The sequence below is a fragment of the Pseudomonas sp. CF161 genome (genome assembly GCF_000416215.1).
Classification (GTDB): domain Bacteria; phylum Pseudomonadota; class Gammaproteobacteria; order Pseudomonadales; family Pseudomonadaceae; genus Aquipseudomonas.
On the sequence record NZ_ATLP01000038.1, the window covers coordinates 1 to 55,991 of the forward strand.

General features: G+C 62.8%; 55 protein-coding genes, 4 tRNA genes and 1 pseudogene. 31 read left to right on the forward strand and 29 right to left on the reverse strand.

Annotation, left to right across the window (positions count from 1 at the left end):
• The 4 genes and pseudogenes from CF161_RS05265 to CF161_RS05275 form a co-directional block, all read left to right on the forward strand.
• Window positions 1-295 (forward strand): annotated as a pseudogene (locus tag CF161_RS05265) (hypothetical protein); the annotation flags it as partial.
• Window positions 296-410: 115 nt separating this feature from the next.
• On the forward strand, window positions 411-1,769 hold the full coding sequence (locus CF161_RS05270; protein ID WP_020295530.1) for a nucleobase:cation symporter-2 family protein: 1,359 nt from the start codon (window positions 411-413) through the stop codon (window positions 1,767-1,769).
• A 170-nt stretch (window positions 1,770-1,939) separates the two neighbouring features.
• Window positions 1,940-2,425 (forward strand): hypothetical protein, encoded by a 486-nt coding sequence (locus tag CF161_RS32775; protein WP_156882661.1) that lies wholly within the window; start codon window positions 1,940-1,942, stop codon window positions 2,423-2,425.
• On the forward strand, window positions 2,422-3,207 hold the full coding sequence (locus CF161_RS05275; RefSeq protein ID WP_020295531.1) for an outer membrane protein OmpK: 786 nt from the start codon (window positions 2,422-2,424) through the stop codon (window positions 3,205-3,207). The genes CF161_RS32775 and CF161_RS05275 overlap by 4 nt, the downstream gene beginning before the upstream one ends.
• 57 nt (window positions 3,208-3,264) lie before the next feature.
• On the opposite strand, the gene CF161_RS05280 is transcribed toward CF161_RS05275, so the two are convergent.
• Window positions 3,265-4,041 carry a FadR/GntR family transcriptional regulator gene (locus tag CF161_RS05280; RefSeq protein ID WP_020295532.1) on the reverse strand — a complete coding sequence of 259 codons (777 nt, stop codon included), beginning with the start codon at window positions 4,039-4,041 and terminating at the stop codon, window positions 3,265-3,267.
• Window positions 4,042-4,207: 166 nt separating this feature from the next.
• On the opposite strand from CF161_RS05280, the gene CF161_RS05285 reads away from it, so the two are divergent.
• Together CF161_RS05285 and denD are read left to right on the forward strand one after the other, a co-directional pair.
• The gene (locus tag CF161_RS05285; RefSeq protein ID WP_043228745.1) at window positions 4,208-5,518 is read left to right on the forward strand and encodes an MFS transporter; all 1,311 of its coding nucleotides are present in this window, start codon (window positions 4,208-4,210) and stop codon (window positions 5,516-5,518) included.
• 15 nt (window positions 5,519-5,533) lie between these two features.
• The gene (denD, locus tag CF161_RS05290; RefSeq protein ID WP_020295534.1) at window positions 5,534-6,508 is read left to right on the forward strand and encodes a D-erythronate dehydrogenase; all 975 of its coding nucleotides are present in this window, start codon (window positions 5,534-5,536) and stop codon (window positions 6,506-6,508) included.
• Here denD and CF161_RS05295 read toward each other — a convergent pair.
• Together CF161_RS05295 and CF161_RS05300 are read right to left on the reverse strand one after the other, a co-directional pair.
• On the reverse strand, window positions 6,483-7,694 hold the full coding sequence (locus CF161_RS05295; RefSeq protein WP_020295535.1) for a patatin-like phospholipase family protein: 1,212 nt from the start codon (window positions 7,692-7,694) through the stop codon (window positions 6,483-6,485). The two genes, denD and CF161_RS05295, sit on opposite strands and share 26 nt — an antisense overlap.
• 47 nt (window positions 7,695-7,741) lie before the next feature.
• Window positions 7,742-8,674, reverse strand: a complete 933-nt coding sequence (locus CF161_RS05300; protein WP_020295536.1) for a lipid A biosynthesis lauroyl acyltransferase — start codon at window positions 8,672-8,674, stop codon at window positions 7,742-7,744.
• A gap of 121 nt (window positions 8,675-8,795) precedes the next feature.
• Here CF161_RS05300 and minC point away from each other — a divergent pair, with 121 nt between their 5' ends.
• From minC to CF161_RS05335, 8 genes are all read left to right on the forward strand, one after another.
• Window positions 8,796-9,533 carry a septum site-determining protein MinC gene (gene minC / locus CF161_RS05305; RefSeq protein ID WP_043228749.1) on the forward strand — a complete coding sequence of 246 codons (738 nt, stop codon included), beginning with the start codon at window positions 8,796-8,798 and terminating at the stop codon, window positions 9,531-9,533.
• A gap of 200 nt (window positions 9,534-9,733) precedes the next feature.
• On the forward strand, window positions 9,734-10,546 hold the full coding sequence (gene minD, locus CF161_RS05310) for a septum site-determining protein MinD (protein WP_020295538.1): 813 nt from the start codon (window positions 9,734-9,736) through the stop codon (window positions 10,544-10,546).
• Window positions 10,546-10,800 carry a cell division topological specificity factor MinE gene (gene minE, locus CF161_RS05315; RefSeq protein ID WP_019693048.1) on the forward strand — a complete coding sequence of 85 codons (255 nt, stop codon included), beginning with the start codon at window positions 10,546-10,548 and terminating at the stop codon, window positions 10,798-10,800. Before minD ends, minE begins: the two co-directional genes overlap by 1 nt.
• Window positions 10,801-10,890: 90 nt before the next feature.
• The gene (locus CF161_RS05320) at window positions 10,891-11,526 is read left to right on the forward strand and encodes an RluA family pseudouridine synthase (RefSeq protein WP_020295539.1); all 636 of its coding nucleotides are present in this window, start codon (window positions 10,891-10,893) and stop codon (window positions 11,524-11,526) included.
• A gap of 173 nt (window positions 11,527-11,699) precedes the next feature.
• The gene (locus tag CF161_RS05325) at window positions 11,700-12,542 is read left to right on the forward strand and encodes a lipopolysaccharide kinase InaA family protein (RefSeq protein WP_043228690.1); all 843 of its coding nucleotides are present in this window, start codon (window positions 11,700-11,702) and stop codon (window positions 12,540-12,542) included.
• A 94-nt stretch (window positions 12,543-12,636) separates the two neighbouring features.
• Complete coding sequence (locus tag CF161_RS05330; protein ID WP_020295541.1) at window positions 12,637-13,926, forward strand: M18 family aminopeptidase; 1,290 nt, start codon at window positions 12,637-12,639, stop codon at window positions 13,924-13,926.
• A 168-nt stretch (window positions 13,927-14,094) separates the two neighbouring features.
• A complete protein-coding gene (locus CF161_RS33075; RefSeq protein WP_020295542.1) occupies window positions 14,095-14,271 on the forward strand; it encodes a hypothetical protein in 177 nt (58 codons plus the stop codon).
• A 79-nt stretch (window positions 14,272-14,350) separates the two neighbouring features.
• On the forward strand, window positions 14,351-16,507 hold the full coding sequence (locus CF161_RS05335; RefSeq protein ID WP_020295543.1) for a mechanosensitive ion channel family protein: 2,157 nt from the start codon (window positions 14,351-14,353) through the stop codon (window positions 16,505-16,507).
• Between the two features lie 44 nt (window positions 16,508-16,551).
• Here CF161_RS05335 and CF161_RS05340 read toward each other — a convergent pair whose 3' ends face one another.
• The gene (locus tag CF161_RS05340; protein WP_020295544.1) at window positions 16,552-17,265 is read right to left on the reverse strand and encodes a UTRA domain-containing protein; all 714 of its coding nucleotides are present in this window, start codon (window positions 17,263-17,265) and stop codon (window positions 16,552-16,554) included.
• Between the two features lie 362 nt (window positions 17,266-17,627).
• Here CF161_RS05340 and CF161_RS05345 point away from each other — a divergent pair, with 362 nt between their 5' ends.
• The 6 genes from CF161_RS05345 (at window position 17,628) to CF161_RS05370 (ending at window position 22,901) form a co-directional block, all read left to right on the forward strand.
• Window positions 17,628-18,695 (forward strand): ABC transporter substrate-binding protein, encoded by a 1,068-nt coding sequence (locus tag CF161_RS05345; protein ID WP_020295545.1) that lies wholly within the window; start codon window positions 17,628-17,630, stop codon window positions 18,693-18,695.
• Window positions 18,696-18,770: 75 nt separating this feature from the next.
• Window positions 18,771-19,577 carry an alkaline phosphatase family protein gene (locus tag CF161_RS05350; protein ID WP_020295546.1) on the forward strand — a complete coding sequence of 269 codons (807 nt, stop codon included), beginning with the start codon at window positions 18,771-18,773 and terminating at the stop codon, window positions 19,575-19,577.
• Window positions 19,556-20,419, forward strand: coding sequence for an ABC transporter permease subunit (locus CF161_RS05355; protein WP_177326753.1), 864 nt, complete (start codon window positions 19,556-19,558; stop codon window positions 20,417-20,419). The genes CF161_RS05350 and CF161_RS05355 overlap by 22 nt, the downstream gene beginning before the upstream one ends.
• The gene (locus CF161_RS05360) at window positions 20,406-21,206 is read left to right on the forward strand and encodes an ABC transporter permease (RefSeq protein WP_020295548.1); all 801 of its coding nucleotides are present in this window, start codon (window positions 20,406-20,408) and stop codon (window positions 21,204-21,206) included. The genes CF161_RS05355 and CF161_RS05360 overlap by 14 nt, the downstream gene beginning before the upstream one ends.
• Complete coding sequence (locus tag CF161_RS05365; RefSeq protein ID WP_020295549.1) at window positions 21,203-22,207, forward strand: ABC transporter ATP-binding protein; 1,005 nt, start codon at window positions 21,203-21,205, stop codon at window positions 22,205-22,207. The genes CF161_RS05360 and CF161_RS05365 overlap by 4 nt, the downstream gene beginning before the upstream one ends.
• Window positions 22,208-22,247: 40 nt before the next feature.
• On the forward strand, window positions 22,248-22,901 hold the full coding sequence (locus tag CF161_RS05370) for an HAD family phosphatase (protein WP_020295550.1): 654 nt from the start codon (window positions 22,248-22,250) through the stop codon (window positions 22,899-22,901).
• 130 nt (window positions 22,902-23,031) lie between these two features.
• On the opposite strand, the gene CF161_RS05375 is transcribed toward CF161_RS05370, so the two are convergent.
• A complete protein-coding gene (locus CF161_RS05375) occupies window positions 23,032-23,994 on the reverse strand; it encodes a zinc-binding dehydrogenase (RefSeq protein ID WP_020295551.1) in 963 nt (320 codons plus the stop codon).
• Between the two features lie 138 nt (window positions 23,995-24,132).
• Between CF161_RS05375 and CF161_RS05380 the strand changes: the two genes are divergently transcribed.
• The gene (locus CF161_RS05380) at window positions 24,133-26,217 is read left to right on the forward strand and encodes a carboxy terminal-processing peptidase (RefSeq protein WP_177326754.1); all 2,085 of its coding nucleotides are present in this window, start codon (window positions 24,133-24,135) and stop codon (window positions 26,215-26,217) included.
• A gap of 134 nt (window positions 26,218-26,351) precedes the next feature.
• On the forward strand, window positions 26,352-28,163 hold the full coding sequence (locus CF161_RS05385; protein WP_020295553.1) for a bifunctional diguanylate cyclase/phosphodiesterase: 1,812 nt from the start codon (window positions 26,352-26,354) through the stop codon (window positions 28,161-28,163).
• On the opposite strand, the gene CF161_RS05390 is transcribed toward CF161_RS05385, so the two are convergent.
• The 5 genes from CF161_RS05390 to CF161_RS05410 form a co-directional block, all read right to left on the reverse strand.
• Window positions 28,114-28,530 carry a sel1 repeat family protein gene (locus CF161_RS05390; RefSeq protein ID WP_020295554.1) on the reverse strand — a complete coding sequence of 139 codons (417 nt, stop codon included), beginning with the start codon at window positions 28,528-28,530 and terminating at the stop codon, window positions 28,114-28,116. The two genes, CF161_RS05385 and CF161_RS05390, sit on opposite strands and share 50 nt — an antisense overlap.
• A 1-nt stretch (window position 28,531) precedes the next feature.
• Window positions 28,532-28,903, reverse strand: coding sequence for a hypothetical protein (locus tag CF161_RS05395; protein ID WP_043228691.1), 372 nt, complete (start codon window positions 28,901-28,903; stop codon window positions 28,532-28,534).
• Complete coding sequence (locus tag CF161_RS05400; protein WP_043228752.1) at window positions 28,900-29,241, reverse strand: helix-turn-helix transcriptional regulator; 342 nt, start codon at window positions 29,239-29,241, stop codon at window positions 28,900-28,902. Before CF161_RS05400 ends, CF161_RS05395 begins: the two co-directional genes overlap by 4 nt.
• 113 nt (window positions 29,242-29,354) lie before the next feature.
• A complete protein-coding gene (locus tag CF161_RS05405; RefSeq protein WP_020295557.1) occupies window positions 29,355-29,810 on the reverse strand; it encodes a YkvA family protein in 456 nt (151 codons plus the stop codon).
• A 291-nt stretch (window positions 29,811-30,101) separates the two neighbouring features.
• The gene (locus CF161_RS05410) at window positions 30,102-30,815 is read right to left on the reverse strand and encodes an FKBP-type peptidyl-prolyl cis-trans isomerase (protein WP_020295558.1); all 714 of its coding nucleotides are present in this window, start codon (window positions 30,813-30,815) and stop codon (window positions 30,102-30,104) included.
• A gap of 259 nt (window positions 30,816-31,074) precedes the next feature.
• On the opposite strand from CF161_RS05410, the gene CF161_RS05415 reads away from it, so the two are divergent.
• Window positions 31,075-32,883 (forward strand): di-heme-cytochrome C peroxidase, encoded by a 1,809-nt coding sequence (locus CF161_RS05415; protein ID WP_043228754.1) that lies wholly within the window; start codon window positions 31,075-31,077, stop codon window positions 32,881-32,883.
• Between the two features lie 28 nt (window positions 32,884-32,911).
• On the forward strand, window positions 32,912-34,048 hold the full coding sequence (locus CF161_RS05420) for a catalase family protein (protein ID WP_020295560.1): 1,137 nt from the start codon (window positions 32,912-32,914) through the stop codon (window positions 34,046-34,048).
• Between the two features lie 17 nt (window positions 34,049-34,065).
• Here the strand turns inward: CF161_RS05420 and gspN are convergent, their stop codons facing one another.
• Genes gspN through CF161_RS05480 form a run of 12 tightly spaced genes read right to left on the reverse strand, consistent with a single transcriptional unit; the run spans window position 34,066 to window position 44,841 of the window.
• A complete protein-coding gene (gene gspN / locus CF161_RS05425; RefSeq protein ID WP_020295561.1) occupies window positions 34,066-34,737 on the reverse strand; it encodes a type II secretion system protein N in 672 nt (223 codons plus the stop codon).
• Window positions 34,734-35,159 (reverse strand): type II secretion system protein GspM, encoded by a 426-nt coding sequence (gspM, locus tag CF161_RS05430; RefSeq protein WP_020295562.1) that lies wholly within the window; start codon window positions 35,157-35,159, stop codon window positions 34,734-34,736. Before gspM ends, gspN begins: the two co-directional genes overlap by 4 nt.
• Before the next feature lie 8 nt (window positions 35,160-35,167).
• Window positions 35,168-36,289: a GspL/Epsl periplasmic domain-containing protein gene (locus CF161_RS05435; RefSeq protein WP_020295563.1), complete on the reverse strand. Its 1,122-nt coding sequence runs from the start codon at window positions 36,287-36,289 to the stop codon at window positions 35,168-35,170.
• Between the two features lie 8 nt (window positions 36,290-36,297).
• Entirely contained in the window at window positions 36,298-36,888 is a 591-nt protein-coding gene (locus CF161_RS05440; protein ID WP_020295564.1) for a prepilin-type N-terminal cleavage/methylation domain-containing protein, read from the reverse strand.
• Window positions 36,885-37,250: a type II secretion system protein gene (locus CF161_RS05445; RefSeq protein WP_020295565.1), complete on the reverse strand. Its 366-nt coding sequence runs from the start codon at window positions 37,248-37,250 to the stop codon at window positions 36,885-36,887. The genes CF161_RS05440 and CF161_RS05445 overlap by 4 nt, the downstream gene beginning before the upstream one ends.
• Window positions 37,247-37,696: a type II secretion system minor pseudopilin GspH gene (gene gspH, locus CF161_RS05450; RefSeq protein WP_020295566.1), complete on the reverse strand. Its 450-nt coding sequence runs from the start codon at window positions 37,694-37,696 to the stop codon at window positions 37,247-37,249. Before gspH ends, CF161_RS05445 begins: the two co-directional genes overlap by 4 nt.
• Before the next feature lie 2 nt (window positions 37,697-37,698).
• Window positions 37,699-38,142 (reverse strand): type II secretion system major pseudopilin GspG, encoded by a 444-nt coding sequence (gene gspG / locus CF161_RS05455; protein ID WP_020295567.1) that lies wholly within the window; start codon window positions 38,140-38,142, stop codon window positions 37,699-37,701.
• Between the two features lie 17 nt (window positions 38,143-38,159).
• Window positions 38,160-39,362: a type II secretion system inner membrane protein GspF gene (gspF, locus tag CF161_RS05460; RefSeq protein ID WP_020295568.1), complete on the reverse strand. Its 1,203-nt coding sequence runs from the start codon at window positions 39,360-39,362 to the stop codon at window positions 38,160-38,162.
• Window positions 39,362-40,810, reverse strand: a complete 1,449-nt coding sequence (locus CF161_RS05465) for a GspE/PulE family protein (protein WP_084471662.1) — start codon at window positions 40,808-40,810, stop codon at window positions 39,362-39,364. Before CF161_RS05465 ends, gspF begins: the two co-directional genes overlap by 1 nt.
• Before the next feature lie 5 nt (window positions 40,811-40,815).
• Window positions 40,816-42,756, reverse strand: coding sequence for a type II secretion system secretin GspD (gene gspD / locus CF161_RS05470; protein ID WP_020295570.1), 1,941 nt, complete (start codon window positions 42,754-42,756; stop codon window positions 40,816-40,818).
• A 7-nt stretch (window positions 42,757-42,763) separates the two neighbouring features.
• The gene (locus CF161_RS05475) at window positions 42,764-43,192 is read right to left on the reverse strand and encodes a type II secretion protein C (RefSeq protein ID WP_020295571.1); all 429 of its coding nucleotides are present in this window, start codon (window positions 43,190-43,192) and stop codon (window positions 42,764-42,766) included.
• Window positions 43,189-44,841, reverse strand: coding sequence for a lipoprotein UxpA (locus CF161_RS05480; protein WP_043228693.1), 1,653 nt, complete (start codon window positions 44,839-44,841; stop codon window positions 43,189-43,191). Before CF161_RS05480 ends, CF161_RS05475 begins: the two co-directional genes overlap by 4 nt.
• Window positions 44,842-45,076: 235 nt before the next feature.
• Here CF161_RS05480 and CF161_RS05485 point away from each other — a divergent pair, with 235 nt between their 5' ends.
• On the forward strand, window positions 45,077-47,110 hold the full coding sequence (locus CF161_RS05485) for a PhoX family phosphatase (protein WP_020295573.1): 2,034 nt from the start codon (window positions 45,077-45,079) through the stop codon (window positions 47,108-47,110).
• Between the two features lie 54 nt (window positions 47,111-47,164).
• On the opposite strand, the gene gspK is transcribed toward CF161_RS05485, so the two are convergent.
• Window positions 47,165-48,130 (reverse strand): type II secretion system minor pseudopilin GspK, encoded by a 966-nt coding sequence (gspK, locus tag CF161_RS05490; RefSeq protein WP_020295574.1) that lies wholly within the window; start codon window positions 48,128-48,130, stop codon window positions 47,165-47,167.
• Window positions 48,131-48,290: 160 nt separating this feature from the next.
• On the opposite strand from gspK, the gene tatA reads away from it, so the two are divergent.
• From tatA to tatC, 3 genes are read left to right on the forward strand one after another with little or no spacing between them, the layout of a single operon-like run.
• Window positions 48,291-48,509: a twin-arginine translocase TatA/TatE family subunit gene (gene tatA, locus CF161_RS05495; RefSeq protein ID WP_020295575.1), complete on the forward strand. Its 219-nt coding sequence runs from the start codon at window positions 48,291-48,293 to the stop codon at window positions 48,507-48,509.
• Window positions 48,509-48,817, forward strand: coding sequence for a Sec-independent protein translocase protein TatB (tatB, locus tag CF161_RS05500; protein WP_020295576.1), 309 nt, complete (start codon window positions 48,509-48,511; stop codon window positions 48,815-48,817). The genes tatA and tatB overlap by 1 nt, the downstream gene beginning before the upstream one ends.
• Window positions 48,814-49,578 carry a twin-arginine translocase subunit TatC gene (gene tatC, locus CF161_RS05505; RefSeq protein WP_020295577.1) on the forward strand — a complete coding sequence of 255 codons (765 nt, stop codon included), beginning with the start codon at window positions 48,814-48,816 and terminating at the stop codon, window positions 49,576-49,578. Before tatB ends, tatC begins: the two co-directional genes overlap by 4 nt.
• An 89-nt stretch (window positions 49,579-49,667) precedes the next feature.
• Here tatC and CF161_RS05510 read toward each other — a convergent pair.
• From CF161_RS05510 to CF161_RS05525, 4 genes are all read right to left on the reverse strand, one after another.
• A tRNA-Asp gene (locus CF161_RS05510) sits at window positions 49,668-49,744 on the reverse strand.
• 19 nt (window positions 49,745-49,763) lie between these two features.
• Window positions 49,764-49,839: transfer RNA gene (locus tag CF161_RS05515), tRNA-Val, on the reverse strand.
• 187 nt (window positions 49,840-50,026) lie between these two features.
• A tRNA-Asp gene (locus CF161_RS05520) sits at window positions 50,027-50,103 on the reverse strand.
• Window positions 50,104-50,122: 19 nt separating this feature from the next.
• Window positions 50,123-50,198, reverse strand: a tRNA-Val gene (locus CF161_RS05525).
• A gap of 160 nt (window positions 50,199-50,358) precedes the next feature.
• On the opposite strand from CF161_RS05525, the gene rdgC reads away from it, so the two are divergent.
• The 3 genes from rdgC (at window position 50,359) to sugE (ending at window position 52,787) form a co-directional block, all read left to right on the forward strand.
• The gene (rdgC, locus tag CF161_RS05530; protein ID WP_020295578.1) at window positions 50,359-51,279 is read left to right on the forward strand and encodes a recombination-associated protein RdgC; all 921 of its coding nucleotides are present in this window, start codon (window positions 50,359-50,361) and stop codon (window positions 51,277-51,279) included.
• Between the two features lie 107 nt (window positions 51,280-51,386).
• A complete protein-coding gene (locus CF161_RS05535) occupies window positions 51,387-52,352 on the forward strand; it encodes a bile acid:sodium symporter family protein (RefSeq protein WP_020295579.1) in 966 nt (321 codons plus the stop codon).
• Window positions 52,353-52,469: 117 nt separating this feature from the next.
• Entirely contained in the window at window positions 52,470-52,787 is a 318-nt protein-coding gene (sugE, locus tag CF161_RS05540; protein ID WP_020295580.1) for a quaternary ammonium compound efflux SMR transporter SugE, read from the forward strand.
• 66 nt (window positions 52,788-52,853) lie between these two features.
• Here sugE and CF161_RS05545 read toward each other — a convergent pair whose 3' ends face one another.
• Window positions 52,854-54,734, reverse strand: a complete 1,881-nt coding sequence (locus CF161_RS05545; protein WP_020295581.1) for an MFS transporter — start codon at window positions 54,732-54,734, stop codon at window positions 52,854-52,856.
• 85 nt (window positions 54,735-54,819) lie between these two features.
• Window positions 54,820-55,971 (reverse strand): TDT family transporter, encoded by a 1,152-nt coding sequence (locus CF161_RS05550; RefSeq protein WP_020295582.1) that lies wholly within the window; start codon window positions 55,969-55,971, stop codon window positions 54,820-54,822.
• Window positions 55,972-55,991 lie beyond the last annotated feature (20 nt).

Sequence of the window (55,991 nt, forward strand, 5' to 3'; positions counted from 1 at the left end):
TCCAGCCGCCGCGACCCAGGCGTCCAGCGCCGGGCCCGCGTTCGACAAGGTGCACAGCGTGATCCAGGAACGCTGCGCGGTCTGCCATTCGGCCAAGCCCACCAGCCCGCTGTTCAGTGCTGCGCCAGCCGGGGTGATGTTCGATACACCCGAGCAGATTCGCCAGCAGGCCGCGCGCATCCAGGCCCAGGCCATCACCACGCAGATCATGCCCCTGGGCAACATCACCCAGATGACCCAGCAGGAACGTGACCTGATCGGTGCCTGGATCAACCAGGGGGCACAGACCAACTAAGTAACGCCGAGCAAGGCTGCGCTACCGGAAACGGTAGCGCGGCCTTTGTTGCACAAGGCTGTGGGCAACCACACAGCCGCTCAATCACAAGAATAAAAAAGACCTGAGGTGTTGCATGTCCGAGTTATCCGAACCGCGCATCCCCGACGCGCCTGCGATTCAGCGCCTGCCGCTGCTGCAACTGATCCTGGTTGGCTTGCAGCATGTATTGCTGATGTATGGCGGTGCGATTGCGGTGCCGCTGATCATCGGACAGGCCGCAGGCCTGAGTCGTGAAGAAATCGCCTTCCTGATCAATGCCGACCTGCTGGTGGCCGGCATTGCCACTGTTGTTCAATCCTTCGGCATCGGCCCCATGGGCATCCGCATGCCGGTGATGATGGGCGCCAGTTTCGCCGCCGTCGGCAGCATGGTGGCCATGGCCGGCATGCCCGGTATCGGCATGCAGGGGATCTTCGGTGCCACCATCGCCGCCGGTTTCTTCGGCATGCTCATCGCGCCGTTCATGTCCAAGGTGGTGCGCTTTTTCCCACCGCTGGTCACCGGCACGGTCATTACCTCCATTGGCCTGTCGCTGTTTCCGGTGGCCGTGAACTGGGCCGGGGGCGGCAGCAACGCTGCCCAGTTCGGTTCCCCCATCTACCTGGCTATCGCCGCCCTGGTCCTGGGCAGCATCTTGCTGATTCACCGGTTCATGCGCGGCTTCTGGGTCAATATCTCGGTGCTGATCGGCATGGGCCTGGGCTATGTGCTGTGCGGGCTGATCGGCATGGTCGATCTCAGCGGCATGGCCGAGGCGCCCTGGCTGCAGATCGTCACACCGCTGCATTTCGGCATGCCGCAGTTCCACCTCGCACCGATTCTTTCGATGTGCCTGGTGGTGGTGATCATTTTTGTCGAATCCACCGGGATGTTTCTGGCCCTGGGCAAGATCACCGGCCAAGAGGTCACGCCCCGCATGCTGCGCCGTGGCTTGCTGTGCGATGCCGGCGCGTCGTTTTTTGCCGGGTTCTTCAACACCTTCACCCATTCCTCGTTCGCCCAGAACATTGGCCTGGTGCAAATGACCGGCGTGCGCTGCCGTTCGGTGACCATCGTCGCCGGCGGTTTGCTGATCGTCCTCAGCCTGCTGCCCAAGGCGGCATTCCTGGTGGCGTCGATTCCGGCCGCGGTGCTCGGCGGTGCTGCCATCGCCATGTTCGGCATGGTGGCGGCCACCGGGATCAAGATCCTCCAGGAGGCCGACATCGCCGATCGCCGTAACCAGCTGCTGGTGGCGGTGAGTATCGGCATGGGCCTGATCCCGGTCGTACGTCCGGAGTTCTTCGCCCACTTGCCGCAGTGGATGAGCCCGATCACCCACAGCGGTATCGCCATGGCGACCTTGAGCGCCCTGACGCTGAACCTGTTGTTCAACATCCTCGGCGGCCATGAGCGCGCCGCCGAAAATGCCCGGCACGCCCACCCACACTGATCGCCAACCGGGCGCGCAACGCCTCGCCCCGCTCAATTGCAGCACCGCACGCCGCCCCCGGTCACTCGCCGAGGGCTGGCGCCGACCCTCTACGCCCTGACAATAAAAACAACAGAGGCCACAGGATGCGCGCTCCACACTCTCGCTGCCTGACGGGCACCGAACCGTCGGTGGCCATCAACCAACCCTGGGGAGCTTTGCCCGCACCTGGGCAGCAAAATGCTCGGCAGTGGCCAGGTGCGGGCGCCCGCTCTTTGCGTACCCCGGCACAAAGCCAGGCCAAACATGCCCCAAAGTTGTTTCAAGTGCGCTGTTGCGGGGCACTTGAGCCGGGTCACGGGAGCCAGTATTCTCCGCGACCGCACCTATCCGGTGAAAAAAAAAGCCCGGATCTAAAACCTGACCAGAAAGCCAACTTACCCAGGCCCTGGACAGTATCAAAGCGCATTGAATTCAAGCCGAATCCACTCTCAATCGACTGTTTTGCTACAGCCGAGCGGGAGTTTTTTTGCTTTTTAAGCGCGTTGGCTCAGCTCTTGCTATCAGCAATAAAGCTGACCGAATGGATGACTTTTACCGCAATTAAAAAAGGCGCCACACCAGAGCGCCCATTTGAAAAAACGTCGGACCACTTAACTTTGGGAGCAACCGAATGAAACATACGTGCACAAGCCTGATGCTTGCCGGATCCTTGCTGGCCGGGGGCCAGGCCATGGCCGGCGACCTGCTGCAATGGCAAAACAACAGCCTGACTTACTTGTACGGCAAGAACTTCGAAGTCAATCCGCAAATCCAGCAGACCGTCACTTTCGAACATGCTGATGGCTGGAAATACGGCGACAACTTCTTCTTCCTCGACCGCATCTTTTACAACGGCAAGGAAGACGGCAACGTCGGCCCGGATACCTACTACGGCGAGTTCAGCCCACGTCTGTCGTTCGGCAAGATCTTCGACCAGAAACTGGAGTTCGGCCCGATCAAGGATGTGCTGCTGGCAATGACTTACGAGTTTGGCGAAGGCGATAACGAGTCGTACCTGATCGGCCCCGGCTTCGACCTGGCGATCCCCGGCTTCGACTACTTCCAGCTCAACTTCTACCAGCGCCACACCGAGGGCAGCCGCCCGGGCGACAACGTCTGGCAAATCACGCCGGTGTGGTCCTACACCATCCCAGTGGGCGACTCGAATATCCTGATCGACGGTTTCATGGACTGGGTGGTGGACAACGACAAGAACGCCCGTGGCACCTACCACGCCAACCTGCACTTCAACCCGCAGATCAAGTACGACCTGGGCAAGGCGCTGAACTGGGGTGAGAAGCAGCTGTACGTCGGTGTCGAGTACGACTACTGGAAAAACAAATACGGGATCGAGGATTCGCGCAACTTCGAAACCAACCAGGACACCGCCAGCCTGCTGGTCAAGTACCACTTCTAAGGTTGTGGCTGATGCGGCTTGCCTCGGTGCCTGAGGCAAGCCGCGTCGAGCCGGTGCTCAGGAACTGCGCGATCCCGGGCTCTGCCAAAACGCCGGATCGGCGCTTTTCAGGCGTTCGACCGCGTTATGGATATGGCTCAAAGCCGCCTGCCGCGCACCCTCCACATCCCGCGCGGCAATGGCCGCATACACCGCGAAATGCTCGGTACGCACCGTACTCGCCAGATCCCGCCGCCGCTCTTCATTGGAGCGCGTGATGCGGATCGCCTCCTTGATGAACTGCGCGATGAACTCATGCAACGAGGGGTACAGCGGGTTGCCCGTGGCCTGGGAAATCGAAAAGTGAAACGCCAGGTCCTGCTCCACCCCGTCCAGGCCCGCCTGCTCGGCCGCATCGATGGCCAGCAAGGCCTGATGGATGGCCTGCAACTGTTCCGGGGTATGCCGCTGCGCCGCCAGCGCCGCCGCCTCGCCTTCGATGCCGCGCCGCAACTCGGTGACCCGCAGCACCGCCTCGATCGAGCCGCGCACATCCAGGTCAATGGTGAAGGCCTTGATATGGGCGCCCTCGCTGACCACCGTGCCACTGCCCTGGCGCACCTCCACCAGGCCGGCTGATTTCAGGCGCGAGATCGCCTCGCGAATCACGGTACGGCTGACACCAAAACGCTCGGACAACACCGGTTCAGTCGGCAGGCGCGAGCCCGGCAGCGCCTCGCCGCTGGCGATATGCGCCTTGAGCGCAGCCGTTACCTGATCCGCCAGCGTGCCCTTGGCCGAGTCCTTGAGCGACGCCAGGGAGTCGACGCGGGAAGAGTTATCAGGCTTGGACATGGGTATCTCTGTATTCAAAGGGGCTAACGGTACTGGATTTCCGGCAAGCCGTCGCGCCCGGTCTCCGGCCATTGAATTCGTATGATGTATTATGATATCTAAGACACCTCAGCGAGTCCGATAAAAACAAAATCACCCAAAACAAGAAACTAGGATGGGTAAAGACATGCCTGAATCACTGACGCAAACTGCTGCCCGCTCACCCACTGCCTCCCTCGAGGATGTGGCCTACCGCAAAGTTGCCTGGCGCATCCTGCCCCTGCTGTTGCTGTGTTACCTGGTGGCCTACCTGGACCGGGTCAACGTCGGTTTTGCCAAGTTGCAGATGTCGCAAGACCTGCAATTCTCCGAAGCGGTCTATGGCCTGGGGGCCGGGATCTTCTTCATTGCCTACTTCCTCGTGGAAATTCCCAGCAACCTGATCCTGCACCGGGTCGGCGCCCGCCTGTGGATCGCTCGCATCATGATCAGCTGGGGCATCATTTCCTCGTGCATGGCCTTCGTCACCACGCCGACCTCGTTTTACGTGATGCGCTTTTTGCTGGGCATCGCCGAGGCCGGGTTTTACCCGGGGGTGATTCTCTACCTCTCGTACTGGTTCCCCTCCAGCCGCCGCGGCAAGATGTACGCCCTGTTCGCCACCGCCGTGCCGCTCTCGGGGCTGATCGGCGCGCCCTTGTCCGGCTGGATCATGACCGCCCTCAACGGCCTGCATGGCTACGCGGGCTGGCAATGGATGTTCTTCCTCGAAGGGCTGCCATCGATCCTGGTCGGTGGCCTGGTGATCTACTGCCTCAGCGACCGCATCGCCGATGCCCGCTGGCTGACCCGCGAACAGAAAACCCTGCTGCAAACCCGGATCGAGGCCGAGACCGATGGCCATCAGGTGCACAGCGTCCGCCAGGTATTCCGCCAGCCGCGGATCTGGCTGCTGACCGCGATCTACTTCTGCATGATCGCCGGCTTCTACACCGTGGGTTTCTGGTTGCCGTCGCTGATTCGCCAGGCCGGCGTCAGCGATGTGTTCGAAGTCGGCATGCTCACCGCAATTCCCTATGCCGCTGCGGCGCTGACCATGGTCCTGATCTCGCGCAGCGCCGACCGCCTGCGTGAACGCCGCTGGCACCTGGCGTTGACTGCCGTGCTGGGCGGTGTCGGGCTGATGATTTCCGCGACCTGGAGCGACAATTTCACGGTGTCGATGATCGGCCTGACCCTGGGCGCCATGGGTGCCTTCAGCACCTTGCCCCTGTTCTGGAGTTTGCCGACGGCCTTCCTCGGCGGCACGGCAGCCGCCGCCGGCATTGCCCTGATCAACTCCTGGGGCAACCTCGCGGGTTTTGTCTCGCCCTACCTCATGGGCTTTCTCAAGGACCTGACCCACAGCACCACGATCGGCATGTACGTCATGGCCAGCGCGTTGTTCATCGGTGCCCTGCTGGTCTTCAGAATTCCCGGAAAACTCGTCAATCGCTGATAGTTGGAGTCACTCATGAATATTCTCGTCACCGGCGCGGCCGGCTTTCTCGGCCGGCGCCTGATCGAAACCCTGCTGCAACTCGGCTCGCTCACCGACCGTCACAGCCAGTTGCAGCCCATCACCCGCATCACCGCGTTCGACCGCGAACCGGTGCAAGGCATCACCGACCCTCGGGTCCGGGTCAAAGGCGGAGACATCACCGATGAACAGGTGCTGGCCAACCTGATCGACGCCGATACCGACAGCATTTTCCATTTGGCGGCCGTGGTTTCGAGCCAGGCCGAAAGCGATTTCGAGCTGGGCATGCGCGTCAACTTCAGCGCCACCCAGGGCCTGCTGGAGCGGGCGCGGCAATTGGGCACCTGCCCGAAGTGGGTCATGACCAGCTCGGTGGCGGTGTTCGGCGGGCAACTGCCCCAGGTCGTCGACGACGATCAGGTCTGGGCGCCGCAAAGCTCCTACGGCACCCAGAAAGCCATGAATGACCTGCTGCTGGCCGACTACAGTCGCCGTGGCTTCGTGGATGGCCGCAGCCTGCGCATGCCGACCATCGTCGTGCGCCCGGGCAAGCCGAACCTGGCCGCCTCGAGCTTTGCCAGCGGCATCATCCGCGAACCGCTCAATGGCCTGGCCAGCGTATGCCCGGTGCCCTTGAGTACGCGGCTGTGGCTGATGTCACCGGCCCAGGCCATTGCCAACCTGATTCATGGCCATGAGCTGGCGGCGCAGCGCCTGACTGATGGCCGGGTGATCAACATGCCGGGCCTGTCGCAGACGGTGGAGCAGATGATCGACGCCTTGCGCGAGGTCTCGGGCGACGCGGTGGCGCAACGCATCGAGCTGCGTCCGGATGCCAGCATCGAGCGAATTGTCGGCTCATGGCCGGGAGAGTTCAGTGCCCGCTACGCCCGGAGCCTGGGGTTTACCGCCGATGAGAACTTTGCCAGCGTGATCCGCCAGTTCATCCGGGATTACCCGCCCCAGTGACTGGGTGTGCCTCGCCTGCCAGCCCGGTGGGAGAGGCCGACGCCAGCCCGAGAAAGCGCGACAACTCCTCGCGCTTGGCCAAGGCGTCCTTGCGTCCCAGCTCGATCAGTTCGCTGCAATAACCGGACTCGAACAACAGATAGCTGAGCACCCCGGCGCCGCTGGTCTTGGTCGCCCCCGGGCCACGCAAAAACACCCTCAGGGGCGCCGGCAACTCCTGGCGGTGACGGGCGGCGATCTCGTCGATCGGCTGGCTCGGGGCAATCACCAACACCTCGACCGGCGCCACGCCCAGGCCATTGCCCACGAACTCCGGAGGTAACAGGCGGCCGAACTGATTGAGCCGTTGCAACAGTTCGATATCGCTTTCAAGGCTGTCAATAAAGGTGCTGTTGAGCATGTGCCCACCAATCTGCGCCAGGGTCGGCTGCTGCCCGGTGTAGGAGCGCGGTCCGGCGGCATCCGCGCCTCGCGGGTTGCCGCTAACCCCCACCACCAGCACCCGCCGTGCGCCCAGGTGCAACGCCGGGCTGATGGGGGCCGACTGGCGTACGGCGCCGTCGCCAAAAAACTCCTGGTCGATCTTGACCGGCGCAAACAGCAACGGAATCGCCGAGCTGGCCAGCAGATGCTCCACCGTGATCCGCGTAGGCACGCCGACCCGTCGATGGCGCAACCAGGCATCAATCACCCCGCCGCCCTGATAGAAGGTCACCGCCTGCCCCGACTCGTAGCCGAATGCCGTCACCGCCACTGCGTGCAACTGCTTTTGCTCGATGGCTTCCTGGATACCCGACAGGTGCAACTGATCATTGAGCAAGTCGCGCAATGGCGAGCTGTTGATCAGTGCTACCGGAACCTGAGCACCGAGGCCCAGCAGGCTATGGCCGACAAACCGACTGGCCTGGCTGATCACGCCGGGCCAGTCGCTGCGCATCACCTGGTGGCTGCGAAAGTTCTGCCAGAACGCCGTCAGGCGCTGGATGGCCGCAGTGAAATCCATGGCACCGCTGGCCAGGCTGACCGCATTGATCGCGCCAGCCGAGGTGCCGACGATCACCGGAAAGGGGTTGGCGGCACCCGCCGGCAGCAACTCGGCAATCGCCGCCAGCACCCCCACCTGATAAGCCGCACGGGCACCACCGCCAGACAGAATCAGACCTGTGACCGGTTCAACTGGGCTCATCGCAACACTCCGTCCGTGGCGTTCAAAGGGGCCTGAAAGAAATCAACTCAACCGCGTTTGGCGTAGAGCTTGGGCTCACCCGGCGGCCGGCTCTTGAAACGCCGGTGGGCCCAGAGGTATTGCTCCGGGCATTCACGCAAGGCGGCTTCGACCCACTGATTAATGCGCAGGCAGTCGGCCTCTTCGGTTTCACCGGGGAAGTCGCTGAGCGGCGGGTGGATCACCAACCGGTAGCCGCTGCCATCGGCCAGGCGTTGCTGAGTGAAAGGCACCACCAGCGCCCGGCCCAGGCGGGCGAACTTGCTGGTGGCGGTCACAGTGGCGGCCTGAATCCCGAAGAACGGTACGAAAATGCTCTGCTTGGCGCCGTAGTCCTGATCGGGTGCATACCAGATCGCCCGGCCCGCACGCAGCAGCTTGAGCATGCCACGCACGTCCTCGCGCTCGACCGCCAGGGAATCCAGGTTGTGCCGCTCGCGACCGCGACGCTGGATAAAGTCGAACAGCGGGTTTTTATGCTCGCGGTACATGCCGTCGATGGTGTGCTGCTGGCCAAGCAGAGCGGCGCCGATTTCCAGGGTGGTGAAGTGCAGGGCCATGAGAATCACGCCCTTGCCCTCGCGCTGCGCCTGCTTCAGGTGCTCCAGCCCTTCGACATGGGCCAGGCGTGCCAGGCGGGGCTTGGACCACCACCAGCTCATGGCCATCTCAAAGAAGGCGATACCGGTGGAGGCGAAGTTTTCCTTGAGCAGGCGCTTGCGCTCGGCCACTGACTTCTCGGGGAAACACAGCTCCAGATTGCGCTTGGCGATCCGCCGCCGGTCGCCGGCCACCCGATACATCAGCGACCCCAGGACACGGCCCAGGCGGACTATAAATGGATAAGGCAGCTGGACCACCAGCCACAACAGGCCTAGGCCCAGCCACAGCGGCCAGAAACGCGGGGATAAAAATGCAGCTCGAAAACGCGGGCGATCCATTACAGATTCCGGACAGACAACAAGGCCGCGCATTCTACATCGGTTCGACCCGGCTTGCGGCTCGCGGGCGTTCTCGTTATAAGTCTCGGCACTTTTAGTGACAAGCCGCTTTATGCCGACCATGAGCCAAACCGAATCGCTAGACCAAGATCCTGTGTTCCAGTTAAAGGGCAGCATGCTCGCCATCACGGTGCTGGAACTGGCCCGCAACGACCTTGAAGGCCTCGATCGCCAATTGGCCGCGAAGGTGGCACAGGCCCCGAATTTCTTCAGCAACGCCCCCCTGGTGCTGGCCCTGGACAAACTGCCGGCCAGCGAAGGTGCAGTCGATCTGCCGAGCCTGATGCGCGTCTGTCGCCAGCATGGCCTGCGCACCCTGGCGATCCGCGCCAATCGCATCGAAGACATTGCCGCCGCCATTGCCGTTGATCTGCCGGTGCTGCCGCCCTCCGGCGCCCGCGAACGGCCGCTTGACCCACAGGAAAACGAGCTGCGGAAAAAACCGGAAAAACCGCCGGAACCGACCATCAAGCCGACCCGTATCATCACTTCGCCAGTACGTGGCGGGCAGCAGATTTATGCCCAGGGTGGCGATCTGGTGGTGGTGTCCTCGGTCAGCCCGGGCGCGGAACTTCTCGCCGATGGCAACATCCATGTATACGGCCCCATGCGCGGTCGCGCACTGGCGGGCGTCAAGGGCGATACCAAGGCCAGGATTTTCTGTCAGCAGTTGAGCGCTGAACTGGTCTCCATCGCTGGCCAGTACAAGGTTTCCGAAGACCTGCGACGTGATCCGTTATGGGGTGCGGGCGTGCAGGTCAGCCTGTCGGGTGACGTGTTGAACATCACTCGTCTTTAACGGATACTGCCGCATTTTCCAAGCATCTCTAAAACGTAGCGAAAACGGCTCAAACGAAGTGGGAAATTGGCAATAGGTGGTGTTTACCGAGGGTAAATCCTGCTGCTGACCGAACTCCAGCCCAGGCTGTCCGACTGAAGTAGTTTTCAAGAGATGTTTTTCAGGGGCTAAAAGTCCTTTTTCCTTAGGGGTGAAACACCTTGGCCAAGATTCTCGTGGTTACATCCGGCAAGGGTGGTGTGGGTAAGACCACCACCAGCGCCGCTATCGGTACCGGCCTCGCTCTGCGCGGCCACAAAACAGTCATCGTCGACTTCGACGTCGGCCTGCGTAACCTCGACCTGATCATGGGCTGCGAACGCCGCGTGGTGTATGACTTCGTCAATGTAGTCAACGGCGAAGCCAACCTGCAGCAAGCGCTGATCAAAGACAAGCGCCTGGAAAACCTCTACGTACTGGCCGCCAGCCAGACCCGCGACAAAGACGCGCTGACCGTCGAAGGCGTGGAAAAAGTCCTGATGGAACTCAAGGAAACCTTCGAGTTCGTGGTTTGCGACTCCCCTGCCGGTATCGAGAAAGGCGCTCACCTGGCCATGTACTTCGCCGATGAAGCGATTGTCGTGACCAACCCTGAAGTGTCTTCGGTACGTGACTCCGATCGCATGCTGGGCCTGCTGGCCAGCAAATCGCGCCGCGCCGAAAAAGGCGAAGACCCGATCAAGGAACATTTGCTGCTCACCCGCTACAACCCCGAGCGCGTCAGTAACGGCGAAATGCTTGGCGTCGAAGACGTCAAGGAAATCCTCGCCGTGACCCTGCTGGGTGTCATTCCGGAATCTCAAGCGGTGCTCAAGGCCTCCAACCAGGGCGTACCGGTGATTCTCGACGACCAGAGCGACGCCGGTCAGGCGTACAGCGATGCCGTCGATCGTTTGCTGGGCAAAACCGTGGAACATCGGTTCCTTGATGTCGAGAAGAAGGGATTCTTCGAGCGCCTGTTTGGAGGTAGATAATGAATCTTTTTGACTTCTTTCGTGCCAATAAAAAGGTAAGTACCGCGTCGGTAGCGAAAGAGCGTCTGCAGATTATCGTGGCGCATGAACGCGGCCAGCGCAGCACCCCCGATTACTTGCCGGCCTTGCAGAAGGAACTGGTGGAAGTGATCCGCAAGTACGTCAATATCGGGTCCGATGATGTGCACGTCGCCCTGGAAAATCAGGGTAGCTGCTCGATTCTGGAACTCAATATCACCCTGCCGGATCGCTGATCGATCCCGCTGGAGCCACGGCGGCTCGGGACCTGGTGCACTGCATCAGGCTTCCGAGCCGCCGTTGGCGTTTGTTACGAGGCTGTTTTAATGCCGCTGTCGAATATCCGCATCATCCATCAGGACGCCGCCGTACTGGTGGTGAACAAGCCCACCCTGCTGCTCTCCGTGCCCGGCCGGGCCGATGACAACAAGGACTGCCTGATTACCCGCCTGCAGGAAAACGGCTACCCCGAGGCGCGAATCGTCCATCGCCTGGACTGGGAAACCTCCGGCATCATCCTCCTGGCTCGCGACCCCGATACCCATCGCGAACTGTCGCGCCAGTTTCATGACCGCGAAACGGAAAAAGCCTATACCGCACTCTGCTGGGGCCAGCCGGAACTGGACAGCGGCAGCATCGACCTGCCCCTGCGCTACGACCCGCCGACCAAACCACGGCATGTGGTCGATCACGAATTTGGCAAGAACGCCCTGACCTTCTGGCGCGTGCTGGAACGTTGCGGTGACTGGTGCCGGGTAGAGCTGACACCGATCACCGGGCGCTCGCACCAGCTGCGCGTGCACATGCTGTCCATCGGCCACCCCCTGCTCGGCGACGGCCTGTATGCGCACCCACAAGCCCTGGCCGCCTGGCCACGCCTGTGCCTGCACGCCAGCATGCTCAGCTTCACTCACCCGCAAAGCGGTGAACGCCTGCGCTTCGAGTGCCCGGCGCCGTTCTGATGCGTGCCGGTGTCAGCGCTCTTGCTCAAAAAGCCCCTGATCCCAGGGGCTTTTTTTTGAAACACCTTGTAGCGAAATAACCAAAAAAAAATGTAACTTAAATGTGAATTTTTTGTGAAATAATGTGAAAAGTTTCGGATCCAAAATTGAAGAAATAAAGGCGGGATGCCAGCGTGCTCAGCAGTATGAATCTTCACATTGATTACCCTTTCACGTTTTCCTTTCTGAACACCACCTTGCACCTTCGTGAGAAGCCCTCCAGCAAGGTCGCTCAAGCGCTCAAGAAACTCATCAAGCATCGCCACGAAAAAAAGCAGACTCGTGCCAGTGCCCCCCTGAGTACCACCGATACTTCACTGTTCGCCAAAGTCCAGCCTCTAGACAGTTTCAAGGCGAAAGTCCGCGTGACCCTGGGCAAGCCACAACGCAACGGGCGTTTCGACTGGCCCCTGGAAGAGTTGATCAACACTCAGGAAGCCCAGAGTCGCGGGGTCAACATGCCTCCACTGCAGGGCTATGGCTACACCAAGGGTCGCCTGGGACTGACCCAGGAATACTTCATCATCACCCACCTGCTGGAAGACCACATAAACGGCGTGGAGTGGCTGCAAAAGTACCCTGAGAGGATCGAGCAGTTCGTGCGCGACGCCTTCGTCCTGCTGGGTTCCCTGACCCAGAAAGAAATCATCCACATGGATTTCTGGGCCGGCAATATCATGCTGCCACCGACTGTCGACGCTCAGCTCAAAGTCATCGACTTCGAAAACTGCTTTGCCAGGCCTGCCCAACACCACAGCGAAACCCTGGGTTTCCAGCTGGGTTTTTTCTATCGCCGGGAAATCTACAAACTGATTACCGAAGCCGATTACGATCGCCTGGTCGATGAGTATGTGGGCCAGCAACAAAACGTCTCGTCAGAGCTGTTTCACGCGTTCTACCAGCCCAGCAAACATGAGCACGTGGGGCGCAAACAACGGCGCGACGTCTTTCTCAGCGGCCAACTGGTGGTTGGCTGAGGCGAGGGGGCAAGCGGACAACAATCGCCGCGTTGTCCCTGCAATGCCTTGGGCCAATACGTTAAACTCGCGCCACTGCTGTCTGGAGCTACTTATGCGCGAAGAGTTGAACCAAGGCCTGATCGATTTCCTCAAGGCCTCCCCTACCCCTTTCCATGCCACCGCCAGCCTTGTCCAGCGCCTGGAAGCGGCAGGTTTTCAACGTCTCGACGAGCGCGAGCCGTGGACCACCGAAGCCAACGGTCGCTACTACGTCACTCGCAATGACTCCTCGATTGTCGCGTTCAAGCTGGGCCGGCATTCGCCGCTGCAAGACGGGATCCGCCTGGTCGGCGCCCATACCGACAGCCCGTGCCTGCGGGTCAAGCCGCAGCCGGAGTTGCAGCGCCAGGGTTTCTGGCAGCTGGGTGTCGAAGTCTATGGCGGCGCGCTGCTGGCGCCGTGGTTCGACCGCGACCTGTCGCTGGCCGGGCGCGTCACCTTCCGTCGTGATGGCAAGGTTGAAAGCCAACTGATCGACTTCAAGGCGCCGATCGCGATCATTCCCAACCTGGCCATCCACCTCAACCGTGAGGCCAACCAGGGCTGGGCGATCAATGCCCAAACCGAATTGCCGCCGATCCTGGCTCAATTTGCCGGCGACGAGCGCGTTGATTTCCGTGCCGTACTCACCGATCAACTGGCCCGCGAGCATGGTTTGAACGCCGACGTGGTCCTGGACTACGAGCTGAGCTTCTACGACACCCAGAGCGCGGCGATCATCGGCCTGCATGGCGACTTTATCGCCGGTGCGCGCCTGGACAACCTGTTGTCCTGCTATGCCGGCCTGCAAGCCCTGCTTACCGCCGAGACCGATGAAACCTGCGTACTGGTGTGCAACGACCACGAAGAAGTCGGTTCCTGCTCGGCCTGCGGTGCCGATGGACCGATGCTGGAGCAGACCCTGCGCCGGCTGCTGCCGGAAGGTGATGAGTTCGTACGCACCATTCAGAAGTCGCTGCTGATCTCTGCAGACAATGCCCACGGCGTGCACCCCAACTATGCCGACAAGCACGATGCCAACCATGGCCCGAAACTCAACGCCGGCCCGGTAATCAAGGTCAACAGCAACCAGCGCTACGCCACCAACAGCGAAACCGCCGGCTTCTTCCGCCACCTGTGCATGGCCGAAGAAGTTCCGGTGCAGAGTTTTGTGGTGCGCAGCGACATGGGATGTGGTTCGACCATCGGCCCGATTACCGCCAGCCACCTGGGCGTGCGTACCGTGGATATCGGCTTGCCGACGTTCGCCATGCACTCGATTCGTGAACTGTGCGGCAGCCACGACCTGGCGCATCTGGTAAAAGTGCTGAGCGCGTTTTACGCCAGCCGCGAGTTGCCATAGTGCTGTAGCCGCTGCTGCGCTGGCTGGAGCGTCAGATGCGTTGATGTTGATGTATATGGCCAGCGCAGCCTGCGGCAGCGGCTACAGGTTAGTTTCTGATACACATCAATCCGGGTCGCAGTAAAGCGACCTAGACTTATTAGTACCCTCTCTGACAAGGCAGTCGCCATGATCTCGATGTCGTCGTTTCACTCCATGCTCATTCCGATCCTCACCGGGATGATCCTGCTGGCCATCGGCTTCAACTTCCGCGACAAAAACGCCGGAGTGTTCACTATGTGGGTGGGCATGCTGCTGATTCTCGGCACGGTGGTCTACAAGATCCTCGCCAAACTCGCCGAATAAATCAGCCCGCCAAGCTCGCATTGGCCAGGACTGCCTCGTACACTCGGCCGATCCGCTATTGTCCGAGGTTGCCCGCCCAGTGTTCGCTCGCCTGTTCCGCCTGCCCTACTGCCTGCTTGTCTGCCTGCTGACCCTGCTGCCGCTGACAGCGGCCCAGGCGGTCGGCCTGCCGGGGCTGCTCAATAACTCGAGCAAGACCCAGCCCCAGGCCGACCAGCCACTGGGGCAATCCCTGGATGAGGTGATCAAGTCACTGGAAAACGACCAGCAACGGGCAAAGCTGCTGGCCGATCTGAAAAAGCTGCGCGACACCACGAAAAAAGCCCAGCCGATCAGCGAGGAAGGCGTGCTCGGCCTGATAGGCGGCACCCTGGCGAGCCTGGAAAAACAGTTCTCCGGTGCCGACAGCCCGATCAACCGTTGGACCGTAGAGTTCGACCAGGCCAAGGACGAACTCTCGGCGCTGATGCTGCCCGCCAGCGAATGGCTGCCGATCATCTTTGCCTTTGCCATGATCCTGATGCTCTGGAGCCTGCTGGCCGCCGCGCTGATCTGGATCAGCCACCGGGTCCGGCTGCGCTTCGGCCTGACCGAAGAACTGCCGCAACACCCCAAGACCTGGGACATGCTGCGCTTTGCCCTGCGCAAGCTCGGTCCCTGGCTGATCGCACTGTTGATCACGGTGTACATGAGCTACGCCCTGCCTTCCTCCCTGGGCAAGGACCTGGCCATGGTCCTGGCGTATGCGCTGGTGGTCGGCACCTTCTTTTCGGCGATCTGTGTGGTGGCGTTTTCCGTGCTTGACGGCCCCCATCGCCACCGCGCGCTCTACATTCTGCGCCGTCAGGCATTCCGCCCGCTGTGGCTGATCGGCAGTTTTGCCGCCTTTGGCGAAGCCCTCAGCGACCCGCGCCTGGTGGCCAGCCTGGGCAGCCACCTGGCGCACACCGCCGCCACGCTCGCCAATGTCATGGCGGCGCTTTCCACAGCGGTGTTCATCCTGCGCTTCCGCCGCCCGATCGCCCACCTGATCCGTAACCAGCCACTGTCGCGGCGCCTGACCCGCCGTGCGCTGAGCGACACCATCGAGATCATCGGCACATTCTGGTACTTGCCAGCGCTGCTGCTGGTGGGCATCTCGCTGTTCGCCACCTTCGTTTCCGCCGGCGACACCAGCACCGCCCTGCGTCAGTCGCTGATCTGCACCGTGCTGCTGGTGCTGTGCATGGTGATCAACGGCCTGGTGCGACGCCATTCGCTCAAGCCCCTGCGCGGGCACAAGCGCCATGCGCTGTATTCCGAACGCCTGAAAAGCTTCTGCTACACCCTCGCCCACCTGCTGGTCTGGCTGGCGTTCATCGAGCTGGGGTTACGGGTCTGGGGCATGTCACTGATCCGCTTCACCGAAGGCGAGGGCCACGAAGTCAGCGTCAAACTGTTCAGCCTCGCCGGCACGCTGATTTTCGCCTGGCTGATCTGGATCCTTAGCGACACCGCCGTGCACCACGCCCTGACTCGCTCGCGTAAAGGCCTGGCCAATGCCCGCGCGCAGACCATGATGCCGCTGATCCGTAACGTGCTGTTCGTGGCCATCTTCATCATTGCCACCATCGTCGCCCTGGCCAACATGGGCATGAACGTCACGCCGCTGCTGGCCGGTGCCGGTGTGATCGGCCTGGCGATCGGTTTCGGTGCGCAGTCCCTGGTGGCCGACCTGATCACCGGCCTGTTCATCATCATCGAAGACTCCCTGGCCATCGATGACTACGTCGACGTCGGCGGCCACCTCGGCACCGTCGAGGGCCTGACCATTCGTACCGTGCGCCTGCGCGACATCGACGGCATCGTGCACACCATCCCCTTCAGTGAAATCAAGAGCATCAAGAACTACTCCCGGGAGTTCGGCTATGCGATTTTCCGCGTGGCCATCCCCTACAACATGGAGATCGACGACGCCATCAAGCTGATGCGCGATGTCGGCCAGAAGATGCGTTCCGACCCGCTGCAACGGCGCAATATCTGGTCGCCCCTTGAGATTCAGGGTGTAGAGAGCTTTGAATCCGGCAGCGCGGTGCTGCGCGCACGCTTCAAGACCGCGCCGATCAAGCAATGGGAAGTGTCACGGGCCTTCAACCTGTCGCTCAAGCGCCACCTCGACGCCGCAGGCCTGGACCTGGCGACCCCGCGCATGAGCATCCAGGTGATCACCGGCGCCGGTGGTGCAGAAAAAGACTAAGCCCCTCCCCTCCTGAACGCCGGTCACTTGGCCAGTGGCCGGTATCAGGCCACGTCGACCCCGACATGGATCGCATCGTGGCGCCAGAACTCCAGATCGCAATCGATCAGCCGCTCGTGCTGGTCGTAGTTGACCCGGGCAATACGCAACCCGGGGCTGCCCACCGACACCCGCAAGGCCGCCGCCGCCTCCACCTGCAACGAGGTTGGCACGATCTCGAAACGCACCCGCCCGTAATGCAGGTCGTAGTGCCGGGCGTAGAGTTCGGTGATCGACTGGTTCAGGTCAAGATCGAGAATCTTCGGAAAGTACTGCGGGTTCAGGTAGTGCTCGACATACAGCACCAGCCGCTCATCGATGCGTCGCGCCCGGCAGATCTGGATCACGCTGGATAACGCCGGCAGTTGCAGCCAGGCACAGACCGCCGCCGACGCCGGCTGCAAGCGTGCGGAAATCACCTCGGTGGAAGGCACCCGCCCCTGGGCACTGACCATGGCGTGGAAGTGGCTGCGCTGCATCAGGTTGTAGGCCAGCCGCGGCGGCGAGACAAACCAGCCGCGGCGCTCCTCGCGATAAATCTGGCCCTGGGCCTCCAGCTGCAGCAACGCCTCACGCACCGTGATACGGGTGGTGCCGAACAACTCACTGAGTTTGCGCTCGGCCGGCAACTTGCTGCCCGCCGCCAGCAGGCCATGGTCGATCTGTTCCTGCAGGACCTGGCCAATGGCGGTTACCGCCTTTGTTGCATCGATGCGCATCAACGTTACCTATCTGGACTAGACCAGCACTGTTACAGGGCAGCCAGCCTGGCAAACAAGGCCTCTGCAAGTCGCCCAAAGCCTAGGCAATACATATGACTGACAGATGACAAAGCCGCCGAACGGCTGCTGCAGACACCTGCAATTACTTCGCCAAGTCCTTTCATTTCAGCTGTTTAGCCATGGTCTACGCTTATCTCGCGGCGCCCAACCTGCGGCCATCAAAAACCTTGCAGGACTGATGCCGACATCAAAGTGTCATCCAGCGCGCCTAAATTGGCTCAGGTATTGCTGACCTAGACCAACCCAACCGCAAACGTCGATAAAAAACGCAGCGTTGAACACGCCCAAAGGAGCTTCGGATGAAACAGCTTTTCCTGGCATCACTGTTAGGCTCGACCATTGCCATGTGCACCGCAGCCATGGCGGCTGATACCGATTTGAAAACCCTGGAAGCCGCTGCAAAAGCGGAAGGTGCGGTCAACAGCGTCGGCATGCCCGATGACTGGGCCAACTGGAAAGGCACCTGGGACGACCTGGCCAAACTCTATGGCCTCAAACACATCGATACCGACATGAGCTCGGCCCAGGAAATCGCCAAGTTCGCGGCCGAAAAAGACAATGCCAGCGCCGACATCGGCGACGTCGGTGCCGCCTTCGGCCCGATCTCGGTCAAGCAGGGCGTGGTTCAGCCCTACAAGCCAAGCACCTGGGCCCAGGTCCCGGATTGGGCCAAGGACAAGGACGGCAACTGGGCCCTGGCCTATACCGGCACCATTGCCTTCATCATCAACAAGAAGTTGCTGCACGGCTCCGAAGCGCCGAAAAGCTGGGCCGACCTGGAGAAAGGCAAATACAAGGTTTCCATCGGTGACGTCAGCACCGCCGCCCAGGCCGCCAACGGCGTTCTGGCCGCGGCCATCGCCAAGGGCGGCGATGAAAAGAACATCCAGCCGGCGCTGCTGATGTTCGCCGAAATCGCCAAGCAGGGACGCCTGTCTCTGGCCAACCCGACCATCGCCACCATGGAAAAGGGTGAGGTCGAAGTCGGCGTGGTCTGGGACTTCAACGGCTTGAGCTATCGCAACAAGATGGTCAACAAGGACGACTACATCGTGCTGATCCCGTCGGACGGCTCGGTGATCTCCGGCTACACCACCATCATCAACAAATACGCCAAGCACCCGAACGCCGCCAAACTGGCTCGCGAATACATCTTCAGCGACGCCGGCCAGACCAACCTGGCACGGGGCAACGCCCGGCCGATCCGTGCCGAACACCTGACCCTGCCAGCCGAGGTCCAGGCCAACCTGCTGCCGAACGAGCAGTACAAACACGTTACGCCGATCAAGGACGCGGATGCCTGGGAGAAGACCTCCAAAGGCTTGCCGCAGAAGTGGCAGGAAGAAGTGATCATCAACATGCAGTAAGGCTGTAATCCCCAGGGGCCGGGTTGCCGGCTCCTGGCGGTTCAACGCTGTATCTGATCCGGAGTCCTGCAACCCATGAAGCACAACGTCATCCTGGTGGTGCTCGACGGCCTGAATTACCAGGTCGCCCGAGATGCCATGGGCCACCTTCAGGCTTACTGCGGTGCGGGGCGCGCAGCGCTGTACCAGCTCGAATGCGAACTGCCCGCCCTGTCCCGGCCGCTCTATGAATGCATCCTCAGCGGGGTGCCGCCGATCGACAGCGGCATCGTGCACAACAATGTCTCGCGGCTATCGACCCAACGCAGCATCTTCCATTACGCCCGGGATGCCGGGCTCAGTACCGCGGCGGCGGCCTATCACTGGGTCAGCGAGCTGTATAACCGGACGCCCTTTGTCGCGGCCCGGGATCGGCATACCGACAACCCGGAACTGCCGATCCAGCACGGACACTTCTACTGGAATGATCACTACCCGGATTCGCACCTGTTCGCCGACGCCGAGCACCTGCGCTTGCGCCACGCGCCGAACTTCCTGCTGGTGCACCCGATGAACATCGACGATGCCGGACACAAGCACGGCCTCGACACCGCGCAGTACCGCAACAGCGCACGTTCGGCCGACATCATCCTGGCCGACTACCTGCAAGGCTGGCTCGACGCCGGTTACCAGGTGCTGGTGACCGCCGACCACGGCATGAACAACGACCGCTCGCACAATGGCCTGTTGCCCGAAGAGCGCGAAGTGCCGCTGTTCGTGATCGGTGATGCGTTCAGTTTCAACCCTGACGCCGCGCCCACCCAGACCCAATTGTGCGGCACGGTCTGCGAGCTGCTCGGCGTCCCCCACGACAAACCTGCATGCCGGGAGCTGTTGAAGTGAATTCAGTCACCCGTGGTAAATGGCTGGCAATTCTGTGCCTGGTGCCTTTCGCCCTGTTCTTCATCGTGTTCCAGATCGCGCCACTGACCTGGGTCATGATCAACAGCCTGCGCTCGGAAGAGTTCGGCTGGGGCCTGGCCAACTTCAGCAAGATCTTCAGCTCCAGGTTCTACCTGCAATCGATCCAGTACAGCCTGGAGCTGGCGTTCTGGTCCAGCACCTTCGGCATCGTCATCGCGGTGCTCGGCAGTTACTCGCTACGGCGCGTGGATTCCAGGTTGCGCAACTTCGTGAACGCCTTCGCCAACATGACCAGCAACTTTTCCGGGGTGCCCCTGGCCTTCGCGTTCATCATCCTGCTGGGCTTTAACGGCACCATCACCCTGATGCTCAAGCAGTCGGGGATCATTCAAGACTTCAACCTGTACTCCAAGACCGGGTTGATCATTCTCTACACCTACTTCCAGATTCCCCTCGGCGTGCTGCTGCTGTATCCGGCGTTCGATGCCCTGCGCGAAGACTGGCGCGAGTCCGCGTCCCTGCTGGGGGCCAATGGCTGGCAGTTCTGGCGCCATATCGGCCTGCCCGTGCTGACCCCGGCCCTGCTCGGCACGTTCGTCATCCTCCTGGCCAATGCCCTGGGCGCCTACGCCACGGTATTTGCCCTGACCACCGGTAACTTCAACGTACTGCCGATCCGCATCGCGGCCATGGTGTCCGGGGATATTTCCCTGGACCCGAACATGGCCAGCGCCCTGGCCGTGGTGCTGGTGGTGCTGATGACCCTGGTGACCATCGTCCATCAGTTGCTGCTGAAGAGGAGCTACCATGTCTCGCGCTGAACAAGGCGGTGCCCACCTCTACCACCGGATAGTGGTCTACCTGCTGTTTGCGATCCTGTTGCTGCCCCTGGCCGGAACCCTGATCTACTCCCTTGCCAGCAGTTGGTCGGCGACCATCCTGCCCAGCGGTTTCACCTTCAAGTGGTTCGTGCAGCTGTGGAGCGACCCGCGTTTCCTGAACGCATTCGGCCAATCACTGCTGGTCTGCGTCGGCGCCTTGATCCTGTCGGTGGTGCTGATCCTGCCGTTGCTGTTTGTCGTGCATTACCACTTCCCCAAGCTCGACGCCCTGATGAATATCCTGATCCTGCTGCCCTTCGCCGTGCCGCCGGTAGTGTCGTCGGTGGGCCTGTTGCAGCTGTACGGTTCAGGCCCCTTCGCCATGGTCGGCACACCGTGGATCCTGATCGGCTGCTACTTCACCGTCGCCTTGCCGTTCATGTACCGGGCGATCACCAATAACCTGCAGGCGATCAACCTGCGCGACCTGATGGATGCGGCCCAATTGCTGGGCGCCAGTACCTGGCAGGCGGCGATCCTGGTGGTGCTGCCGAACCTGCGCAAAGGCCTGATGGTGGCGTTGTTGCTGTCGTTCTCGTTCCTGTTCGGCGAGTTTGTGTTCGCCAACATCCTGGTCGGCACCCGCTATGAAACCCTGCAGGTCTACCTCAACAACATGCGCAACAGCAGCGGCCACTTCACCAGTGCGCTGGTGATCTCGTACTTCCTCTTTGTCCTGGTCCTGACCTGGGCCGCCAACACCTTGAACAAGGACAAAAGCCAATGAGCTATGTCAGCGTCCAGCATCTGCAAAAAAGCTACGGGCAAAAAGGCGCCGCCGCCACGCCGGTATTCAGCGACATCAATTGCGAAATCGCCAAGGGCGAGTTCGTCACCCTGCTCGGCCCCTCCGGCTGCGGCAAATCCACCCTGCTGCGCTGCATCGCCGGGTTGACCCCGGTGGACGCTGGCAAAATCCTTCTGGAAGGCCAGGACATCGTGCCGCTGAGCCCGCAGAAACGCGGAATCGGCATGGTGTTCCAGAGCTACGCGCTGTTCCCCAACATGACCGTGGAGCAGAACGTCGCCTTCGGCCTGCGGATGCAGAAGGTCAACGCCGACGACAGCCACAAGCGCGTGCTCGAGGCCCTGCAATTGGTCGAACTCAATGAGTTTGCCGGGCGCTACCCGCATCAGTTGTCCGGCGGCCAATGCCAGCGCGTGGCCCTGGCCCGCTCCCTGGTGACCCGCCCGCGCCTGCTGCTGCTCGATGAGCCGCTGTCGGCCCTGGATGCGCGGATCCGCAAGCACCTGCGCGAGCAGATCCGGCAGATCCAGCGCGAGCTGGGCCTGACCACGATTTTCGTGACCCATGACCAGGAAGAAGCCCTGACCATGTCCGACCGGATCTTCCTGATGAACCAGGGGCGGATCGTCCAGAGCGGCGACGCCGAGACCCTCTACACCGCACCGGTGGATGCATTCGCTGCCGGGTTTATCGGCAACTACAACCTGCTGGACGCCGCGAGCGCGAGCCGCTTGCTGCAACGCACGATCAGCGGACGCATCGCGATTCGCCCGGAAGCCATCGAACTCAGTCGCAGCGGCGAGCCTGACGCCCTGGTGCGCAGCCACAGCCTGCTGGGCAATGTGATTCGCTATCGAGTGGAGGCCCGGGGCGTGGAATTGGTGGTCGATGTGCTCAACCGTTCGGCGGCCGACCTGCATGCCGACGGCCAGCGCCTGGCACTTTCCATCGATCCCTCGGCCCTGTGTGAGGTAGCCTGATGCCTTTGACAGCAACGCTTCTGAAGAGAGACCTGCACTGATGGCCCTGGCAATTTTTGATCTCGACGAAACCCTGATTCACGGCGACTGCGCCACCCTCTGGAGCGAGCAGATGGGGCGCCTGGGCTGGGTCGACAGCGAGTCGTTCATGCGCCGCAACCACGAGCTGATGGACGCCTACAGCCACGGCAAACTGGCGATGGAAGAGTTCATGAGCTTCAGCCTGGAACCCATGGCCGGGCGCACCCCGGAAGAAGTCGCTCACCTGGTGGGGCCCTGGGTCGAAGACGTGATCGAACCGATCATCTACAGCGACGCCTGCAAGGCCATCGCTGCCCATCGCCAGGCCGGCGACCGGATCCTGGTGATCTCGGCCTCGGGCACCCATCTGGTGAAGCCGATTGCCGAGCGCCTAGGTATCGATGAAGTGCTGGGGATCGAGCTGGAGGTCACCCACGGGGTCTACAGCGGTAATACCGTCGGCACACTGACCTACCGCGAGGGCAAGATCACCCGGCTCCTGCAATGGCTGGATGAAGAAGAGGAAAACCTCGAGGGCGCAAGCTTCTATTCCGACTCGCGCAACGATCTTCCGTTGCTGCTCAAGGTCGACCACCCCCACGCGGTCAACCCCGACCCGGTGCTGCGCGAACATGCCGAAAAGGCTGGGTGGCCGATTCATCACTGGAAGTAGCCCACTGATAATGCCGCGGCTACCCCTCCGTAGCCGCTGCCGAAGGCTGCGCTGTCCCTCGACAACGCCGCATTGCAATGGATATTTCCCACCGCCAGCACAGCCTCACCGCAGCGGCTACGAGTGATGGTCAAACCAAGGTGGGATCAATCACCAGCACCAGCTTGCCCGAGACCTGATTGGTCGCCAGTTCGGCAAATGCCGCTTCGGCATCCTTGATCGGGTAGGCCCTGGCCAGTTGCGGGCTCAGGCGCCCTTCGGCGAACAGCGGCCAGACGTGTTGGCTCAGGTCGCTGAACAGGTCTGCCTTGAATTGCTCGTCGCGGCTGCGCAAGGTCGAACCGAGCAACTGCACACGCTTGGCCAGCACCTGGGCCAGGTCCAACTTCGCCTCACGCCCCCCCATCAAGCCAATCAGTGCCCAACGCCCGTCACGGGCCAGCAGCTTGAGGTTGAGCGCAGCATAGTTGGCACCGACCGGGTCGAGAATCACATCGAACGGGGCGAAGTCATTCAGGCCTTCAAGGCCATCGGTGCGCACCACGCCCCCCTGCGCGCCCAGGGACTCACAGTACGCCAGGCGCTCGACCGAACCGACGCTGACCCAACAGGGATTGCCAAAGGCCTTGCACAGTTGGATCGCCGCCGAACCGACGCCACTGGCACCGGCGTGCAGCAGCACCTTTTCCCCAGGCTTGAGCGCCGCCAGCTGGAACAGATTCAACCACGCCGTGCTGTACACCTCCGGCAGGGCCGCGGCCTCGACCAGAGACAAGCCTTCCGGCACCGGCAATACATGACGGGCATCGACCACCACTTCCTCGGCCATGCCGCCGCCGGCCAACAGTGCACACACCCGGTCGCCGATCTGCCACGACGTCCCCGGCCCGACTTCACTGATCACTCCGGAGCATTCCAGCCCCAGCACCTGGCTCGCACCGGGCGGCGGCGGATAGAGCCCGGCCTTCTGCAGCAAATCGGCTCGATTCAGGCCGGCAGCGGCCACCCGAATGCGAACTTGACCTACATCACACGCAGGGCTCGGCTCTTCAACCCACTCCACTTGACCTTCAACGCCTTGCAATGCTTTCACAGTGCCTCCATAGTGAGTCCGGACTGAGCCCGATGCTGTAGCGCCGGGCTTTTTGCATTATGCGACCGGCCCTTATGGAACCGGCGACTTCAAAGACGGCCTAATATGCGTTATCAATTGCCCCCGCGTCGAATCAGCATGAAGCATTTGTTCCCCAGCACCGCCCTCGCTCTTTTCATTGGTATTGGCCTGTTGCCGATGTCGGCCAATACGTTCGCAGCCAATAGCTGGGACAAACTTCAGCCTGATCGCGAAGAGGTGATTGCCAGCCTTAGCGTCGTCGAGCTGCTCAAGCGCCACCATTACAGCAAGCCTCCGCTGGATGATGCGCGTTCGGTGATTATCTACGACAGCTATATCAAGCTGTTGGACCCTTCGCGCAGCTACTTCCTGGCCAGCGATATCGCCGAATTCGACAAATGGAAAACCCAGTTCGACGACTTCCTGAAAAGCGGCGACCTCAACGCCGGGTTCACCATCTACAAGCGCTACCTGGACCGGGTCAAAACCCGTCTCGACTTCGCCTTGGCAGAGCTGGACAAGGGCGTCGACAAATTCGATTTCACCACCAAGGAAACCTTGCTGATCGATCGCAAGGACGCTCCCTGGCTCAAGACCACCGCAGAACTCGACGACCTGTGGCGCAAACGCGTCAAGGATGAAGTCCTGCGCCTGAAGATCGCGGGCAAAGAGCCCAAGGCCATCCAGGAACTGCTGACCAAGCGCTACAAGAACCAGTTGGCGCGCCTGGACCAGACTCGTGCCGAAGATATCTTCCAGGCTTACATCAACACCTTCGCCATGTCCTACGATCCGCACACCAACTATCTGTCGCCAGATAACGCGGAAAACTTCGACATCAACATGAGCCTGTCGCTGGAAGGCATCGGCGCCGTGTTGCAGAGCGACAACGACCAGGTCAAGGTCGTACGCCTGGTGCCGGCTGGCCCGGCAGACAAGACCAAACAAGTGGCACCGGCAGACAAGATCATCGGTGTCGCCCAGGGCGACAAGGAAATGGTCGACGTGGTCGGCTGGCGCCTGGACGAAGTGGTCAAGCTGATCCGTGGCCCGAAAGGCACCCTGGTGCGCCTGGAAGTGATCCCGGCCAGCAATGCGCCGAACGATCAGACCAGCAAGATCGTGCCGATCACCCGCGAAGCGGTGAAGCTCGAAGATCAGGCGGTGAAGAAGTCGGTCCTCAACCTGAAACAGGACGGCAAGGACTACAAGCTCGGGGTGATCGAGATCCCGGCCTTCTACCTGGACTTCAAAGCCTTCCGTGCCGGCGATCCGGACTACAAGAGCACCACTCGCGATGTGAAGAAACTGCTGACCGAGTTGCAGAAGGAAAAAGTCGACGGCGTGGTCATCGACCTGCGTAACAACGGTGGCGGCTCGCTGCAGGAAGCCACCGAGCTGACCAGCCTGTTTATCGACAAAGGCCCGACCGTACTCGTGCGCAACGCTGATGGTCGCGTGGATGTGCTGGAAGATGAAAACCCGGGCGCCTTCTACAAAGGCCCGATGGCGCTGCTGGTCAACCGCCTCTCGGCGTCGGCCTCGGAGATTTTCGCCGGTGCGATGCAGGACTACCACCGCGCGTTGATCGTCGGCGGCCAGACCTTCGGCAAAGGCACGGTGCAAACCATTCAGCCGCTCAACCATGGCGAGCTGAAGCTGACCCTGGCCAAGTTCTACCGGGTTTCCGGGCAGAGCACCCAGCATCAGGGCGTACTGCCGGACGTCAACTTCCCGTCGATTATCGACACCAAGGAAATCGGCGAGAGCGCCCTGCCCGAAGCCATGCCGTGGGACACCATTCGTCCTTCGATCAAGCCTGCGGTAGACCCGTTCAAACCGTACCTGGCACAGCTCAAGTCGGAACATGAAGCACGTTCGGCCAAAGACGCGGAATTCGTCTTTATCCGCGACAAGCTGGCCCTGGCGCAGAAACTGATGGCCGAGAAGACCGTCAGCCTCAACGAAGTCGAACGCCGCGCCCAACATGCCGACATCGAAGCCAAGCAACTGGCCCTGGAAAACGCCCGCCGCAAGGCCAAGGGCGAGGACCCGCTGAAAGAGCTGAAGAAAGAGGACGAAGACGCACTGGCCGCCGCCGAACCGGACAAGACCAAACCGGAAGACGACGCCTACCTCAGCGAAACCGGGCGCATCCTGCTCGATTACCTGAAGCTCAACACCTCGGTCGCCAAGCACTGACAATGATGGCAATTTAATGCTGACGCTCCTCGGAGCGTCATCAAACAGTCATCATTCTGTCGTGAAATAAAGGACCGGGCGCTGCTCTTGAATCAAGGGCTCGCCCGGTCCTTTTTTTTTCGACAGAGATCGCCATGACCACGACCGAACAGCTGAGTGCCTTGAGTTCAATCCTGGCTCAAAGTGGTCTGCACAGCCTGTTCCAGCCCATCATCAGCTTCTCCGAACGTCGAATCTTGGGCTATGAAGCCTTGAGTCGCGGTCCCTCCAACAGCCCGCTGCACTCGCCGGTAGCGCTGTTCGCCGTGGCCCGCCAGGCCGGACGCCTCAGCGAACTGGAAATAGCCTGCCGTCACAGTGCCTGCAGGCGGTTCAGCGAGCAGCAACTGCCCGGCAAACTGTTCCTCAATGTCTCCCCCGAATCCCTGCTTGAAGCTGCCCACCAGCCTGGCCGTACTTTGCAACTGCTGGAGGACTTCGGTATCCCGCCGAGCCAGGTGGTCATCGAGCTGACCGAACAGACGCCAATCGATGATTTCGGCCTGCTGCAAAACGCCCTGCACCATTACCGCGACATGGGTTTCTCGATTGCCCTGGACGATTTGGGCGCCGGTTACTCAAGCCTGCGCCTGTGGTCGGAACTGCGCCCGGACTACGTGAAAATCGACCGCCACTTTATCGACGGCATTCATCAGGACGCGTTGAAGCGCGAATTCGTCGGCTCGATTCTGCAAATCGCCAGGGCCTCCCGGGCCCAGGTTATCGCCGAAGGCATCGAACTGGTGGAAGAGCTGACGGTGCTGACCGAGATGGGCGTCGATCTGATTCAGGGCTATCTGCTTTGCCGCCCGCAAGAGCAGCCCCCCCGAGACGCCCGCGTCATGCTGCCCAAGCATGAGAGCAGCACGGTGGCCTTGAGCGATGAAAGCCCCGACCTCAGCGCCCTGCTCAACGAGCAACCGGCAGTGGCGCGCAATACGCCGACCGCCACCGTACTCGAGGCCTTCCGCTCCCAGGCCAACCTGAATTCGCTGGCGGTGCTGGATGATCGCGGCCAGCCCTGTGGCATCGTGCACCGCCATTCGCTGTCCGATGCCCTGCTCAAGCCCTTCGCCACCGACCTGTTCGCGCGCAAACCCATCAGCCGGCTGATGAACGATGACTTCCTGGCCGTAGAGCTGAGTCAATCACTGCAGCAGGTCAGCCGGCTGATCACCAGCCGCGCACGACAACGCATCGAAGAAGACTTCATCATCACCCTCAACGGCGGTTACCTGGGCCTGGGGCGGGTAATCGATGTGCTGAAACTGATCACCGAGCTGAAAATTCAGCAGGCACGCTACGCCAACCCCCTGACCCTGCTGCCGGGTAATGTGCCGATCCAGCAATGCCTGACGCGCTTGCTGCAACAAGGGCGGGAGTCGGTGATCTGTTATGTGGATATCGACAGCTTCAAACCCTTCAACGACATCTACGGCTACGGCCGCGGCGATGAAGTGCTGCTGTGCCTGGCGCAATGCCTGAACGATCGTGTGGACCCCAGCCGCGACTTTGTCGGGCATATCGGCGGTGATGATTTTTTGCTGGTGCTGGGCCCCGAGGATTGGCGCAAGCGCTTGAGCCAGCTCCTGGATGATTTCCACAGCCAGTGCCGACGCTTCTACCGCGCCGAACACCTGGAAGCCGGGTGCTTTATCGCGCCCAACCGCCAGGGCGTGCGCCAGGAATTCGCCCTGCTGTCATTGTCGATCGGGGTGGTGCATCTGCATCCCGAGGCCTGTGGACAACTCGACTCCAGCCAGCTCGCCGAGCTGGCCTCACAGGCCAAGCACCACGCCAAGAATGTGTTGGGTTACAGCATCCATGTGATCGACAGCCTGGACCTGGCGGACACACTCAGCGCTGATGGAGTGCAGGATCCGGTGGATTCAGCTGCGCAAGCTTGAGTTCGGCCAACGGGTGCCCGGCCTTGGCCGCCATGCTCCACCAGCGCGCGGCTTCGGCCTGGTCAGGTGCCTTGCTGGCTGTGCCGGCGAGGCTGATTACCCCGACCTGATAAGCAGCCTTGCCGTCCCCGGCCAACGCCGCCAGACGCAACAGGCGCACCCCTTCCTCGCGAGCACCAAGCCCCTGGCCGCGAAAGGTCAGGATATGCCCGTAGAAGCTCTGGGCACCGACATCGCCGAGGTTGGCCATGCGCGCAAATTGCCCTTCCAGCCAGTGCCAACTGCGCGGTTGCCGCACCAGCCATGACCAATGAAACAACCGGCGCGCCAGCCAGTAGCCGAAACGCGCCTTGAGTCGCCAGAACATGTCAGGCCTCCGCCGATTCGGGGTACTCGTATTCGAACACCCGCACCACTTCCGAAGCATGCCAGGAGGCCGCCGCTACACCGTCAGACGGCCCGGAAAAACGCCCGAGACGCTCGACGCACTCAAAAAAGCCGGTGCGTGGCAGGCGACTGGCGCCCTGGCTGATGACCAGCGAACTGCGCAGCGGTTGTTCCGCGCGCGCGTCCATGGCCGCCAGGTGTTCGAGCGCGGCGGTCAGGGTCTGCATGGCGGGGCTGGGTAACTGCAGGCGCTCAAGGAGCGCACGATAAGTAAGAAGATGACGCTGTCGACGGGCCTGATCCAGTTCACCCAACAGCCCATCCCAATGCTGACGACTGATCCTTACACTCACGGCTGCTCCCTCCACCCCGGCACCGTCAGTTCCCAGGCCAGGCTGCGGCGAATCGCGGCGTCGGGTAGACGCTCGCCGCTTTCAATCAGGGCCAGGTAAGACGGGCTGATGCCTACTTTGCGGGCCAGCGCCTCGATGGCGATGCCCTTCCCTTCGCGCAAACTGCGTAGTTGATCCAGGCCAGGAAGAACCTGGCCTGGTGCGGCCGCGTGGATGACGGAGTCCGGGCGCGGCGATGGGTCGGTGATCCCTGCTGCTGTCAATAAAGCCTGATACTGAGCCCATGGCACAACCGCATATTCGGGCTCGCCATCGCGTGCAATTATCTGAATATCCATTACTACCCCGTAGGACAACGACACTTAGCGAGTCGGACTTTTCCCTTGAAGTGTAATCCTAACAGTCGCCAAGGTCGCGGGGAGCATCATTGTATGGATCCGTTGCGCAGGATTCAGTCTTTCTTCGGGGCCTCGAGCTGCAATTGCTCCGGGGTATCGGGCAAACGTTCAACCACGGCGAGCTTCTCCGGCAATTGGCGATTACGCCAGGCGCGGAAGGCATTGAGTTCATCGTCCAGGGTTTTCATCACCCAGGCCAGCACGGCAATGTCGTCGATCATGCCGAAAACCGGAATGAAGTCGGGAATCGCATCCAGTGGACTGAGGAAATACATCAGGCCGGCCACGATTGAAATCATCGACTTGGGGCTGATCGCCCGATATTCACCACGCCAGTAGGCCAGGCACAAGGCCTGGAGCAGGCGCAGATCGTCCTTGAGCTTGCCGAGGCGGTTGCCCTGGCTTGCGCCTTTGCTCGCCACGGCGAACAACAGGGTAGGCAGGCGACCACGGCTGAGCAGCCTTCCGGCGAGGGGCAGGAAGCGGGAAAAATTCCACGGCGCTTTCATCTTCACTCCCACTGAAATGTTATCCACACAAATTGTGGATAACCTTGTGAACAGAGCTATTTTTCACGGCTGAAAGCCCCGTTTCATAAGGGCTGAGCTCAGATCGGGCGTTTTTTACTCACATAAAAAAACCCATTATTTCATTGACTTGGCAGCCTTGTGCGGCTACCCACTGCTTACCTCTTGATCAGACTGCGCCTTGCAGCGTCCGTTCGCATTTTTTACCAGCATCAAGCGCCAGATGCGACAACGCCCCGTCAAGCGGGGCGTTGTTTCAAACTCAGACGCGTATTACTTGGCGGCGTCTTGCTTGGCTGGATCTTTGATACCCAGCAGTTCCAGCTCGAATACCAGCACCGAGTTGGCTGGAATCGCCGGACTCGGGCTTTGCGCGCCGTAAGCCAGGTCGCTAGGGATGTACAGCTTGTACTTCTCGCCAACGTGCATCAGTTGCAGGCCTTCGACCCAACCCGGAATCACGCCGCTTACCGGCAGATCGATCGGGCTGCCACGCTCGACGGAGCTGTCGAACACGGTGCCGTTGGTCAGGGTGCCGGTGTAGTGAACAGTCACTACGTCAGTCGGCTTGGGCTGAGCGCCGTCGGCCTTCTTCAGCACTTCATACTGCAGACCGGAAGCGGTGGTGGTCACACCCGACTTCTTGCCGTTCTCTTCGAGGAATTTCTTGCCGGCTGCCGCCGACTCTTCGCTGACCTTGGCCATGCGCTCTTCTGCACGTTTTTGCAGGGCAGCGAAGGCTTCGACCAACTCGTCATCTTTCAGCTTCTGTTCTTTCTTGCCGACGGCATCTTCGATGCCCTGGGCTACCGCTTTGGAATCCAGATCATCCATGCCTTCCTGGGCAAGGCTTTTGCCCATGTTCAGGCCAATACCGTAGGAAGCTTTTTGCGCCGGGGTTTTCAGCTCTACGCTGGTCTGCGAGTCACAACCCGCAAGTACCAGGCTAACCAGGGCCACCGCCGCCGCCAACCGATGCTGTTTCATGCTATTTCCTTGTTCATGCGCCAAAAGGGCAATCAAATAAAGCCGCGAGCTTATCAGGCGCCCACAACCAATGGCTACCGGCATGAGAGCAACAAACCCTGGATTAGTTCACGTCTTAAAGCGCATTTAATCAGCCTGCACAGACCAAGCCGGCACCCGCCGCCAAAGCCCGCGGGCGGCCTGATTACGTGATAATGGCGACTTGCCCAGCCTGGTGCCCTAGTGCATAAGGAAACAAAACTCGACAAGGATGTTTAACTTGCGCCTTTTCTACCGTGTATTGACCCTGATCGCACTGCTGCTAGGAATTATCCTGGCCGTCGTCCTCTACTACGTCGCCAACCCCAGATTGCCGGCCTATCAGCCGCCGCAACAGGTGCACTACCTGGAACAGTGGAGTGCTGCCGATCGCCAGACCTACTACTTCACCCCCCAGGGCACCCAGGTCAAAGGCCTGCGTTATGAGTGGTTCGGCGCCCTGGAGTTGCCGTTTTCCGAGCAGCGCTTCGCGGCGCCCGAGTACCTGGCGCGCTTCGGCTTCCTGGTGGACCCGGCGCAGAAAGCCACGCCGAACAACCCGGGCAATCTGCCGGTGGGCTTTGCCCGCCACCAGAACCCGGGCAACCCTGCGCAGTACTTGGACATCACCTGCGCCGCCTGCCACACCGGCGAGTTGCGTTTCAATAACCAGGCACTGCGCATCGACGGCGGTTCGGCCCAGCATGTGCTGCCCTCCAGCGTGCCGACCCTGCGCGGCGGCAGTTTTGGCCAGGCGCTGGTGGCCAGCCTGGCGGCCACCTATTACAACCCGTGGAAATTCGAGCGCTTCGCGCGCAACGTGCTGGGCGATGATTACGAGGCCCAGCACCAACAGTTGCGCAAAGACTTCAAGTTGTCGCTGAACAACTTCCTGCGCGTGGCCTGGAACGATACCCACCGGGGCCTCTATCCGACCGAAGAGGGACCGGGACGCACCGATGCCTTCGGCCGTATCGCCAATGCCAGCTTCGGCGATGCGATCACTCCCGATAACTACCGCGTAGCCAACGCCCCGGTGGATTACCCGCAACTGTGGGACATCTGGACCTTCGACTGGGTGCAGTGGAACGGCTCGGCCCAGCAGCCCATGGCGCGCAACATAGGCGAAGCCCTGGGGGTGGGCGCCACCCTGAATTTCTTCGACGCCAACGGCCAGCCGCTGCAGAACGAAGCACGCTACCCCTCAAGCGTCCGTGTGCGGGACCTGAACCTGATCGAAGAAACCCTGCAACGCCTCAAGCCACCGGTGTGGCCGCAGGAGCTGTTCGGCGCCATCGACCTGGCGCTGGCGGCCAAGGGTCGCGCGCTGTTTAGCGAGAACTGCGCCGGCTGCCACGTGCCCCCCGTGACCCAGGTCAACGGCCGCCCGGTCCAGCAATTGAGGATGCTGCCGGTCGCAGTGATCGGCACCGACCCCAACAGCGCCAACAACATCGCCGACCAGCGCTACGACCTCAGCGCCCTGAAGTGGGACGCCGCGCAACTGGCCGCGTCCAATGTGCAACTGCACCCGACGCCCACCGAGCCGCTGGACATGAGCCAGCTGTCGGTAGCCAAGGGCCTGGCCTACGTCACCGCCTTTGTCGAGGAGCGCGCCTACCGCGATGCCAAGGTCACCCCCGAAGAGCGGCCCCAGCTCGACGGTTTCGGCCTGCCGATCGGCGTGCGCGAACTGCGTGCCTACAAGGCCCGGCCGCTGGCGGGGGTGTGGGCCACGCCGCCGTTCCTGCATAACGGTTCGGTGCCAAGTATCTATCAGTTGCTGTCGCCTCAGGATGAGCGCGCCACCACCTTCTATAGAGGCACCTTCGACTACGACCCGCGCCACCTGGGCTATCGCACCGAGACGTTCGCCAATGGCTTTGTGTTCGACACCAAAATCAGCGGCAACCACAACAGCGGCCACGAGTTTCGCGCCGGGGCACGGGGCAACGGGGTCATCGGTCGCCTGCTGCAACCCGAGGAACGCTGGGCCCTGCTCGAATACCTGAAGGTCCTGGGCGGGCCGCTGGAACCACAACTGCCATGATGATCGACTTCGTTAAAAGGATTGCCCCATGCTGATAACCCTCTGGCTACGCGTTGGTGCCCTGCTGGGCAAGACCCTGCTCTGGCTGCTGGGCCTGGGGCTGCTCGGCTGGGCCCTGTCCAGCGCCTGGTTCGCCTGGCACCACAGCGGCGCGGTCTCGGCCCAGGAGCAGATTCCGCCGGGCGAGGCGGCCATGACCCAGGGCATCATCCAGACCGCCGTGCGCATCGTCGACCAGCACCGCGAAGGCACGCGCTACCTGCGCGATGCCCACGCCAAGGCCCACGGCTGCGTCAAGGCCGAGGTCCAGGTGCTGGAGCAACTGGCCCCCGAGTTGCGCCAAGGGGTCTTCGCCGAACCGGGCAAGACCTGGCAAGCGAGCATCCGCCTGTCCAACGGCAATGCCTACCCACAGTTCGACAGCATCCGCGATGCACGGGGCATGGCGATCAAGCTGCTGGACGTGGCGGGCCCGCAATTGCTCAAGGACCAGCCGCTGCGCACCGAGCAGGATTTTGTGATGTTCAACCATCCCAACTTCTTCGTCAGCGATGTGGCGGAATACGCGCAGAACGTCGCGGCCCAGGCCGACGGCAAGAAGGTCCTGGCGTTCTTCCCCGGCTGGGATCCGCGCAGTTGGCAGGTGCGTCATCTGTTTATCGCCCTGTCCACCCTGTCACCGGCGCCCGCCAGCCCGACCCAGACCACCTACTTCTCGGTATCGCCGTACAAGTTCGGCAGCGCCAACGCCAAATTCCGGGTCGCGCCGGATCCGGCGAGTTGCCCGAGCTACGAGCTGCCGGCGCAGAATCAGGACCTGCCCAACTTCCTGCGCAGCGCCCTGACCCAGCAACTGTCCACCGACCGGGTGGCGGCCTGCTTCGTGTTGCAGATCCAGCGCCAGGACCCAAGCAAGTACATGCCGCTGGAAGACACCAGCATCGAATGGCGCGAAAGCGATGCCCCGTTCGAGACCGTAGCCCGGGTCAGGATTGCGCCCCAGGATTTCGATACCCCGGCGCAGAACCTGGCCTGCGACAACCAGTCCTTCAACCCCTGGTTCGGCCTGGAAGAGCATCGCCCGATTGGCGGCATCAACCGCCTGCGCAAGGCGGTGTATGAAGCCGTCAGCGACTACCGCCACAGCCGCAACGCCGAGCAGTGATCAGTGCCGCGCAGCCCTCAGGGTTTACCCAGGACCTTGCTGAAAGTCTGCGCCGAGGGTTGCAGCCAGCGCGCCTGAACCAGCAGCGGGATGACGGCGGCATCCGGTTCAACCCGACCGTCCACCTGCACGCGCTGGCGTTGCAGGTCGGCCTCGACCTTGAAACCGTGTTCGCCAGGCAGCTGCAAGTCTGCCAACAGTTGCAGCCCATCCCGGCATTGCAGCTCGATGCGGGTGCTGCCCAAGTTGAGCTGCCACGGGCTCAGCAGCGCGAGCTCGCTGCCCAGTAATTCACCTTCAGCGCTGTGGCAGCGGCGCCCGCCGCCATTGACCTGGAGCCGCCCCTGCCAGTGCCCGTCCAGCACCCATGCCGTCGCTGGCATCGCGCTGGCCGCGCGCGGTGCCAACTGCGCCTGCCAGTTCCAGGGCCAGCCGCGGATCGAGCCCTCCCAGAACCGTTGTTGAAACCCCAGGCTCAACCGCACCTCCCGCGTCCAGGGCCGGACCTCCCACTGCAGCGGCCCCAGGCTTGCGAAGCGGGCCGCCCGGCCATGCCACACACTGCCCGAGACCCCGTCGGGCTGCCATTGCGCGGGCCAAGGCACCTGGCGGGCGACAAAGGCTGCCGGCAGTTCCAGCAACAGGGTCACGACAAACACCAGAGCGCCCCAGGCGATGCGGCGGTTCATGGCCCCTCAGCCCCGGCGGCCAGCTCCAGGCTGAAGGCGTAGCCTTGCGCGCCACGCACCAGGCTCCACTGCATCGGGCGCCCGCCCTGCTCCTGCACCGTGCGCAACAATTGCTGCAAGGCCTGGGGGCCAGGCAGTTCACCCTGCAACTGCCAGCGTTCGTCCTGGTGCTCGACATGGGTCAGGACCCACTGCCGCGAGGCGGCCAGGGCCTGCCAGTGTTCATTGGAAAACACCGGGCGCGGCGCCAGGGTGCGAGCCTGCTGGGCCAAAGCCTGCCACTGGCGCGCCTCTTGCCAGGCCGCCAGCAGGGGCCGGGTCAAGAGCACCAGCAGCAACAGCAGCACCAGGGCCCAGCCGACCAGCACGCCATAACGCCGGGCCGGGGCCAATTGCTTGAAGTTGTCCAGATACGCACGCATCCATACCCTCATGGCTGTTCCCCCAGATCAAAGCTCAACTGCAGATCAGCGCCAGGGCCCTGGGGCTCGGCACGCCATTGGGCCCCGGCCGCCTGGGCCATTGCCTGCCACTCAGCCGGCTCGGGCCGCACCCCGCTGCCACTGAGGCCCACGCGCCAGAGCCGGCCGTCAAAATGATTGCTCGATACCGACCAGCCCGGCGTTTGTTGCAGCCAGGTCGAGAGTGCCTGCTCCAGGGTGACGACCTGCTGCTGACGCACCCGCCAGTCGGTGTCCTGGTTCTGCAACCGCGTGAGCGCGCCCCGTGCCTGGAGCGGGCTGCCGGACGGCCCGGCCACGGCCTTGACCTGAGCCTTCCAGTCAGCGAGCTGCTGCCAGGTCTGCAGCAGATAAACCGTGCCCCAGCAGGCCGCCAGCAACGCGCAAGCAAGCAGCAAGCGGCGCTGCAACCCGGTCAGCCGCGCAGAGCGACGCCCGCGGCCAGGCAGCGGACGAGCGTCTTCCAGCACCCCGGGCAATTGTTCCAACGCCGCCAGGCGCGAGGGCCAGGTGCCTGCTAGCTGCTCCACGGGCAGCTCGCGCCAAGCCTGGGGCAAGGTCGCGCCCAGCACTTTTGGCCAGACCAGCCACTGCCCGGGCTGCGCCTGGCCACCGCGCTTGAGGCACAGCAACTGCTCGCGCTGCCAACACACGCCATGCCCGGGTTCGGGCTGCGGCACCAATTGCAGCTCGGCCCAGCCCTGGCTGATCTGCACCCCCAGCGCCGCGCATTCGGCCAGCCACTGCTGCACCTGCTGGCGCTGCATCACCAGCAGTTCGAGGTGCCCGCAATCCCGGGACAGACAACTGACCAGCAACTGCTCGGCAGGCTGTTGCCCATAGTCTTCGAACAATTGCGGCCACTCATGGCGCTTGAGCCCCGGGGGCGCCGGCAGGCAGAAGTGGCTGCAATCGAGCGCCGGAATGATCAAGGCCGCGGGCAGCTCCAGATAGGCGGCCGGCGGCGGCCAGTCACCGCTGGATCGAGGCTGCTGCGCGGCGTAGTGCAGCCATTGCCAGCCAGCGTCGGCGCTGGTCGGCGGGCGCACCAGCAGCCACTGTCGCGGCTTGGCCCGCAGACGCTCAAACATGCGGCGGCTCATGGCTGGGTGTCGGGCAAGGCGAAAGTACAGACATAGGGGGCTCCCTGGTGCTCGAATTCGATCCGCACGCCACGGTTGGGCTGGGCGGCGACGGTGGAAGGAAAGGCCAGCCAGCGCGTGCCCTGGTAAAAACTGAAGGTGGCCCGGTCGATGTTTTCCAGCGATTCACGCAGCTCCCAGCGCGGTATGCCGGCCGCATACAGGTCGGCCGAGGTCAGGAGGTTCAGGCGCCGTTGCCGGGGGTCGAACACCAGGCGCTGGCGCTGCACCCGCGATGTGGCGTCAGCCGCTGGCCAGGCGCCCAGTGCCACCCACTGCAAATGGCCGAGCCCGGGCTGCCAATCCAGCCAGGTCAGCCCCAGTGGCAGGCGTTGTTCATACAGCTGGCGCAGCACCAGGGCATCGAAACGCCGCTCCAGGGCTAGGCAGAACTCCAGCACCCGGGGCTCGCTGCCGGGTTCTTCAAGGCGCTCGCGGACCTTGATCCAGCCATTGACCAGGGCCGCCAGCAGCACCCCGAGCACCGCAGTCAATGCCATCGCCACCAGCAACTCGATCAGGGTCAAGCCGCGCTGCGCCGCCCTCATGGGCGCACCAGAAACAGGCTGAACCGGCCCAGGGGCTGGCGCTGCTCGGGGTCGGCGAACAGCATCAGCTCCCCGCGCCGCAGGCGGTTGACCCCGGTGTTGCCCAGCGCCAATTGCCAGTGGCAGGTGCTATGGCCCTGGCGCAGCTCGCCCCTCACCGCGTTGATCTGCGGCCAGTAGCGTTCCACGCCAAAGCGCGCCTCCAGCTCCCGGGCGCACAAACTGCCGACACGGTGTTGCGCCACCGCCTGGTGGGTGGCAATGCGCTGGCGCAACAGCTGGCTGACCATCACCGCCATCAGGGCGGCGATCCCCAGGGCGACTGTGACTTCGAGCAAGGTAAAACCTCGTTGGCGCTTCATGGCTGGATCGCAATCTCCAGGGTGTTGTCGGCGCGCCATTGCCAGCGCTGGCTGCCCTCGGGCCAGCGCCAGGTCAAGGCCACGGGGCGGGCCAGCCCGGAGGGGGTGAAAATCACCTGCGGCTCGGCGCTGCGAGGCCAGTCGGGCTGCAACTGCGCCGGCCAGGGCGTGGAACGCTCGCCCTCGACGCGCCAGGCTCCCCGGCCCTGCGCCACCTGCCAACGCACGAACTCCGGCTGCCGGCCGTTCCAGCGCAAGCCCAGCAGCTGTCCACCATGCCGGGCCTGGGCGGCTTGGGTCCGAGCGTCATTGGCCAATTGCGCCAGGGCCTGGCGCATCGGGGCCTGGCCGGCATCCAGCGAAGCCACGCCCAAGGCGCTGAACAACCCGACGATCAGCAAGACCACCAGCATTTCCAGGAGCGAGAAACCGTCGCAGCGCGGCATGCCTAGAGATCCCAGCTACCAATGTCGGCGTCGGTGCCTTCGCCCCCTTCCTGGCCGTCGGCTCCCAGGGAGAACACATCCACCCGACCATGCTGGCCCGGGGTGCGGTAGCGGTAGGCGTTGCCCCACGGGTCCTGGGGCAGGCGCCGGATATAGCCATCGGCGCGCCAGCTGCGGGGCAACGGCTCCACGCTCGGCTTGCTGGTCAGGGCCAGCAGCCCCTGCTCGGAACTGGGGAAGCGCAGGTTGTCCAGGCGGTACATGTCCAGCGCCTGCTCGAGGGTCGCCAGGTCCGCCAGGACCTTCTGGCGCATGGCTTTGTCCTGGCTGCCCAGGACGCTGGGGGCGACCACTGCGATCAGCAGGCCAATGATAAAAATCACCACCATGATTTCCATCAGGGTGAAACCGCGCTCGCGGCGCTTGAACACACGATTGCCAGGCATGGCATGGATCTCCTTTTTCAGAAAGTAAGGCCTTGGTTGAGCTGCATGATCGGCAGCAACACCGCCAGCACGATGAACAGCACCACCGCCCCCATCAGCAGAATCATCAGCGGTTCGAACAACGCCAGCAGCAGGTCGACCTGCCGCGCAAAACCGCGCTCCTGGTTGTCGGCAACCCGTTCGAGCATGTCGGGCAAGGTGCCGCTGGCCTCGCCGCTGGCCACCATGTTCAGCAGCATTGGCGGGAAATACCCGCTGGCGCTCAGCGCCCGGTACAGGGTCACGCCGCCTTCGACCTGCTCGCGCACGGCTTCCAGGGCCTGGTGAATCTGCCGGTTACCCACGGTGGCGGTCGCCACTTCCAGGGATTCGAGCAACGGCACACCGCTGCCCAGCAAAATCGCCAGGCTGCGCGAGACCCGGGCGCTTTCCAGCACCGACAACAGCGCCCCGACCCGTGGCAGGCGCAATGCCAGGCGGTCGCGGCGCAAGCGCCACGACGCCTGGCGCAACAACCATCGGCCGCCCAGCCCCAGCACCAGAGCCAGGGCCAACAACCAGGGGCCGAGCAGCACCAGGCCTTCGCTGGCGCCGATCAGCACGCGGGTAATCAGCGGCAGGCTCTGCCCGGTATGGCTGAACTGCTCGGTGAGCTTGGGCACGACAAAGGTCATGAGGCCGATCACCACCGCCAGCGACACCAGGATCAGCACCGCCGGGTACACCAGGGCGGTACGGGCCTTGTGCCGCTGCTTCTCCACCTGCTCCAGGTGCTCGGCCAGCCGCTCCAGCACCGGGGCCAATTTGCCGGAGCGCTCCCCGGCCTCGACCAGCGCGCAATACAGGGTGTTGAACTGCCCGCCCTGGCGACGCAGGCTCTGGGCCAGGCTCAAGCCTTCGCCCAGGGCACCGCGCACCGCCACCAGCAGGTTGCGAATCGCCGGCTCCGCAAGCTGGCGCTCCAGGGTCGCCAGGGCATCCACCAGGGGAATGCCGGCACTGAGCAAGGTCGCCAACTGCCGCGTCAGCTCGCACAGTTGCCCATGGTTCAAGCGTTGCCCGCGCGGGCTCGACAGGCTGCCGCGCTGCACTTGCAAGTCGCGGGCGAACAACCCCTGCTCGCGCAGCAACTGCCGGGCATGGCGCTCGCTTTCTGCCTGGATGCTGGCTTTGCGGCGGCGCCCGAGCAGGTCCAGGGCCTGGTAGCGATACGTCGGCATCAGTCACGCACCGCGCGCAGTACTTGCTCGAGGCTGGTCTGGCCCAGGCGCAGGCATTCGGTGGCCATGGCCGTGAGGCTCTGGCGCTTGTCTGCCAGGTAGTCGTGCATGGCCATTTCGCTGGCGCCGTCGTACAGCAGGCTGATCAGCCCGGCATCCAGGGTGATGAATTCGTAGAGCCCGATGCGTCCGTTGTAGCCACTGCCCTGGCAGTCTTCGCAACCCTGGGGGTGAAAGCTCTGCTCCAGCTGCGCCAGTTCTGGCCACAGCTGGCGCTCGGCAGCCTGCAACGGCACGGGGGTGGCGCAATGGCACAAGCGCCGCACCAGGCGCTGGGCCATGACGCCCTTGAGGCTGGAGGCAATCAGGAAGGGTTCGATGCCCATGTCGCGCAAGCGGGTCACGGCGCCCACCGCGCTGTTGGTGTGCAGGGTCGACAGCACCAGGTGCCCGGTGAGGCTGGCTTGCACCGCGATCTGCGCGGTCTCCTGGTCGCGGATTTCACCGAGCATGATCACGTCCGGGTCCTGGCGCAGAATCGCCCGCAGGCCACTGGCGAAGGTCATGCCGGCCCGGGGGTTGATCGCGGTCTGGCCGATGCCGGTGATCGCATATTCCACCGGGTCTTCGACGGTGAGGATGTTGCACGAACCGTCGTTCAGCGCATTGAGGCTGGCATAGAGGGTGGTGGTCTTGCCCGAGCCGGTGGGCCCGGTGCTGAGCAGAATACCGTTGGGCCGCGACAGGCAGGCACGCAGCGCACGCTCGACCTCGGCCGGCATGCCCAGGTTGTTCAGGTCCAGCAGGTTGGCCTGCTTGTCGAGCACCCGCATCACCACCCGTTCGCCATGGATGCCGGGCAAGGTCGAGACCCGGATATCCACCTCGCGACCGCCCGAGCGCAGGGTGATGCGCCCGTCCTGGGGCTGGCGCTTTTCGGCGATATCCAGGCGCGCCATGACCTTGATCCGCGACACCAGCATCGCCGACAGGGCCCGGGGCGGCCGCAGGATCTCGCGCAAATGGCCATCGACCCGCAGCCGCACCACCAGGCTCTGCTCGAAGGTTTCGATATGGATATCCGACGCCCGCAAACGCAGGCCCTCGGCGAACAGCCCGTTGATCAGGCGGATCACCGGCGCTTCGTTGTCGCTTTCGAGCAGGTCCTCGATCCGCGGCAACTCGCTGATCAGGCTGTCGAGGTCAACCTGTTCGCCAATCCCTTCGATCAAGGCCGCGGTGGCCGACTCCCCGGCCTGGTACAGGCTGCCCAGGCGCAATTCGTACTGGGCCGGGTCCAGGTGTTCGACCGCCAACGGCAGGCCATGGACCCGCAACACTTCCTGCAAGGCATCGGTGTCGACATCCTCGCGTAGCAAAAGGCTCCAGCCGTCCTGGCCCGGCACCCGCGCCAGGCCGGCCTGGCGTGCCAGCCGATAGGGCAACAGGCTGCTTACCATGTGCCGGCATCCAGGCGTTCGCGGCTGGCGGGGAACAACTGCAGCAAGGCATTGCTCTGCGAAAGCGCCGGCAAGGCCAGGGACGTGTTGACCTTGAGGTTGCGGTATTTTTCGCTGCTGAGTTGGGCCAGGGTCTCACCGTCACGCATGATGCGCGGGCGGATAAACACCATCAGGTTCTGCTTAGTGCGCTGGCTGGACGTGGAACGGAACAGCCGGCCCAAGCCCGGGATATCGCCCAGCCAGGGCACGCGCTGGTCGCCGGACTTGGCCTCGTCGCCGATCAGCCCGCCAAGCACCACCAGGCCGTTGTCCTCGACCATGACCTTGGTCTTGATCTCGCGCTTGTTGGTGATGACATCGCTGGCGCCGGCACTGTCGGCAATCGAAGACACTTCCTGGACGATGTCCAGGCGCACGGTGTTGTCGATATTGATCTGCGGTTTGATCCGCAGCTTGATCCCCACTTCCTTGCGCTCGATGGTCTGGTAGGGGTTGGTGTTGTTTTGCGTGACCGAACCGGTGACAAAGGGCACTTCCTGACCGACCAGGATCGACGCCTCGGCGTTGTCCAGGGTCAGCAGGGTCGGGGTCGACAGCAGGTTGAAGCCGCTTTCGCTTTTCAGCGCATTGAGCAGGGCCAGGAAGTTCAGCCCGCCACCGCTGAGGTTGCCGACCCCGGCCGTCACCCCCGGGACATTGGCCAGGAGCTTGCCCAGGCCGGCGGTGTCGTTGCTGGAGGCGGCGGCCGCCAGGCTGGTGATGCTGGCGCCGCTGCCGGTGAAGTTGACCGCGCCGCCACCGAAGGAGTCGCCCATAAACAGCCACTGCACCCCCAGCTCCTGGGCGCGGGTGTCGGAGACTTCGGCAATGATTGCTTCGACCACCACCTGGGCGCGGCGGATATCCAGCTGTTCGACGATGGTGCGGTAGGCAGCGATTTCACTGTCCGGGCCCACCATCACCACGGCGTTGGTGCCCTCCTCCGACTCCATGCGGATCCCCGAGGTGCTGACCGCCACCTGCTTCTGCTCGCCTTCGGCCGGTGGCGCGCCGGCCGCCGTGTCCTGGGTCAGGCCGCGCAGCACCTTGACCACCTCGGCCGCATTGGCGTGGCGCAGGTACATCACCACGGTGTTGGAACTGCGCAGCGCACTCTGGGGTTGATCCAGCTGCTTGAGCAGGGCCCGCACCCGCTGCCGGCTGTCGGCACTGCCGCGTACCAGCAAGGCGTTGCTGCGTGGGTCGGCAATCACTTGCGCGCTGTCGGCGCCCTGTTCCCGGGCCAGCAGGCGGGTCATCAACTGCGCGGTGTCGTTGGCGCTGGCGTTGACCAGGGGCAACACCTCCAGGGGTTCCTGACTGACCTGGTCGAGCTGCAACAGCAGGCTGTCGATGCGGTCCAGGTTGCTGCGCCAGTCGGTGATCACCAACAGGTTGGCCGAGGGATAGGGGGTAATCACCCCGACCCGGGGGTCGATCAGCGGCTTGAGGATGTTCAGCATCTGCTCGCTGGCGGCGTTGCGCACGCTGAACACCCGGGTCGCCATGCCGTCATTGACCTGCGGGTCCTGCCGCGAGGACTCCACCGGCACCGGCTCCAGGCGCGCCGCCTGGTCGGGCACGATCTTCACGCTGCCATTGGGCAGGTCGACCGCGGCAAAGCCCTGGGCCCGCAGTTGGGCGAGAAAGATGTCGTAGATCTCTTCGCTGCCGAGCATCTCGATGCTGCGCACCGTGACCTTGCCCTTGACCCGGGGGTCGATGATGAAGGTGGTGCTGGTGATGCGCGACACGCTGTCGATAAAGTCGGTCAGCTCGGTGTCGATGAAGTTGACCTCATACAAGGCCTCCTCTTCTTCGGCGCCGGCCGGAATAAAACTCAAGCTCAGGCACAAGGCCGTCAGGCCCAGGCATTTATTGATCATGTGCATAGTCGGTTCATTCCTGGCGCGTGAGGCCGATCACCGGCCGCCGGGGCGGCCACGGCAGGCGTTCGTGCTGCCCTTGATTGTCGAAAATCAGCCCGCGCTCATCGATGTCGTGCAAGACGATGCCCGGGGCCAGGCGCTGACCGAGGGTCAGCGTCCGTTCTTGTTGCTGGTAACGCAGCACCACCACCGTGGCGCGCAGCGGGCTGGCCTTGAGGCTGCCCAGGTAATCGACCTTGAGCGTGGTCAGCGGCAAGTCGCTGCCTGGCGCCTGGCGCGGTGCCCAATGCCGCTGGAGCAGGTCGGCCACCGGAGCCGGTTGCGGATACTGCGGCGGCGGTTGCGCGGCGCCGTGCCAGAGTTGCAGCACACAGCGCGCCGCCAGCCAGGCCAGCAGGGTCACCAGCACCAGGTTGAACAGGCCGCTGGCACGGCTCAACTGGCCAGGCTCCGGGGGTGCCATCCGGGGTGGCCCTGCACATAACGCACGTGCGGCAGTTGCAGCGGCGCCAGTTGCCAATCCGCCGGCCGCTCGCGCAACCAGCCTTCCAGGTGCTGCCACAGCGGTTGCCCGGCCTCGGCGTCAAAGCCCAGGCCGAAGGTCCGGCATTGGCCCTGCGGTTCGGCAAACTCGCTGACCCGCTTGCCGCTGGGGCTGTAAGTGACCTGCCAGGGCTGGCCAAGCCAGCGCGGCAGATCCTGGCTGTTATCCAGCAGCAACGGCTCGCCAAACAGTTGCTCGGCCGCGTTCTCCAGCACCTGGCGTACCTGTTGCGCCGGCACATCGACCACCGGCGCCGGGTAGCTGCCACTCAGGCTGATCAGGTGTTCACGGGTAATCATCTGGCCCCGCGCCAGGGGGCAGTCGTAGCGCAACCCCGGCAGCAGCACCGCGCTGTCGGGCTGGCTCGCCAATGCCTGGTGCAACAGGCGGTCCCAACTGCCGCCACGCACATCGCGGCGCCAGAGGTTTTCCGGGGCCCGGGCCAAGGGTTGATCGAGCCAGCCGGCGTGGGCCGCCCGCTGTTGTTGCAGGCTCTGGCGCAGGCGTTGGGCATGGGCTTGTCCGCCAGCGTCCAGGGCATTATTGAAGGCCGGGTAGAAGCGCGCCTCGAACCGCCACTGCCCGGCCTGGGCCTGGCAACGGATACGGAACGCGCCGCTGGCCCGGGCCCCGCCCAGCACCACCGGGACCCGCTTGCCTGAGCCTTGCAGGATCTCCACCGGTTGCGGCCACAGGTCCTGGCCCCGGGCACAGAGCACCAGATCGACCTGGCTCAGGCGCTCGGCCAGCCAGAAACCCGGACCGGTGCCGACGTCGGCCAGGGCCACCACCAGGTCGGCTTCGGCCCGGGCCTGAGTCAGCACCGGCTGCAGGCTGTGCAGCCATTGCTTCAGGGAAGCTTTCTGATCCCGGGCATAGGGGTCGGTGATCCCGACCACGGCGATGCGCACGCCGCCACGGCGGAACACACTCATGCCGGGGGTGGCCAGGCGTTGCGCGCTGTCGCTGGCCAGCCCGGCGCCCAGCACCGGATGGCCGAACTGTTGGTACAGCCCCTGGCATTGGTCCGGCCAGAGCACACGTTCATCGCTGCTGACTCGCACCTCGCTGCCAAGCAAGGCGCTGCCCTGGCCCCCGGAGACTCCGCGGGTCAGGTAGGCCAGGCCGCTGCCGTTCCAGCACTGGCCGTTTTCCAGGGTCAGGCTGTTGCCCTGGCCGGACTCCTCGCGCAAGCGTTGCAGCAGCGCGCCGAGTACCGCGTAGCCGCCGGTTTCCACGCCATCGCTCAAGGCCGCATCAAGCAGGCTATCGAGTGGGCTGCCGCCGGCTTGGGTTGAACGGGCATTGGCCCCGGTGATCCAGGGCGCCTGGCCGATACGGGTCGCCGGCCCCAGGCGAGTGGCGGGCACCACCGGGCGACCCGGCTGGCGGGCGTCGAGGGTATCGGCGACATACAACAGATCCACCGGCTGGCTGTCGCTCGGTCCCGTCGCCGCCCCCAGGCTGGAGCAGCCGGCGAGCCAGGGCGCACAGGCCCCGAGCGTCATCCATCCCAATACATCGCGCCGCACCATTGAAGCCATTGTTCTCTCACCCTGAGGCTAACTCTTCACAGGGGCGGCATAGTGGCGGGCAATTAATGACGGTTTAATGTCAGTTTTTTAACAGGGCTGAAATCTGCGGCCTTGTAACAAAAGGAAATAAAAGAAAGCGGCTTAAATCCGTTTTTAACAAAACCGCCAAAGAATCATCACACTCGGCTCTTACAGTCCCGGTTCCTTTCAAACCAACCGTGATCTACAAAAAGGACGTGATGAAATGAGTCGAGAGACTGGCGACAACCAGAATCGCAATCTGAGCCTCAACGAGCCGATGGAATCGGTACTCACTACCTACCTCAGCCGTCGCAGCGTGGTACGTGGCGGGCTCGGCGCCGCGATCGCGATGATTGCCGGCACCGGCCTGACCGGCTGCTTTGACAGCGACAGCGGCTCCGACAACGACAGCACGCCGCCACCGACCACCAAGCCAGCCCTGAAACTGGGCTTCAACTCGATCCCCGGCTCCCTGATCGACGCCTGCACCGTGGCCGCCGGCTACACCGCCCATGTCCTGGCGCCCTGGGGCACGCCGTTGAACAGCACCGCCGCCGCCTGGAAAAGCGACGGCAGCAACACCTCGACCGACCAGGCCAACTCGGTGGGCATGCACCACGACGGCATGCGGTTCTTCCCGATCAATGGCAGCTCCACCGACGGCCTGATCGCCATCAACCACGAATACATCGACCAGGCCGCCCTGCACCCGGCCGGTGCCACCCTGGTCGGCGGCATTCGCCCGGTCGAGGAAGTGCGCAAGGAAATCAACGCCCACGGCGCCGGCGTGATGCGCGTGACCAAGGTCAGCGGCCGCTGGCAGGTGATTGAAAACGACCCGCTGAACCGCCGCTTCACCACCGCCACGGTGATGGACCTGTCAGGCCCGATGAAAGGCACTGATCACGTCAAGACCAAGTTCTCGCCCACCGGCACCCAGACCCGCGGCACCAACAACAACTGCGGCAACGGTTACACGCCGTGGGGCACCTACCTCACCTGCGAGGAAAACTGGCCAGGGATTTTCATCAATAAAAGCGGCGCGCGGCCGGCGGACCAGGTGCGCATCGGCGTGGGCACCACCAACGGCAACTATCGCTGGGAAACCGCCGCTGGCGACCCGAGCGAAGTGGCCGAAGAGTTCAGCCGTTTCGACGTGACCCCCACTGGCGCCACGGCCACCGACGACTACCGCAACGAAGCCAGCACCTATGGCTATATCGTCGAGATCGACCCCTACAACTCCACCACCCGCGCGGTGAAACGCACCGCCCTCGGCCGCTTCCGCCATGAAGGCTGCTGGCCGGGCCTGACCACCGCCGGCAAACCGGTGGTGTTCTACAGCGGCGACGACTCGCAGAACGAGTACCTGTACAAGTTCGTCTCCACCGCCCTGTGGGACCCGGCCGACGCCACCCCCAGCGACCGCCTGGCCACCGGCAGCAAGTACATGGACAGCGGCAAACTGTACGTGGCGCGCTTCAATGCCGACGGCAGCGGCGACTGGCTGCTGCTCGACGTGGCCAGCGCCACCACCGACGGCAGCACCCTGGGGGCGAAATTCACCGACCTGCCGGGGATCATCCTCAACACCCGGGGCGCCGCCGACGCCGTGGGCGCCACGCCCATGGACCGCCCGGAATGGACCTCGGTCAACCCGCTCAATGGCGATGTCTATCTGACGCTCACCAACAACACCAGCCGCTCGGTGGCCAACGCCGCCAACCCGCGCGTCAACAACAAGCACGGGCACATCATTCGCTGGCACGACGCCGACAATCAGATCGCCTTCACCTGGGACATTTTTGTCTTCGGCGCCAACGCCGCCGGCACCCCGGACATCAACCGCTCCGGCCTGACCGTACTCAACCAGTTCGCCAGCCCGGACGGCATGAGCTTCGACAGCCGTGGGGTGATGTGGATCCAGACCGACAACGGCGAATCCACCCTCACCAGCTACACCAACGACCAGATGCTGGTGGTGATCCCCACCAACCTGGTCGATGCCCAGGGCAAACAGGTGCCAGTCAACGCCCAGAACCAGGTCGACCTGCGGCGCTTCTTCGTCGGGCCTAACGGCTGCGAAGTGACCGGCGTGACCTTCACCCCCGACAACAAAACCGTGTTCGTCAACATCCAGCACCCGGGCAACTGGCCGTCCACCGATGTGGCTACTGATGTCACGGTCGGCACCGTGCGCCCGCGCGCATCGACGGTGGTGATCCAGCGCAGCGATGGGGGTGAACTGGCGATCTGACAACCGCCCCGCCACCACAGAAGCCCCGACTGGTTCGGGGCTTTTGCCGTCTATCTATAAAGGCAGCGGTTCGCGCGAGCGCAGCAGCATGCCCTGGGCCGGCACCCGGGCATGCCACTTGACCACGCCCTGGGCCTCGACCCGGTATTGGCTGCGAAACAGCTGGCCGTCCAGATCGATCTCCAGTTGCAGCAGAAAGTGATCGCCATTGAGCTGCAAGCCTTCACTGATCCGCTCGAACGTCGGGTCATCCAGCGCCCCCAGGGCCTGGCGCAGATCGCCGGCATCGCGATACCCCCCGGCGGGGCGTGCGCTGACCAGGCGTGTCAGCAGCGAGCGCGACACCTCGCCTTCATACAGCGCGTCCAGCAGCGGCAGCATATCCAGGCTCAAGGCATTGGCGTTCAGGCGCCAGCCCGAGGTTTCGGCCAGGGCGCACAATTGCGGGTAACGCAGGGCACGACCGGCATCGGCGGTCAGTAGCAGGTTCAACTCGCTGATATCGCCCATCAACTGATTGGCCGCCAGGCGCGGCGGCAACTGGCGCAGGTATTCATTGCTCTCCGCACCTTGCAGGCGCGTCTGCTGGTCGGCGTCGAGCCAGTCGGCCAGGGTCTGCGCCAGGCGTTCGGCGGCCATGTCAGCCCCCAGCAACTGCACCAGCTGGCGTTGCGCACGCTCGGCTTCGGGGCCAATCAGCGCATTGACGTTGAAACAGCTGTGCAGGTCGCGAATCCGAATGCTCGCCTTGCCGCCCTTGAAGTCATAACTCAGCGGCTGCCCGCGCAGGGCCTGCCAGAACAGCGGGCTGGCGCGCCATAACGGGTCCTGGAGCGCCTGTTCGGTGAAGGCCAGCGCCGCCCGTTCGATAGCCCGCGCCTGCACCCGTTGCTGGATCAGCCGCACACTGTCGACCTCCTGCCGTCCCTGCTCGACCATCCACGCCATGCCTCCCGCCAGCATTGCCAGGGCCACCAGGACCATCAACAACGCTGCCCCTTGCTGCCGCTTTCCGAACATCGCCACGCCGCCTTTATTGAACAACAGGCGACAGTCAACACAGTGGATGTTTCAGCCAGGTGGCAGGCTCACACAAATCCCCCGAAAACGTCACCGCAGCGTCACAAAGCCTCGGCAAACTGCGCCTTTACATTTCAAATCAATGGCTTGGAGCGTCGATATGGGTGGTATAGGGATTTGGCAACTGGTCATCGTGCTGCTGATCGTGATGATGCTGTTCGGCACCAAACGCTTGAAAGGGCTGGGCAGCGATGTGGGCGAGGCGATCAAAGGGTTCCGCTCATCGATGGGCAACGAGCCCGGTGCCCAGCAGGACCCGGCCAAAACCGGGCTTGAGGTGGACGCCGCGCACAATCGATCCGCAGACAGCAAACACTGATGTTCGATATCGGCTTCAGCGAACTGCTGCTGGTCGGCCTGGTGGCCCTGTTGGTGCTGGGCCCGGAGCGCCTGCCGGTCGCCGCGCGCAACGCCGGCTTGTGGCTGGGCCGGGCCAAGCGCGCGATGAATACGCTCAAGGCCCAGGTGACCCAGGAGCTGGATAACGAGCACCTGCTCCAGGGCCTCGACCAGGCGCCGCTGCGGCAACTGGAACAGCAACTGCGCGACGGCATCCGCCTGGAGGCCCCACCCACGGGGGCATCGCAGCCCGAGAGTGCCACCCCATCAGGACATCCCACCCCATGAACCACCTGCCCTTGCCTGCCCGACGCCTGTCGGTGACCGGGCACCTGGCTCAATTGCGCTCGCGCCTGCTGCGTTGCGCCCTGGCCATCACCCTGGTGTTCTGCGCGTTGTTTCCTTTCGCCCAGACCCTGTACAGCTTCGTCTCGCAGCCGCTGCGCGAATTCCTGCCCGCCGGCGCCAGCATGATCGCCACCGGCGTGACCTCGCCGTTTCTGGCACCGCTCAAACTGACGATGATGATTGCCCTGTTCATCAGCATGCCGCTGCTGCTGCATCAGGTTTGGGGGTTGATCGCACCGGCGGTGTATCGCCAGGAACGGCGGATTGCCGCGTGGTTGCTGGCCGTCAGCGTGCTGCTGTTTTACGGCGGCATGGCGTTTGCGTTTTTCCTGGTGTTCCCGATGATGTTCGGCTTCTTTACCAGCGTCACGCCGGACGGCGTGGCAATGATGACCGACATCGCGCTGTACCTGGATTTCATTCTCGCGCTGCTGCTGGCGTTCGGCCTGGCCTTTGAAATTCCCGTGGCGACCTTCCTGGTGATCTGGGCCGGCATCACCGACGTGCAGACCCTGCAAAAAAGCCGGCCGTACGTGATAGTCGGCTGCTTTGTGGTCGGCATGCTGCTGACGCCGCCGGACGTGTTTTCGCAAACCATGCTGGCGGTGCCGATGTGGATGCTGTTCGAGGTGGGCCTGCTGGCCAGTCGCTCGGTGAGCAAGCCACGCAGCCACGAATCGTCATCCCGCGTCGCAGGTTGAGCAGGGCAAAATCCGGGCACAAAAAAAGCGACCCTAAGGTCGCTTTCTTTGGCGCTTCCAAGCGTTCAAGGGGCTTGGAAGCTGAATAATGGCGCAGCGGACGGGACTCGAACCCGCGACCCCCGGCGTGACAGGCCGGTATTCTAACCGACTGAACTACCGCTGCGCGTAGCGTTGAAAGTAAGTGGTGGGTGATGACGGGATCGAACCGCCGACCCTCTGCTTGTAAGGCAGATGCTCTCCCAGCTGAGCTAATCACCCTTTACCTTCGTTGCGGGGCGCATTCTCTCACAAAAATTCATAACGTGCTGATTTAAATAAACAATTTATTAAAAAAAGCAGAAATAATTGCCAGACAACGTGCACCCGCAAAATACAGGCACAAAAAAACCCGCGTTAGCGGGCTTTCCGTGGTGACCTGGCGTTCAGCGTTCCAGGTAACCGAATATGGCGCAGCGGACGGGACTCGAACCCGCGACCCCCGGCGTGACAGGCCGGTATTCTAACCGACTGAACTACCGCTGCGCGTAGCGTTGAAAGTAAGTGGTGGGTGATGACGGGATCGAACCGCCGACCCTCTGCTTGTAAGGCAGATGCTCTCCCAGCTGAGCTAATCACCCTTCACTTTCGGTGTGGCGCGCATTCTACGGAGCGACCCGAACTCTGGCAAGCACTTTTTATAATAATTTTTTCATGCCTTCCAAAGGCTTAGCGAAGGGTTGGCCTGAGCAGCCGCGAAGAGAATAATGCCCTCCTTTGTATAAAGGAGAGATTCACCCCATGTGGTTCAAAAACCTGCTTATCTATCGCCTGACCCAAGATCTGCCCTTTGATGCTGAGGCGCTGGAAACCGCACTGGCCACCAAACTGGCGCGTCCATGTGCAAGCCAGGAGTTGACCACCTACGGTTTCGTCGCGCCGTTCGGCAAAGGCGAAGATGCGCCCCTGGTCCACGTCAGCCAGGATTTCCTGCTGGTTGCCGCACGCAAGGAAGAACGCATCCTGCCTGGCAGCGTTGTACGCGACGCCCTGAAGGAAAAGGTCGAAGAGATCGAAGCCGAACAAATGCGCAAGGTCTATAAAAAGGAGCGCGACCAGATCAAGGATGAAATCATCCAGGCCTTCCTGCCCCGTGCCTTTATTCGTCGTTCCTCGACCTTTGCCGCCATCGCGCCGAAACAGGGCCTGATCCTGGTCAACTCGGCCAGCCCGAAACGCGCTGAAGATCTGCTCTCCACCCTGCGCGAAGTGCTCGGCACCCTGCCGGTGCGTCCGCTGACCGTCAAGACTGCACCGACCGCAATCATGACCGACTGGGTCAAGACCCAGGAAACCGCGGCCGACTTCTTCGTGCTCGACGAGTGCGAACTGCGCGACACCCATGAAGATGGCGGCATCGTGCGCTGCAAGCGCCAGGACCTGACCAGCGAAGAGATCCAGCTGCACCTGAGCACTGGCAAAGTGGTCACCCAGTTGTCCCTGGCCTGGCAGGACAAGCTGTCCTTCATGCTCGACGACAAAATGACCGTCAAGCGCCTGAAGTTCGAAGACCTGCTGCAAGACCAGGCGGAACAGGACGGCGGCGAAGAAGCCCTCGGCCAGCTGGACGCCAGCTTCACCCTGATGATGCTGACCTTCGGCGAGTTCCTGCCGGCGTTGGTCGAAGCCTTGGGTGGCGAAGAAATCCCACAAGGCATCTGACCCTTGCAGGACCCGGCTTGGCCGCAGCCGCAACGCCGCAGCCAAGCCAGCCACTGTTTATAGACGCCACCGCCCGGGTGGCGTTTTCACATAATAAGGAACAGGCCATGCGCGCACTGGCTGCATTGAGTCGTTTTGTCGGCAATACCTTCGCTTACTGGGTCCTGATTTTCGCCGTGGTCGCGTTCCTGCAACCCGGCTGGTTCATCGGCCTCAAGGGCGCCATCGTGCCACTGCTGGGGCTGGTGATGTTCGGCATGGGCCTGACCCTCAAGCTCGATGACTTCGCTGAAGTCGCGCGCCATCCATGGCGGGTGGCGCTAGGGGTGGTCGCGCATTTCGTGATCATGCCGGGGGTGGCCTGGCTGCTGTGCCAGGTGTTCCATCTGCCCGCAGAAATCGCGGTCGGGGTGATCCTGGTGGGCTGCTGCCCGAGCGGCACCTCCTCCAACGTAATGACCTGGCTGGCCCGGGGCGACCTGGCGTTGTCCGTGGCCATCGCCGCCGTCACCACCCTCCTCGCCCCGCTGCTGACCCCGGCGCTGATCTGGTTGCTGGCCTCGGCCTGGCTGCCGGTGTCGTTCATGGAGCTGTTCTGGTCGATCCTGCAGGTGGTGTTGCTGCCGATCGTGCTGGGCGTGGCGGCCCAGCGCTTGCTGGGTGATCGGGTGCGGCACGCGGTGGAGGTCTTGCCCCTGGTGTCGGTGATCAGCATCGTGATTATCGTGACCGCCGTGGTCGCCGCCAGTCAGGCGAAGATCGCCGAATCGGGCCTGCTGATCATGGCCGTGGTCATGCTGCACAACAGCTTCGGCTACCTGCTGGGCTACTTCACCGGCAAGCTGTTCAAGCTGCCGCTGGCCCAGCGCAAATCCCTGGCACTGGAAGTCGGCATGCAGAACTCCGGCCTGGGCGCGGCCCTGGCCAGCGCGCACTTTTCACCCCTGGCGGCAGTGCCCAGCGCGCTGTTCAGTGTCTGGCACAATATTTCCGGAGCGCTGCTCTCGACCTATTTCCGCCGCATGAGTGAAAAGGAAGACCGCAAGCAAGCCGCGCAACCCACAGCCGAGTAAGCGCGGACTTGATCGAGGGTTTATTAATGGGCACTATACTGCGCATCGCGGGGACGACCTCGCGGCTCGATCGAGTTATCCATCTGGGGACGGCCCCATCAATCGATGGAGGTGTTCATGTCCTGGATCATTCTGTTTTTTGCCGGCCTGTTTGAAGTCGGCTGGGCCGTCGGCCTGAAATACACCGACGGTTTCAGCCGCCCGCTGCCCACCGCCCTGACCGTGATCGCCATGGCCATCAGCCTGGGCCTGCTGGGCCTGGCCATGAAGGAGTTGCCCCTGGGCACCGCCTATGCGATCTGGACCGGGGTCGGCGCAGTCGGCACGGTCATCGCCGGGATCATTCTGTTTGGCGAATCCATGGCCCTGGTCCGACTGCTGAGTGTCGGCCTGATCATCGCCGGGCTGGTCGGTCTCAAGGTCAGCGCCAGCTGACGGCAAGAAATCCTGCACAAATAAAAACGCCCGCAATCATGCGGGCGTTTTTTTGCCTGGCTGAAACTAGCGCACGCTGCCGCGCAACTGTCCCACCAGCGTCTGCAAGTGGGCCGGTTCGGCGGCCTCCACGGCCACCGGCGGACCGGCCACCAGGGTCACGTGCGACCAGAGCCGGCGAAACAGCCCCTTGCCCGGATCGCGGCTGAAGAAGCTGCCCCACAACCCTTGCAGCGCCAACGGAATCACCGGCACCGGGGTCTCCTGCAGAATCCGCGTCAAGCCGCCCTTGAACTCATTAAGCTCACCATCGGCGGTCAGCTTGCCTTCCGGGAAGATGCACACCAACTCACCGTCCTTCAGGTACTCGGCAATCCTCTTGAAGGCCTTTTCGTAGATCTGCAGGTCTTCGTGACGCCCGGCGATGGGAATGGTCCCGGCCGTGCGGAAGATAAAGTTCAGCACCGGCAGGTTGTAGATTTTGTAATACATCACAAAGCGAATCGGCCGACGCACCGCACCGCCGATCAACAAGGCATCGACGAACGAAACGTGGTTGCACACCAGCAGCGCGGCGCCTTCGTCGGGGATCAAGTCCAGGTTGCGATGCTCGACGCGGTACATGGAGTGGCTCAGCAGCCAGATCATGAAGCGCATGCTGAACTCGGGCACGATCTTGAAGATGTAGCCGTTGACCAGAATGTTCAGCAGCGACACCACCAGGAACAGATGCGGAATCGACAGCTTGGCCACACTCAGCAACACAATGGAGACCAGCGCCGAGACCACCATGAACAAGGCATTGAGAATATTGTTGGCGGCAATCACCCGCGCCCGCTCCTTCTCCGGCGTGCGCGACTGGATCAAGGCGTACAGCGGCACGATATAGAAGCCACCGAACACACCGAGCCCGAGGATATCGAGCAACACCCACCAGCTCTGGCCAAACCCGAGCACCGCCAGCCAACTGTGCCCTTCAGGGTTGGCACTCAGGGGAATGCCCCCCGAATGCCACCACAGCAACAGGCCGAAAATCGTCAGGCCCAAGGAGCCGAAAGGCACCAGGCCGATCTCGACTTTGCGCCCGGAAAGCTTCTCGCACAGCATGGAACCGAGCGCGATACCCACCGAGAACACGGTCAGGATCAGCGTGACCACGGTCTCGTCGCCGTGCATCCACTCCTTGGCGTAGGCCGGAATCTGCGTCAGGTAGATCGCCCCGACAAACCAGAACCACGAGTTGCCGACAATCGAGCGCGACACTGCCGGCGTCTGCCCCAGGCCCAGGCGCAGGGTGGCCCAGGACTGGCTGAAGATATTCCAGTTCAGGCGCATTTCCGGACTGGACGCAGCGGCCCGCGGAATGCTGCGGCTGGCCAGATAACCCAGGACCGCGACCCCGATCATGGCCGTGGAGACGATGGGTGCGTAATGCGCCGAGGACATCATGATCCCGGCGCCAATGGTCCCGGCCAGGATCGCGAGGAAGGTGCCCATTTCCACCAGGCCGTTGCCCCCCACCAGCTCTTCTTCGCGCAGGGCCTGGGGCAGGATCGAATACTTCACCGGACCAAACAGTGCCGAGTGAGTGCCCATGGCGAACAGCGCCACCAGCATCAGCGACAGATGATCGAAGGCAAAACCCACGGCGCCGACCACCATGATGGCGATTTCACCGAGCTTGATCAGACGGATCAGCGAGTCCTTGGCGAACTTTTCGCCAAACTGCCCGGCCAGTGCCGAAAACAGAAAGAACGGCAGGATAAACAACAAGGCGCACAGGTTGACCCAGACCGAGCGATCGCCCTCGATGGTCAGCTTGTAGAGAATGGCAAGAATCAGCGACTGCTTGAAGATGTTGTCGTTGAATGCACCAAGGGACTGCGTGATGAAAAACGGCAAGAAGCGCCGCTTGCGGAGCAAGGTGAACTGCGAAGGGTGACTCATCTTCCATGTCCCTGAGTGGCGTGGATGCTGGTTATTGGAATGTCGATCTTTGATCCAGGCCACAACCTTACCTAATCCTGAGCAATTATTTCGCTAATCCTGCGATGCAGGGCGAAACAAACAGCTCGCCTTTATAGGCCCCTTGCACGGTGCGCTTGGCCACGATCAGCCACATGATCGCCAGCGTCAGCACCAGCACGCTGCCAAAGACACTGAAGAAGGTCAGGTTCAAGGTGCTCGCCAATTTCAGAGTGGCCAGCGCGTACACCCCCAAGGGAAAGGTAAAGCCCCACCACCCGAGGTTGAACGGGATGCCGGCACGCAGGTAGCGCCGGGTGATCAAGACCGCCATCAACATCCACCACAAGCCGAAGCCCCACAGTGTGACCCCGGCGACCAGCCCCAGCCCGGCCGCGATTTCGCCGATGCCTGGCAAGCCATTGGCGGCGAAGATCGCCGGCGCGTCGCTGCCCAGCAGCAACATGCCCAGGGCCCCGGTGCCGATCGGCCCGAGGGCCAGCCAGCTCGAGGCGGCCATGCTCTCGTGGGGCAATTTGTGCAAGGCCATGCGCAGCATGAGGATGGTCAGGATGCTGAAGGCCACGGGCAACGAAAACGCCCACAGCACGTAACTGGTCACCAGCACTACCCACTGCGAGTGCGCCTCCAGCAGGTGGGGGGCAAGCAGGCCGCCACTGGCCGCCGCCACTTCCGCGGCCACCACCGGCAACAGCCAGACGGCCGTCATCTGGTCGATGCTGTGCTCCTGGCGGGTAAACATCATGTAGGGAATCAACACCCCGCAGGCCAGCGACAGGGCCACATCCAGCCACCACAAGACCTCGGCCAGTTGCACCACGCCCTGGCCCCAACGCGGAACGCCAAATAGCAGGAAGCCATTGATGATGGTCGCCAGCCCCATGGGAATGGTGCCGAAAAACATCGAGACCGTGGAATGGCCGAAGATCCGCCGCGCTTCATCGAAAAACAGAATCCAGCGCGCCGCATAGGCCGCGCTGAACAACAGAAACAGAAAAATAGTGAACCACCACAAGCCTTCGGCCAACAGCTGCAAACCCGGGACTTGCAGCGGCAACTGGGCCAGGGCCAACGCCAGGACACCGGTGCCCATGGTGGCGGCGAACCAGTTGGGGGTGAATTGCCGAATGGCTTCCCGTGGGTGCTGCAACTGGCTCAGCGGACGGCGCTGGCGGGTGGGAGTGTTAGAGCATTGCATGGCGTGCCTCCTGTCCTCTG

Coding starts and splice junctions, on each gene's coding strand:
- CF161_RS05270 (WP_020295530.1), top strand. CDS start 411: ATGTCCGAGTTATCCGAACCGCGCATCCCCGACGCGCCTGCGATTCAG.
- CF161_RS05275 (WP_020295531.1), top strand. CDS start 2,422: ATGAAACATACGTGCACAAGCCTGATGCTTGCCGGATCCTTGCTGGCC.
- CF161_RS05280 (WP_020295532.1), bottom strand. CDS start 4,041: ATGTCCAAGCCTGATAACTCTTCCCGCGTCGACTCCCTGGCGTCGCTC.
- CF161_RS05285 (WP_043228745.1), top strand. CDS start 4,208: ATGCCTGAATCACTGACGCAAACTGCTGCCCGCTCACCCACTGCCTCC.
- denD (WP_020295534.1), top strand. CDS start 5,534: ATGAATATTCTCGTCACCGGCGCGGCCGGCTTTCTCGGCCGGCGCCTG.
- CF161_RS05295 (WP_020295535.1), bottom strand. CDS start 7,694: ATGAGCCCAGTTGAACCGGTCACAGGTCTGATTCTGTCTGGCGGTGGT.
- CF161_RS05300 (WP_020295536.1), bottom strand. CDS start 8,674: ATGGATCGCCCGCGTTTTCGAGCTGCATTTTTATCCCCGCGTTTCTGG.
- minC (WP_043228749.1), top strand. CDS start 8,796: ATGAGCCAAACCGAATCGCTAGACCAAGATCCTGTGTTCCAGTTAAAG.
- minE (WP_019693048.1), top strand. CDS start 10,546: ATGAATCTTTTTGACTTCTTTCGTGCCAATAAAAAGGTAAGTACCGCG.
- CF161_RS05320 (WP_020295539.1), top strand. CDS start 10,891: ATGCCGCTGTCGAATATCCGCATCATCCATCAGGACGCCGCCGTACTG.
- CF161_RS05330 (WP_020295541.1), top strand. CDS start 12,637: ATGCGCGAAGAGTTGAACCAAGGCCTGATCGATTTCCTCAAGGCCTCC.
- CF161_RS33075 (WP_020295542.1), top strand. CDS start 14,095: ATGATCTCGATGTCGTCGTTTCACTCCATGCTCATTCCGATCCTCACC.
- CF161_RS05340 (WP_020295544.1), bottom strand. CDS start 17,265: ATGCGCATCGATGCAACAAAGGCGGTAACCGCCATTGGCCAGGTCCTG.
- CF161_RS05345 (WP_020295545.1), top strand. CDS start 17,628: ATGAAACAGCTTTTCCTGGCATCACTGTTAGGCTCGACCATTGCCATG.
- CF161_RS05350 (WP_020295546.1), top strand. CDS start 18,771: ATGAAGCACAACGTCATCCTGGTGGTGCTCGACGGCCTGAATTACCAG.
- CF161_RS05355 (WP_177326753.1), top strand. CDS start 19,556: ATGCCGGGAGCTGTTGAAGTGAATTCAGTCACCCGTGGTAAATGGCTG.
- CF161_RS05360 (WP_020295548.1), top strand. CDS start 20,406: ATGTCTCGCGCTGAACAAGGCGGTGCCCACCTCTACCACCGGATAGTG.
- CF161_RS05365 (WP_020295549.1), top strand. CDS start 21,203: ATGAGCTATGTCAGCGTCCAGCATCTGCAAAAAAGCTACGGGCAAAAA.
- CF161_RS05370 (WP_020295550.1), top strand. CDS start 22,248: ATGGCCCTGGCAATTTTTGATCTCGACGAAACCCTGATTCACGGCGAC.
- CF161_RS05380 (WP_177326754.1), top strand. CDS start 24,133: ATGAAGCATTTGTTCCCCAGCACCGCCCTCGCTCTTTTCATTGGTATT.
- CF161_RS05385 (WP_020295553.1), top strand. CDS start 26,352: ATGACCACGACCGAACAGCTGAGTGCCTTGAGTTCAATCCTGGCTCAA.
- CF161_RS05390 (WP_020295554.1), bottom strand. CDS start 28,530: ATGTTCTGGCGACTCAAGGCGCGTTTCGGCTACTGGCTGGCGCGCCGG.
- CF161_RS05400 (WP_043228752.1), bottom strand. CDS start 29,241: ATGGATATTCAGATAATTGCACGCGATGGCGAGCCCGAATATGCGGTT.
- CF161_RS05405 (WP_020295557.1), bottom strand. CDS start 29,810: ATGAAAGCGCCGTGGAATTTTTCCCGCTTCCTGCCCCTCGCCGGAAGG.
- CF161_RS05410 (WP_020295558.1), bottom strand. CDS start 30,815: ATGAAACAGCATCGGTTGGCGGCGGCGGTGGCCCTGGTTAGCCTGGTA.
- CF161_RS05420 (WP_020295560.1), top strand. CDS start 32,912: ATGCTGATAACCCTCTGGCTACGCGTTGGTGCCCTGCTGGGCAAGACC.
- gspN (WP_020295561.1), bottom strand. CDS start 34,737: ATGAACCGCCGCATCGCCTGGGGCGCTCTGGTGTTTGTCGTGACCCTG.
- gspM (WP_020295562.1), bottom strand. CDS start 35,159: ATGCGTGCGTATCTGGACAACTTCAAGCAATTGGCCCCGGCCCGGCGT.
- CF161_RS05435 (WP_020295563.1), bottom strand. CDS start 36,289: ATGTTTGAGCGTCTGCGGGCCAAGCCGCGACAGTGGCTGCTGGTGCGC.
- CF161_RS05440 (WP_020295564.1), bottom strand. CDS start 36,888: ATGAGGGCGGCGCAGCGCGGCTTGACCCTGATCGAGTTGCTGGTGGCG.
- CF161_RS05445 (WP_020295565.1), bottom strand. CDS start 37,250: ATGAAGCGCCAACGAGGTTTTACCTTGCTCGAAGTCACAGTCGCCCTG.
- gspH (WP_020295566.1), bottom strand. CDS start 37,696: ATGCCGCGCTGCGACGGTTTCTCGCTCCTGGAAATGCTGGTGGTCTTG.
- gspG (WP_020295567.1), bottom strand. CDS start 38,142: ATGCCTGGCAATCGTGTGTTCAAGCGCCGCGAGCGCGGTTTCACCCTG.
- gspF (WP_020295568.1), bottom strand. CDS start 39,362: ATGCCGACGTATCGCTACCAGGCCCTGGACCTGCTCGGGCGCCGCCGC.
- gspD (WP_020295570.1), bottom strand. CDS start 42,756: ATGCACATGATCAATAAATGCCTGGGCCTGACGGCCTTGTGCCTGAGC.
- CF161_RS05480 (WP_043228693.1), bottom strand. CDS start 44,841: ATGGCTTCAATGGTGCGGCGCGATGTATTGGGATGGATGACGCTCGGG.
- CF161_RS05485 (WP_020295573.1), top strand. CDS start 45,077: ATGAGTCGAGAGACTGGCGACAACCAGAATCGCAATCTGAGCCTCAAC.
- gspK (WP_020295574.1), bottom strand. CDS start 48,130: ATGTTCGGAAAGCGGCAGCAAGGGGCAGCGTTGTTGATGGTCCTGGTG.
- tatA (WP_020295575.1), top strand. CDS start 48,291: ATGGGTGGTATAGGGATTTGGCAACTGGTCATCGTGCTGCTGATCGTG.
- tatB (WP_020295576.1), top strand. CDS start 48,509: ATGTTCGATATCGGCTTCAGCGAACTGCTGCTGGTCGGCCTGGTGGCC.
- tatC (WP_020295577.1), top strand. CDS start 48,814: ATGAACCACCTGCCCTTGCCTGCCCGACGCCTGTCGGTGACCGGGCAC.
- rdgC (WP_020295578.1), top strand. CDS start 50,359: ATGTGGTTCAAAAACCTGCTTATCTATCGCCTGACCCAAGATCTGCCC.
- CF161_RS05535 (WP_020295579.1), top strand. CDS start 51,387: ATGCGCGCACTGGCTGCATTGAGTCGTTTTGTCGGCAATACCTTCGCT.
- sugE (WP_020295580.1), top strand. CDS start 52,470: ATGTCCTGGATCATTCTGTTTTTTGCCGGCCTGTTTGAAGTCGGCTGG.
- CF161_RS05545 (WP_020295581.1), bottom strand. CDS start 54,734: ATGAGTCACCCTTCGCAGTTCACCTTGCTCCGCAAGCGGCGCTTCTTG.
- CF161_RS05550 (WP_020295582.1), bottom strand. CDS start 55,971: ATGCAATGCTCTAACACTCCCACCCGCCAGCGCCGTCCGCTGAGCCAG.